This is a genomic window from Rothia mucilaginosa, assembly GCF_964211445.1.
GTDB classification, from domain to species: Bacteria; Actinomycetota; Actinomycetes; order Actinomycetales; family Micrococcaceae; genus Rothia; species Rothia mucilaginosa_E.
Map to the genome: position 1 here is coordinate 115,344 of NZ_CAXOQT010000001.1, position 49,388 is coordinate 164,731.

The 49,388-nt window shown below is 61.4% G+C and carries 37 protein-coding genes; 22 read left to right on the top strand and 15 right to left on the bottom strand.

The window, feature by feature from the left end:
• The first annotated feature begins 246 nt into the window (after positions 1-246).
• The 4 genes from AB8E48_RS00425 to AB8E48_RS00440 all read left to right on the top strand — a co-directional run bounded on the left by AB8E48_RS00425 (position 247) and on the right by AB8E48_RS00440 (position 4,706).
• A complete protein-coding gene (locus AB8E48_RS00425) occupies positions 247-1,638 on the top strand; it encodes a YihY/virulence factor BrkB family protein (RefSeq protein WP_368885374.1) in 1,392 nt (463 codons plus the stop codon).
• Between the two features lie 100 nt (positions 1,639-1,738).
• Positions 1,739-2,773 carry an alpha/beta fold hydrolase gene (locus AB8E48_RS00430; RefSeq protein ID WP_368885375.1) on the top strand — a complete coding sequence of 345 codons (1,035 nt, stop codon included), beginning with the start codon at positions 1,739-1,741 and terminating at the stop codon, positions 2,771-2,773.
• 184 nt (positions 2,774-2,957) lie between these two features.
• Positions 2,958-4,049 (top strand): S-(hydroxymethyl)mycothiol dehydrogenase, encoded by a 1,092-nt coding sequence (locus tag AB8E48_RS00435; protein WP_049337814.1) that lies wholly within the window; start codon positions 2,958-2,960, stop codon positions 4,047-4,049.
• 9 nt (positions 4,050-4,058) lie between these two features.
• Positions 4,059-4,706, top strand: coding sequence for an MBL fold metallo-hydrolase (locus AB8E48_RS00440; RefSeq protein ID WP_005508635.1), 648 nt, complete (start codon positions 4,059-4,061; stop codon positions 4,704-4,706).
• A 150-nt stretch (positions 4,707-4,856) separates the two neighbouring features.
• Here AB8E48_RS00440 and AB8E48_RS00445 read toward each other — a convergent pair whose 3' ends face one another.
• The 3 genes from AB8E48_RS00445 to AB8E48_RS00455 all read right to left on the bottom strand — a co-directional run bounded on the left by AB8E48_RS00445 (position 4,857) and on the right by AB8E48_RS00455 (position 10,941).
• Positions 4,857-6,449 (bottom strand): MFS transporter, encoded by a 1,593-nt coding sequence (locus tag AB8E48_RS00445; protein WP_368885376.1) that lies wholly within the window; start codon positions 6,447-6,449, stop codon positions 4,857-4,859.
• Between the two features lie 62 nt (positions 6,450-6,511).
• On the bottom strand, positions 6,512-9,763 hold the full coding sequence (locus AB8E48_RS00450) for an AAA family ATPase (RefSeq protein ID WP_368885377.1): 3,252 nt from the start codon (positions 9,761-9,763) through the stop codon (positions 6,512-6,514).
• Complete coding sequence (locus tag AB8E48_RS00455) at positions 9,760-10,941, bottom strand: exonuclease SbcCD subunit D (RefSeq protein ID WP_368885378.1); 1,182 nt, start codon at positions 10,939-10,941, stop codon at positions 9,760-9,762. Before AB8E48_RS00455 ends, AB8E48_RS00450 begins: the two co-directional genes overlap by 4 nt.
• A 289-nt stretch (positions 10,942-11,230) precedes the next feature.
• Here AB8E48_RS00455 and AB8E48_RS00460 point away from each other — a divergent pair, with 289 nt between their 5' ends.
• Positions 11,231-12,379, top strand: coding sequence for an ADP-ribosylglycohydrolase family protein (locus AB8E48_RS00460; RefSeq protein ID WP_368885379.1), 1,149 nt, complete (start codon positions 11,231-11,233; stop codon positions 12,377-12,379).
• Between the two features lie 392 nt (positions 12,380-12,771).
• On the opposite strand, the gene AB8E48_RS00465 is transcribed toward AB8E48_RS00460, so the two are convergent.
• From AB8E48_RS00465 to AB8E48_RS00475, 3 genes are all read right to left on the bottom strand, one after another.
• Positions 12,772-14,145: an RNA polymerase sigma factor gene (locus tag AB8E48_RS00465; RefSeq protein WP_368885380.1), complete on the bottom strand. Its 1,374-nt coding sequence runs from the start codon at positions 14,143-14,145 to the stop codon at positions 12,772-12,774.
• 414 nt (positions 14,146-14,559) lie between these two features.
• The gene (locus AB8E48_RS00470) at positions 14,560-16,467 is read right to left on the bottom strand and encodes a metal-dependent hydrolase (protein ID WP_368885381.1); all 1,908 of its coding nucleotides are present in this window, start codon (positions 16,465-16,467) and stop codon (positions 14,560-14,562) included.
• 247 nt (positions 16,468-16,714) lie between these two features.
• Positions 16,715-17,620 carry a PAC2 family protein gene (locus AB8E48_RS00475; protein ID WP_294642127.1) on the bottom strand — a complete coding sequence of 302 codons (906 nt, stop codon included), beginning with the start codon at positions 17,618-17,620 and terminating at the stop codon, positions 16,715-16,717.
• A 432-nt stretch (positions 17,621-18,052) separates the two neighbouring features.
• Here AB8E48_RS00475 and AB8E48_RS00480 point away from each other — a divergent pair, with 432 nt between their 5' ends.
• The 3 genes from AB8E48_RS00480 to sucB all read left to right on the top strand — a co-directional run bounded on the left by AB8E48_RS00480 (position 18,053) and on the right by sucB (position 23,190).
• Entirely contained in the window at positions 18,053-19,549 is a 1,497-nt protein-coding gene (locus AB8E48_RS00480) for a leucyl aminopeptidase (protein WP_368885382.1), read from the top strand.
• 390 nt (positions 19,550-19,939) lie between these two features.
• Positions 19,940-21,325 (top strand): dihydrolipoyl dehydrogenase, encoded by a 1,386-nt coding sequence (lpdA, locus tag AB8E48_RS00485; RefSeq protein ID WP_296548195.1) that lies wholly within the window; start codon positions 19,940-19,942, stop codon positions 21,323-21,325.
• A 191-nt stretch (positions 21,326-21,516) separates the two neighbouring features.
• Positions 21,517-23,190: a 2-oxoglutarate dehydrogenase, E2 component, dihydrolipoamide succinyltransferase gene (gene sucB, locus AB8E48_RS00490; protein ID WP_368885383.1), complete on the top strand. Its 1,674-nt coding sequence runs from the start codon at positions 21,517-21,519 to the stop codon at positions 23,188-23,190.
• A gap of 181 nt (positions 23,191-23,371) precedes the next feature.
• Here sucB and AB8E48_RS00495 read toward each other — a convergent pair whose 3' ends face one another.
• Positions 23,372-24,946, bottom strand: coding sequence for a peptidase (locus AB8E48_RS00495; RefSeq protein ID WP_368885384.1), 1,575 nt, complete (start codon positions 24,944-24,946; stop codon positions 23,372-23,374).
• Between the two features lie 93 nt (positions 24,947-25,039).
• Here AB8E48_RS00495 and lipB point away from each other — a divergent pair, with 93 nt between their 5' ends.
• The 5 genes from lipB to budA all read left to right on the top strand — a co-directional run bounded on the left by lipB (position 25,040) and on the right by budA (position 31,021).
• A complete protein-coding gene (gene lipB, locus AB8E48_RS00500) occupies positions 25,040-25,831 on the top strand; it encodes a lipoyl(octanoyl) transferase LipB (protein WP_368885404.1) in 792 nt (263 codons plus the stop codon).
• A 174-nt stretch (positions 25,832-26,005) separates the two neighbouring features.
• On the top strand, positions 26,006-27,013 hold the full coding sequence (gene lipA / locus AB8E48_RS00505; RefSeq protein ID WP_005505472.1) for a lipoyl synthase: 1,008 nt from the start codon (positions 26,006-26,008) through the stop codon (positions 27,011-27,013).
• A 208-nt stretch (positions 27,014-27,221) separates the two neighbouring features.
• Positions 27,222-27,938: a DUF4191 domain-containing protein gene (locus AB8E48_RS00510; RefSeq protein ID WP_294645390.1), complete on the top strand. Its 717-nt coding sequence runs from the start codon at positions 27,222-27,224 to the stop codon at positions 27,936-27,938.
• A gap of 353 nt (positions 27,939-28,291) precedes the next feature.
• The gene (gene glnA, locus AB8E48_RS00515; protein ID WP_368885385.1) at positions 28,292-29,716 is read left to right on the top strand and encodes a type I glutamate--ammonia ligase; all 1,425 of its coding nucleotides are present in this window, start codon (positions 28,292-28,294) and stop codon (positions 29,714-29,716) included.
• Between the two features lie 555 nt (positions 29,717-30,271).
• Positions 30,272-31,021, top strand: a complete 750-nt coding sequence (gene budA / locus AB8E48_RS00520) for an acetolactate decarboxylase (protein ID WP_049337825.1) — start codon at positions 30,272-30,274, stop codon at positions 31,019-31,021.
• A 94-nt stretch (positions 31,022-31,115) separates the two neighbouring features.
• Here budA and AB8E48_RS00525 read toward each other — a convergent pair whose 3' ends face one another.
• Positions 31,116-31,544: an HIT family protein gene (locus AB8E48_RS00525; RefSeq protein WP_313968491.1), complete on the bottom strand. Its 429-nt coding sequence runs from the start codon at positions 31,542-31,544 to the stop codon at positions 31,116-31,118.
• 54 nt (positions 31,545-31,598) lie between these two features.
• On the bottom strand, positions 31,599-32,276 hold the full coding sequence (locus tag AB8E48_RS00530; RefSeq protein ID WP_368885386.1) for an MBL fold metallo-hydrolase: 678 nt from the start codon (positions 32,274-32,276) through the stop codon (positions 31,599-31,601).
• Positions 32,277-32,433: 157 nt separating this feature from the next.
• Here AB8E48_RS00530 and AB8E48_RS00535 point away from each other — a divergent pair, with 157 nt between their 5' ends.
• Positions 32,434-32,898 (top strand): Fur family transcriptional regulator, encoded by a 465-nt coding sequence (locus AB8E48_RS00535; RefSeq protein WP_049342169.1) that lies wholly within the window; start codon positions 32,434-32,436, stop codon positions 32,896-32,898.
• A 306-nt stretch (positions 32,899-33,204) separates the two neighbouring features.
• Here the strand turns inward: AB8E48_RS00535 and AB8E48_RS00540 are convergent, their stop codons facing one another.
• The 6 genes from AB8E48_RS00540 to AB8E48_RS00565 form a co-directional block, all read right to left on the bottom strand.
• Positions 33,205-34,125 carry a metal ABC transporter permease gene (locus AB8E48_RS00540; protein ID WP_368885387.1) on the bottom strand — a complete coding sequence of 307 codons (921 nt, stop codon included), beginning with the start codon at positions 34,123-34,125 and terminating at the stop codon, positions 33,205-33,207.
• The gene (locus tag AB8E48_RS00545) at positions 34,122-35,021 is read right to left on the bottom strand and encodes a metal ABC transporter ATP-binding protein (protein WP_368885388.1); all 900 of its coding nucleotides are present in this window, start codon (positions 35,019-35,021) and stop codon (positions 34,122-34,124) included. Before AB8E48_RS00545 ends, AB8E48_RS00540 begins: the two co-directional genes overlap by 4 nt.
• Positions 35,022-36,026, bottom strand: a complete 1,005-nt coding sequence (locus AB8E48_RS00550; protein WP_368885389.1) for a metal ABC transporter solute-binding protein, Zn/Mn family — start codon at positions 36,024-36,026, stop codon at positions 35,022-35,024.
• A 319-nt stretch (positions 36,027-36,345) separates the two neighbouring features.
• Positions 36,346-37,452 (bottom strand): hemolysin family protein, encoded by a 1,107-nt coding sequence (locus tag AB8E48_RS00555; protein WP_368885390.1) that lies wholly within the window; start codon positions 37,450-37,452, stop codon positions 36,346-36,348.
• The gene (locus tag AB8E48_RS00560) at positions 37,449-38,783 is read right to left on the bottom strand and encodes a hemolysin family protein (RefSeq protein ID WP_368885391.1); all 1,335 of its coding nucleotides are present in this window, start codon (positions 38,781-38,783) and stop codon (positions 37,449-37,451) included. Before AB8E48_RS00560 ends, AB8E48_RS00555 begins: the two co-directional genes overlap by 4 nt.
• Entirely contained in the window at positions 38,774-38,974 is a 201-nt protein-coding gene (locus tag AB8E48_RS00565; protein WP_368885392.1) for a hypothetical protein, read from the bottom strand. Before AB8E48_RS00565 ends, AB8E48_RS00560 begins: the two co-directional genes overlap by 10 nt.
• Positions 38,975-39,385: 411 nt before the next feature.
• On the opposite strand from AB8E48_RS00565, the gene AB8E48_RS00570 reads away from it, so the two are divergent.
• The 8 genes from AB8E48_RS00570 (at position 39,386) to AB8E48_RS00605 (ending at position 49,353) form a co-directional block, all read left to right on the top strand.
• Positions 39,386-43,063 carry a multifunctional oxoglutarate decarboxylase/oxoglutarate dehydrogenase thiamine pyrophosphate-binding subunit/dihydrolipoyllysine-residue succinyltransferase subunit gene (locus AB8E48_RS00570; protein WP_368885393.1) on the top strand — a complete coding sequence of 1,226 codons (3,678 nt, stop codon included), beginning with the start codon at positions 39,386-39,388 and terminating at the stop codon, positions 43,061-43,063.
• A 219-nt stretch (positions 43,064-43,282) separates the two neighbouring features.
• Complete coding sequence (locus tag AB8E48_RS00575; RefSeq protein ID WP_005505446.1) at positions 43,283-43,882, top strand: GDSL-type esterase/lipase family protein; 600 nt, start codon at positions 43,283-43,285, stop codon at positions 43,880-43,882.
• A 239-nt stretch (positions 43,883-44,121) separates the two neighbouring features.
• Complete coding sequence (locus tag AB8E48_RS09060) at positions 44,122-44,196, top strand: 50S ribosomal protein bL37 (protein WP_095343185.1); 75 nt, start codon at positions 44,122-44,124, stop codon at positions 44,194-44,196.
• Positions 44,197-44,353: 157 nt separating this feature from the next.
• The gene (locus tag AB8E48_RS00585; RefSeq protein WP_368885395.1) at positions 44,354-45,091 is read left to right on the top strand and encodes a sigma-70 family RNA polymerase sigma factor; all 738 of its coding nucleotides are present in this window, start codon (positions 44,354-44,356) and stop codon (positions 45,089-45,091) included.
• An 86-nt stretch (positions 45,092-45,177) separates the two neighbouring features.
• Complete coding sequence (gene rsrA / locus AB8E48_RS00590) at positions 45,178-45,492, top strand: mycothiol system anti-sigma-R factor (RefSeq protein WP_368885396.1); 315 nt, start codon at positions 45,178-45,180, stop codon at positions 45,490-45,492.
• 229 nt (positions 45,493-45,721) lie between these two features.
• A complete protein-coding gene (gene aroA / locus AB8E48_RS00595; RefSeq protein WP_368885397.1) occupies positions 45,722-47,203 on the top strand; it encodes a 3-phosphoshikimate 1-carboxyvinyltransferase in 1,482 nt (493 codons plus the stop codon).
• Positions 47,204-48,331 carry a ribosome small subunit-dependent GTPase A gene (rsgA, locus tag AB8E48_RS00600; RefSeq protein WP_368885398.1) on the top strand — a complete coding sequence of 376 codons (1,128 nt, stop codon included), beginning with the start codon at positions 47,204-47,206 and terminating at the stop codon, positions 48,329-48,331.
• 80 nt (positions 48,332-48,411) lie between these two features.
• Positions 48,412-49,353, top strand: a complete 942-nt coding sequence (locus AB8E48_RS00605; protein WP_368885399.1) for an inositol monophosphatase family protein — start codon at positions 48,412-48,414, stop codon at positions 49,351-49,353.
• Positions 49,354-49,388 lie beyond the last annotated feature (35 nt).

Sequence of the window (49,388 nt, forward strand, 5' to 3'; positions counted from 1 at the left end):
CAGTATCTGACAAGGCTTTTTGAGGCTTTTCGAGGCGGTTGCCCTCTCTAGCTGACCAATAGGTCAACTATCTGCACTCGCAGAAAAATATGGGAGGGTCAGAAAACCCTATAATGTCACCGCAGGGGCGGGAAGGACAGCTCGTTGTTCTTCCCGCCCCTTCTGCGCGCCCGCACACTCTCAGCGCGAGGCGCCGCTCATCACTCAACCTTTGTGTACACCTCACCACTCACCCAAGGAGCCCTATTGGCTGCACACACCAGCTCTTCCACGGAGACCTCGGCACCCGAGGCATCCGCCGGAGCTCGCCGCGGACTCTTTTCCCGCAAGCAGAAGCCCGCAGACCCCAAGTACGTCAGCGTCAAGCTGCGCGACTTCCCCAAGGGCAGCATCCTCTACATTCTGCGCCGAACCCTCTTCAGGTTCACCGCCAACGGCGGCACCGATATGGCGGCGGCACTCACCTACTTCACCGTGCTGTCCGTCTTCCCGGCGCTACTGGCGATCGTCTCCCTGCTCGGTATCTTCGGTCAGGGCGAAGACAGCGCCAACGCAATCCTCGCCTTCCTCAAGGACAACGCGCCTACCCAGATGTACGGCATCTTGGAAGACCCGATTAGGCAGCTCACCAGCGGCCAGGGTGCAGGCCTGGTGCTGGCAACCGGTATCCTCAGTGCCCTCTGGTCCGCCTCCGGGTACACCGGCTCCTTCGGCCGAGCCCTCAACCGCGTCTACGGTGTGCGTGAAGGCCGCCCCGGCTGGATACTCAAGCCCATCAACGTGCTCGTCACCGCAGCGCTCATCATCCTGGTGGTGCTGATGATCCTGATGATGCTGCTCGGCGTGACCGTCCTGGACATGGTCGGCCAGTACGTGCCCGCAACCGTCGACATGGAGCTCATCAAGCTCATCTGGCTCAACGGCCGCTGGGTGTTGATCCTGCTCATGGCAATCGGCCTCATCACCCTGCTGTACGCCGCAACCCCGAACGTACGCCGCTTCAAGGCGTGGAGGCTCTCCCCCGGTGCGGCACTCGCCCTCTTCGGCATGGGTCTGGGCGCATTCGGCTTCACCCTCTACGCCAACAACTTCAGCAAGTACAACGCCACCTACGGCCTGATTGGTGGTGTGATCGTGATGCTGCTGTTCATCTGGATCATGAACAATATGCTGCTCTTCGGCGCGCACCTGGACGCAGAAATCATACTCATGCGCCAGATTATCGCCGGCGAAGACGACCACGGATATCTGAAGGTTCAGCCGCGCAGCACCACAGCATCCCGTGCGATGAAAGAACAGCGCGAACGCCTCATGTCCGCCGGACGCGAACTACAGCAGCAGGCGGCAGGCCAGGGCATGCTCCCCAAGCCGAAGGGCCCCTCCATTGCCGCTCGCGTGCAGAAGGCGGTGGACACCAACACCACCATGATTCGCACGTTCATTGCCGACGGTAAGGAACGCATCGAAAACGGTAAGGAACAGCTGCAGCAGAAGCAGGCTAAGGCCGATGCCGCCGAAACTCAGGCTTCTGAGGCAACCGCGGCGAAGGCAGAAGCGAGCGCAAAGGCTGAACCTCAGCAGGAGGCGCTCTTCGACCTGGGCACCGATAACTCAACCGGTGCGGCACAGAAGAACTAAGCGGCAGCTCAGCTGAGCGCATACCGCCTCAACGCATCAAGGGCGCGAGATAGAAAAGGGCGCAGGACAGAAACCCCGCGTTGGTCACTAAGATAGACATATGACCAGTGCAGATTTCTCTCCCGCGCCCTTTGCCGTACCCAATGCTGTTGTACCCGGTGCTACCCTGCCCGGCGCTACCTTGCCCAATCTCGAGTACACCCTCTACCAGCCGCAACAGCTCAAAAGCCGCATCCCCGCGCTCATGATTCACGGCTTTGCCACCCGCGGCGAGCAGCTCTACGGCGGCACCAGCTGGATTCGCCAGTACCTGCGCGCGGGATACCCCGTGCTGATTGTTGCCCTGCCCTACCACTCAGACGAATACCTCAAAGACCCCGAGTCCATGCACGCCATCGACTGCAAGCTCCCCAACAACACGGGCGTGCGTAGCGGCACGATTCCGTTCGATTCGGTGCCCCCTGTCGATGCGGAGGGCCAGCCACTGACCCCCATGCACCTATTCACCACTATGCTTGCCCAGCTGCTGCGCACCGTCGCCACCGAGAACGACCTCGGCGTTGAACTGGAGCCCCGCGCGCACGTTATTGGCTTCTCCTTTGGAGCCCGCGTCGGCTGGGAACTCGCCCTCACCCACCCGGAGGCGGTCGCATCCCTCACCCTGGGCGGCCTGCCCCTACACGACCACCTCATCACCCTGCGCGCCATGCTCGAAGCGCACGAGGGAACCAGCGTCTCCGCGAGCGCAGAAACCCCGGCGGTTGACTCCACCGACGAGGCGATTGCCTCCTTCACCTCGATTATTGACAACTCCCCCATTCAGCCCGACGCACTGCTGAAGTTCGTGCGGATTCCCTTCGGCCCGTTCTTCGACGTGCCCGCCCTGCGTGCCGGATCCCCCAACCTACCTGCGGGTCACCCGGGCGCGCATCCGCACGCACCCATTGCGGTCGTGCTCGGTGACGCGGACACCATCGCCGCAGACGGGGCGGAACTCTACGACATGGTGCGCGGCAACAACCCGCTCAACCGCTTCATCTCCCTGCCCGGCCGCGACCACGTGAATGCACTGACCTCGGGCGCATTCCGACGCGGTGCGCTCGCCTTTGCAGCAGAGGTGGAGGCGGCAGAGTAAGTAGCCGCAGGCTACGCGGGTTCCGGGAGGAGTAAGAGACAACGTCATAAAACGTCACATTCACCTGGGGGCTTCACGCTCAGCCCCGGGGTGCATCAGGTATGCCTTAGCTCTTAGAATGGGAACGTATCAAAAAACCTTTATCTGCGGTTGAACCTCAACCGTGCCTCAGCAAAGGAGCACCATGCACAAGGTTAAGGCTGTCGTAGCCCTCGCCCAGGACGCGCCCGTCACCGTCACCACCATCAACGTACCCGACCCCGGCAAGGGCGAAGCACTCGTCAAGGTCCTCACCTGCGGTGTCTGCCAGACCGACCACCACTACGTCACCGGCGGCGTCGGCCAGGACTTCCCCTACCTGCTCGGCCACGAGTCCGCAGGTATCGTCGAGGCTGTCGGCGATGACGTCACCGACATCGCCCCCGGCGACCTGGTCATCCTCAACTGGCGTGCAGTCTGCGGCGAATGCCGCGCATGCCGCAAGGGCCAGCCGCAGTACTGCTTCGCAACCCACAACGCAACCCAGAAGATGACCCTCGAGGACGGCACCGAACTCACCCCCGCACTGGGTATCGGCTCCTTCGCTGAGAAGACCCTCGTCGCAGCCGGTCAGTGCACCAAGATCACCGCTGACATCAGCCCCGAACAGTACGCAGCCATCGGTCTGCTCGGTTGCGGCGTTACCGCAGGTCTGGGTGCTGTTCTGAACACCGGTGAGCTCAAGCGCGGCGAGTCCGTCGCAGTCATCGGCTGCGGCGGCGTCGGAACCGCAGCAATTGCAGGCGCACAGCTCGGTGGCGCAACCACCATCATCGCCGTCGACATCGACGAAGAGAAGCTGGCACGCGCACGCGAGCACGGCGCAACCCACACCGTGAACTCCTCCAAGGTCGACCCCGTCGAAGCCATCAAGGAACTCACCGGCGGCTTCGGTGCAGACCTCGTCATCGACGCTGTCGGCATCGCCCCCACCTTCAAGCAGGCATTCGAAGCACGCGACCTGGCTGGCCGCGTCGTCCTCGTCGGCGTGCCCGCGCCCGGCACCACCTGGGACATCCCGCTGGACGAGGTGTTCGGCCGCGGCGGCTCCATCAAGAGCGCATGGTACGGCGACACCCTGCCCTCCCGCGACTTCCCCGAGTTCGTGGACCAGTACCTGCTCGGCCGCCTCGACCTGGACGGCTTCGTCTCCGAGCGCATCCGCCTCGAAGACGTCAACGAAGCATTCGAAACCATGAAGACCGGCCGCGTGCTACGCTCGGTCGTGGAACTCTAGGAGCGTAGCGTGAGCGAACGTATTGAACGAGTCGTCACCTCCGGCACCTTCTCGCTGGACGGCGGCTGCTGGGACGTCGACAACAACGTCTGGATCATCGGCAATGACTCCTCCGTGATCATCATTGACCCTGCCCACGACGTCGACAAGATCTCCCGCACCGTCGCAGGCCGCACCGTGGAGAAGATTCTGCTGACCCACGCCCACGACGACCACATCCGCAGCGCCAAGGAGGCGGCAGAACGCTTCGGCGCACCCGTCTACCTGAACCCCGCAGACCGTGTGCTCTGGGAAATGGTGTACCCTTCCTGGGACTTCGACCACGAACTCGCTGACGGCGATGTACTGCGCATCGGCGACACCGAACTGAAGGTCCTCGCCACCCCCGGCCATTCCCCCGGCTCCGTGTGCTTCTACGCACCCACCCTCAGCTGGGAGAACAGCGAAGGCGTCGTCTTCTCCGGCGACACCCTCTTCAACGGCGGCCCCGGCGCAACCGGACGCTCCTACAGCGACTTCGACACCATCATCGAGTCGATCTCGACCCGCCTGCTGACCCTGCCCGAGTCCACCGCGGTCCTCACCGGCCACGGCGACAGCACCGGCATCGGCCTGGAAGCACCCGAGCTTCCGGCATGGATCAAGCGCGGTCACTAAACCTGTGGCCTCACTGAGGCACAAAAAAGCCGAGCACGGTACACAAAAGGCGGATGCCCCACCACCCACAGAAGGTGGCGGGGCATCCGCCTTTTAGTATGCGCTCGCAACGCTCAAGCTCAGATACGTTCGGTCGAGCCGCGCGCCGAACTAGCTGCGCGCCGTCTCAGACAAAGGAGTCAGCTGCTCCTCATGCTCAGAACGCCACAAATAGCCGTACAAATGGCCCAACGCAAAATACAGCGTCGCAATAATCACCGGCACCATAAACGCATTGCGGTAATACGGAGCATCGCCCATATAGCCGCCCCACATACTACCCATCGCAAGACCAATACCCAGCATCGAACGGGTAAAGAAGCTCGCCTGCGCATCAGGAATATGCTTCAGAGAACGGTTCAGCCACAGCTCATGACCGCCAAACGCCACACCCAGCACCGCGCCGCACAGCACCAACGCATAGAAAATCGTGGACGTATCATCGCTCGCCGGCAAATACAGCGCCGCCATAATCAGCAGAACGCCGCTCACCAGCCAGCCGTGCCACGGGTTCACCGAACGGCCACCCAGAACCACAGGGAAAGCCACCACGACAAGCGCGCCGGTACCGGTCGCAACCATCGCCATGAACAGGTTCATCGAACCGTGAATCAGCGAGAAGCCCAGCAAACCAGAACCAACCGAACCCATGCAAGCACCCAGCAGAACCAGGCCAAGAATCAGCACCACCGTCTGACGGCTCGGACGCACCAGATTCTGCGGCGGAGCCATACGAATACGAGAAATATCCGGCAGGACCCTCGGCGCAACCAACACCACGATAAACAGCAGCGCATCCAGAATGATTGTGATCCAGAAGCCCGCATACTCATTATTCGGGGTGATGTACGCGTCGCCCAGCCACACCAGCAGAGCAGCCAGCGGGTGCATCGACATATTCGCCGTCGTACCCCACGAAACCGCCGTCGACAAGCGAACATCACTGTACTGATAATTACGGCGATACAGCGACTCAAGCGCAAACGGGGTCCACGGCGGAGTCGTGAAACCCATCGCCACACAGGACAGCGCATGGTAGGTCGTACTCACGTTATTCGGGTCAACCGTCAAACGCCAACCAATCACCAGCATGTTCAGCACCGCGGCAATATTCAGGATCGACGTAATCGCCAGCAGCGACCTCAAGCCCAGGGCACGAACCAGCATCGGGCCGAGCATAATCTGCACCGAATACGCACCGGTAAACGCCGCCACAGCATAGCCGCCATCATGCACACTACCCAGGTGGCTCGCCAACAGAATATACAGCGCAAACGCCGAAGAAGCCGCCGGAATGTGGAACAGAATCGTCAACACACTACGAGCAAAACCCTCAGCACGGAGCACCGCATACAGGTGACGACGCTGCTCCTTACCGTTGCGCAGGAACAACGCCCAATGCTGACGCAAAATATCCGGCACCGACGCGTTCGTATTAATCTCATCCGCAGCCGGAATCGGGCGCGGCGGCAGCTCCTTCAACACGTGATCGTTGTTGCGCACCACATCCGTCAGGGAAGTGCCCGGAACCGTCGGAATGCCCGTGCCCGAAGCACGCATTTTATTCAGCGCATCGGAGGCGGGACTCACCTTCATGGTGCGCGGAGGAACCTCCGGCGCGGATGCGCCAGTACGCGCATCAGCCGAAGGTTCCACACGATACGTTGAATTCGGGTCCCTATCCTGAGGTGTCGAGGTCATCATCTCTTTCACGAATAAGCCGCCGGACATGCCACAACAGCGGCCCGGAAGCGAATTTATGCCTACTAGGAGTTTACCCTCACCGACGAGCCGTTCTGACCCTTTTCGACCACAATCTGCGCCGGAATACGGTTCTTCATCTCCTCCACATGCGAAATCAGGCCAATAGTGCGGCCACTATCACGCAGAGATTCGATCGTGCCCATCACCATGTCCAGGGTTTCGGCGTCCAACGTGCCGAAGCCCTCATCAATGAACAGCGTGTCCAGCTCGATACCGCCGTTATTCGCCTGCACAACCTCAGCCAGGCCCAACGCCAACGACAGCGACGCCAAGAACGACTCACCACCGGACAGCGACGACGCCTCACGCGGCTCACCCGTCCAGGTGTCGGTAATCTCCAGGTTCAGGCCGCCACCGGAACGGCTACCCTTCGCACGATGATCGCTGAACACCATGCCGTAGCGGCCCTCACTCATACGATCCAGGTGCAGCGACGCCGAGTGCAGAATCCGCTCAAACTCGGCACCCAGCACGTAACTCACCAGGTCAACCTGATGCTCATAACCGCCCAGCGTATCACCGCGAGCAGCCGCCGCCAGGTTCGCCAGCATCTGCGCACGGTCATAACGCTGCGCCGTCTTCGCACGGAACGCCGCATACTCGCCGCGCAGCGCCTGTAGGGAACGCAGAACGCTCTCCCGCTCACCCTCACGAAGAGTCAAACGATGCGCCGCCGCACGCAACTGCTCAACCTGCTCACGCACGCCCTGCAGATCATCCGGCGCCTGCTCGCCAGCGGCAGCACGGGCTGCCACCACAACAATCGCCTCACGACCAAAACCCTCAAGAAGGCGGGCGTGCTCCAGTTCATACGCGGCAACAGCTTGCTCCAGGGCGTCGATGCGCTCAGGAGTGCGCACCGCCGCATGAACCAGCTCAGCGCTCTCAAACGCCGACTCGCCCAGCAGACGCTGCGCCTGCGCCGCCGCCTGGGCATGACGCTCCCGCGCCTGACCCAACAGCAACACCGCACGAGCCAGACGCTGATGCGCCGCACGGTAGCCCTCCACAGCCTCAACACGCTGCGCGAAACCCACCGCCGCACGAGCAGGCGCCAAATCAGCCGCAGTAGCCTCACAACGCGCCAAAGCATCACGGTGACGAGTCTGCGCCTCAACCGCCGCACCCTCGATGGTGCGCAGCGCCTCCTGTGCCTTCTGCTGCTCAACCCGCACCCGCTCAGCCTTCGCCAGCACGCCGTCACGCGCCGTCACGCGCGACTGAGCCTGCGTGAGGCGGGTCTGCGCCTGCTGCAGCTGGGCGGCAGTCTGCTCAACATCGCACTCGCCCTGAGCCACCAGAGTCTCGTACTGGGTGCGGGCGGCGGCAAGCGCCTCGGAGGCTTCCTGGTGCGCCTTAGTCGCCTTCTCCTTAGCCAGCTCGTGGGTGCGAGCCTGCTTGTGCGCTTTGTCTTCACGCTCCTTGGCGGCGTCCAGGTCGGCGCGCTCAACCAGCTGCTCCCCCTCGGCAATCTGTGCGGGGGCGGGGTGCTCGACCGAACCGCAGACCGCGCAGGGCTCACCGTCCTTGAGCTCACGCGCGAGCAGCGAGGACGCCTGGGCGAGGCGCAGCACCTGCAGGTTCTTGAACTCCTCCGTGGCGGCGAGCGCCTGCTGAGCCGAGGCCTGCCACTTTTCCTGCGCCTTCTGCTCGGCGGTGGCGGTGCGCTTGCTCTGCTTCTCAGCCGCGGCGACCGCTGCGGAGGCGGCATCCAGCTTCTGCTGCATCTGCTGGGCGGCGTCGTGCTTCTGCTGCGCCTCGGTGACCAGGTGCGCGGCGAGGGTGCGTTCCTCGTCGGCGGTGCTGTAGCCGGCGAGTTCTTCAGCAAGCTGCTCGGCGGTGGCGGTGAGGTCGCTCAGGGTCTTTTCGGCACGCGCCTTATCCTGTTCAAGGGCATGAGCCTGCTTGAGAAGGGCGGCAACGGCGGCTTCCTCGTCGGCGAGCTGCGCGTCCTTCTTCTGCAGGGCGCGCAGGGTATCGAGGAGCGCCTCCAGCTGGGTTTCCTGCTCGGCGGGCTCGAGACCCGGGAGCACCGCGAAGGTCGTCTCTTCGGGGAAGGTGACCTCCGGCGAAATATCCTCGTTGCGGAGTGCCGCAAGCAGGGCGCGGCCGGTCTCCTCCAGCGCGGAAGCACACGCCGCATGTTCCTGTTCCCGGGCGGCAAGCGCCTGGGATTCAGCCTGGACCTGCGCGTACTGTGCGTGCAGGGGCGCGGCGGCACGCGCCTGCGCCAACTCTTCACGCTGAGCCTTATGCTCATCGGCGCGTTCGGTCAGGCGGGTGCGGCGCTCGCAGAGCTGCTCGTATTCGCGCCAGTCGGCCTGCAGCTGGGCGCGTTCGGCGAGCAGGCGGGTGTTCCGGTCGGCTTCGTCGGTGAGCTGCTGCTGTTCCTGCTTTTCGCGCGCGGAGGTTTCGCGGGCGCGTTCTACCCCGCCGGCGACCCATGCATCGAGGGTTTCGGCGGTGACGCTCTCAGCGGTGAGGTTTTCCGGCTCTTCCCCTGCCTCTGCAGCATCCTCAGAACCCGATTCCACCGCATCCAGAAGCGCCTGCAACGCGAGCATGTCTACGCGGGCACGTTCAAGGTAGCCGCGCTGGGTGTTTTCGTCCTGGGCGACTTCCTGCTGAGCCTTTTTCGCTTCCTCAAGGAGCGCGTCGAAGAGCTGCTCGTAGTGTTCGACGGGGAACATCTTTTTGAGCAGTTCTTTGCGTTCTTTGGGCTTGGACTTGAGGAATTGCGCGAACCGACCCTGCGGCAACAGCACGACCTTGAGGAATTGTTCCTTGGTCAGGTGGGTGCGTTCAGCGATGGTGCGGTTGACTTCGGCGACACTGCTGGAGATGGGCGTCCATGCCTTTTCATCGGCGGGGTCGGCCCCGGGTGCGAGTTCGGCGAGGGTGGCTTTGGCGCTTTCTTCGCGCATCTGGCCTTTGCGGGCGCCGCGGGTGATGGGCTTGTTGTAGGCGGGGGTGCGGTCGATGCGCAGGCGCTTGCCGTGGAGGGTGACGTCGAGTAGCACGCGCGGTTTGGTGCCGCTGTGTGCCGCGTAGGTGGAGTGCAGTTTGGCGGATTCGCGGTCGCTGCTGGTTTCGCCGTAGAGGGCGTAGCAGATGGCGTCGAGGATCGTGGTTTTGCCGGCGCCGGTGGGGCCGTTGAGTAGGAATACGCCGGCGTTGTTGAGGGTGTCGAAGTTGATTTCTTGGCGCTTGGGGTATGCCATGAAGGCTTCGAATTCGAGGTTGTGCAGGATCATGCGTTGTCCTTGTGGCTGCTGATGTGGTCGTTGAGGGTGGTGATGACGTCGCGTTCTTCGCTGGTGAGGGGGCGGTTGCGTACGTATTGGTGGAATTGGTCGAAGGTGTCGACGGGGTTGGCGTCGCGGGTGAGGGGTGCGGCGGCGGGTTTTTCGGCGGCGGGTTGGGTGCTGCGGTAGCTGAAGTGGGAGATGGTTTCGTAGCGGCTGCGCAGGCGGTCGACGGCGCCGACGGGTAGGGTTTCGTCGGTGAGTTCGATGCGGCAGTAGTAGCCCTGCTCGTAGGGGCTGTTTTCGGGGTTGTTGAGCAGGTCGTCCATGGTGCCGCGCAGGGTTTTCATGTGTACGCGGGTGTCCCATTCGTGGCCGCTGATGGTGGGTTCTTCGCCGGGGTTGAGTTCGATGAGGTAGGCACCGTTGCGGTTGTGTTCTTCGCTGAATGAGAAGCCGAGGGGGGAGCCGCTGTAGCGGATGGTGGGGGTGACGGGGTAGCGCTTGTGGATGTGGCCGAGCGCTACGTAGTCGAACCCGTCGAAGAGGGAGGCGGGTACCCAGTCGATGCCGCCGACGCTGATGTCGCGTTCGGAGTCGCTGCGGGGCGTGCTGTCGGCGCTGCTGGCGGTGTCGCTGACGGTGGCGTGGCTCATGACGATGATGCGGTCGGCGCCTTCGCCGCGGGCGCGACGTTCTGCGGCGTCGGCGCGGATGGCGTCGGTGACGGTGCCGAGCACTGCCTGGTGGGTGGGTTCTACACCGAGGGCGGTGGCGTGGAGGCGCGGCGCGAGGTAGGGGATGGCGTAGACGTGTACGCGCTGGGTGCCGTCGGTGAGTTCAACGGGGCGGGTGGCGTCTTCGATGGTGGTGCGCAGGTGCACGCCGGAGGCTTCAAAGAAGGCGGCGCCGTAGCTGAGGCGGCGGAAGGAGTCGTGGTTGCCGGAGCTGAGGATGACTTGCACGCCGGCGCGCATGAGGCGGGTGAGCGCCTGGTCGAGCAGGGTGGTGCTTTCGGCGGTGGGGATGGTACTGTCGTAGACGTCGCCGCTGATGAGGAGGGTGTCGATACCTTCGGCGTGCACGTAGTCGAGCAGTTCGTCGATGAACTGCTGGTGTTCGCGGGTGAGGGGGCTGCGGTGGAAGGTGCGGCCGAGGTGCCAGTCGGAGGTGTGCAGAATCTTCATGCCTTCAGTATGGCACTGCGTCGTGTTTTGCGCCTCACAGTTCGTCATTCACGGCGGAACCCTCCGCGGCGAGGTGCTCATGCGGAGCGGGGGCTCCAGCCTCGGTATCTCCCCATCCCCGGAGTAGGCACCCCACCGCGGCGTAGGTGCTCATGCGAAGCGGGGGCTCCGTCCTCGAAGCGCCCCCAGGCGCTGAAGAGGGGGCACTCCCCCGCGAGCGTGAGCACGAAGCCACTATTCGCATACCTAAGCTTCTAAATCGTTACCACCCACATGGGATAATCGCCCTATGAGTTTTTCTTCTGTTGAGTTCACGCGTGCGCCCGAGGTTTCGGCTGAGTTTGCGGGCAGGGTGCGCGGCCTGTTGTGCGCGTCTGCGCTGGGTGACGCGCTGGGCTATCCCCTTGAGCTACTGTCAGCGGATCAGATTGCAGAGTGCGACCCTAAGCCGTGGGATTCGGCGTTTGGTGAGCTGCTGATCAGTGATGATACGCAGCTGACGTGTTTCACTCTGGACGGCCTGACGGAGGCTTTGGAGTGGAATAATGAGGGCACGGCGGCGGATGAGTTGGCGTGCCTGTGGTTGGCGTATTTGCGGTGGTTCCGCGGTATTGGCGAGGTTCTGCCGGAGTCTGCACCTTTTTCGTTGGATCGTGAGATTGATGGGTCGGCTGAGTTGACGGCTCGTCGTGGTCCGGGTGCGGCGACGTTGCGGGCGTTGGGTTCCGGTGAGATGCAGCTGGTGTCGAAGTCGGTGAACCCAGATGCTTTGGGTAGCGGGGCGCTGGTGCGTTCGGCGGCTCTGGGGCTGTTGCCGGTGGCGCAGGAGCGTACGGTGGTGATGTTGGCGGTGCGTGCGGCGGCGTTGACGCATGGGCATCCGGAGGCGTTGGCTTCGGCGGCGGCGTACGCGCTGCTCATCCGCGACCTGTTGGCGTCCCCGTCCGGTTCCTTTGATGCGTTGTTGGGTGCGGTGCGTCGTGTGCTTGACTGGTGCGGCACGGTGGGCGCGGATGATTCGATTCCGGGTGATGCCTCACGTACGGCGGCGGCGCTGAGTCGTGCTGTTGAGTTGCTGGAGCGGAGCGTGGTGCCGGTTCCGGAGGCGGTAGCTGAGCATTTTGGTACGGGGTGGACTGCCCCGGAGCTGCTGGGCACGGCGGTCTGGTGTGCGGCGGATGCTGTGAAGAGTCTGCCTGCTGATGCTGACGATGCGGCGGTGCGTGTTGCCCTGTTTGAGGGGTTGTGCCGTGCGGTGTCGGTGGATTCGGATTCGGATTCGGTGGGTGCGATGGCGGCGGCGTTGTGGGCGGCGGCTGGCTTCCCGGTGGGCGCGGAGCAGGAATCTGATGCTTGGTCGCAGGCGCTGGCTCGTGTACGCGGTTTGAATCAGGTGGAGGAGGTGGCGGACCGCTATCTGCGCCAGCTGGGACTGTAGCGGTACCCGGCGCAGCGGCGATGCGTAGCGGGGGCTCCGTCCTCGAAGCGCCCCCAGGCGCTGAAGAGGGGGCACTCCCCCGCGAGCATCGTCCGCGAGCCTGTCATGCGGAACGGTGCCGCAAGCCGTCGCTCCAACCGCATATAAGTAGCAGAAAAGGCTCTCCGGTATTTCGGAGAGCCTTTTCTGTATGTGCTAGAACTAGCGAAACTGAACCTAGACGGCATAGCAGCGATGCGTAATGGCGGAGGCCCCATCCTCAAGGCGGCTGGCCCATTTACTTATTGGGCGCCGCAGAGGGGGCACTCCCCCGCGAGCATCGTCTGCGTGCCGGCCAGCAGAACAGCTGCACGAGCATCCGCCCGCATCTTAGAACTGCTAGTCAGGAACTTTTAGTCCAGGTAGTCGCGCAGTACCTGCGAACGCGAGGGGTGACGGAGCTTAGACATGGTCTTCGACTCGATCTGGCGGATTCGTTCGCGGGTCACGCCGTAGACCTTGCCGATTTCGTCGAGGGTCTTGGGCTGGCCGTCGGTCATGCCGAAGCGCATTGCGACCACGCCGGCTTCACGCTCGGAGAGGGTGTCGAGGACGGAGTGGAGCTGCTCCTGCAGAAGGGTGAAGGACACTGCGTCTGCGGGGACGACTGCCTCGGAGTCCTCGATGAGGTCACCGAATTCGGAGTCGCCGTCTTCACCGAGGGGGGTGTGCAGGGAGATGGGTTCGCGGCCGTACTTCTGGACTTCGATGACCTTTTCGGGGGTCATGTCGAGTTCCTTGCCGAGTTCTTCGGGGGTGGGTTCGCGGCCGAGGTCCTGGAGCATCTGGCGCTGTACACGAGCGAGCTTGTTGATGACTTCTACCATGTGCACGGGGATGCGGATGGTGCGGGCCTGGTCTGCCATTGCGCGGGTGATGGCCTGGCGGATCCACCAGGTTGCGTAGGTGGAGAACTTGAAGCCCTTGGAGTAGTCGAACTTTTCGACGGCGCGGATGAGGCCGAGGTTGCCTTCCTGGATGAGGTCGAGGAAGAGCATGCCGCGGCCGGTGTAGCGCTTGGCGAGGGAGACGACGAGTCGCAGGTTGGCTTCGAGCAGGTGGTTCTTGGCTCGCTTGCCGTCGTGGACGACCCAGCGCAAGGCTTTTTTGAGGTCTTTGTCCATGTCGGGGTTTTCGGCGAGCTTGTGTTCGGCGTAGAGGCCGGCTTCGATGCGCATGGCGAGGTCGACTTCCTGCTGTGCGTTGAGCAGGGAGACCTTACCGATCTGCTTGAGGTAGTCCTTGACGGGGTCGGCGGTTGCGCCGGGGGTGACGACGCGCTGTGCGGGTGCGTCGTCGTCGTCGTTTGCGGTGAGGACGAAGCCGGAGCCCTTGGCTGCTACTGCTTCTGCGGCCTTCTTTTCTTCTTTTTTGGCTACGGTTTCTTCGTCTTCTTCGTCGGTTTCGTCTTCGCCGTCGATGATTTCGAGGTCGGTGTCGAGTTCGAGGTCGAATTCGTCGTCGTCGCTCTTTTTGCGGCGGCCACCGGTTTTGCGCTTGGTTGCGGTTTTGGTGGTGGTGGTTTTGCGGGTGCGCTTGGGCTTGTCTGCCTCAGTTTCGGCAGTGGTTTCTGCGCTGGTTTCGGCGGTTGCGCCAGTGGTGTCTTCGGTTGCCGCTGCGGCCTTGGTGGTTGCCTTCTTGGTGCGGGTGGTCTTGGTGGTGGTTTTTGCGACGGTTTCTTCGGTTGCGTCGCCGGTCGCGGTCTTCTTGCTGGTTGCAGGTGCCACTAGAACCCTTTCTGGCTTGTGGTGGGGTGTTTTGTTTGCAAAACACCTAAGACCCTGTCAAGTCTGTGCTGGCGTCCTCGGTCGGGTGTTTGCTGCGTTTGTCGGGTTTAACGCTGTGGGGGCGGGTTTTATTCCGCGTGCGTTGGCCGGTGTGCAGTGTCTGTTGCTCGTTGTGTTGAGCTGTTTGAGGGCGCGTTGCAGCGCATTGACTGTACGGGGTCAATATATAAGTATTGCAGATTTTTGGTTGCTTTCAACTTGACGCGCTGTTTGGGGGCTTGTGGGCTTGGTTTTGGGTGGGTGCGGCTGTGTGTGAGAGGCGTGTAGAGGTGTGTGGGAGGGGCGTGCCGGGTGGTGGTGCGCCCCTCCCCTGTTTTATGCGTTGCTTTTGGCGCCGGTTTTAGGTGCCGGGCTTTAGGGCTTTCGTGGTTTGAGGGTGCTGATGGGTTGGCGGTTTGCGCCGGGTTCGCCGCAGATGGTGTGTTTGATCCAGGTGGGTAGGCCTCCGGCGTTGAGATGTACGTCGAGGATGTTGAGGTCTTCTCCGGTGGTGTGGCGGTGGGCTTCTTGGCGGAGCAGGCGGGCGTAGGTGCTGTAGCCCTTGTACCAGTTGGCCCAGGCTTGGGTGTTGCGCAGCGTTGCGTATTCGCCGTCGGTGCTGTGGGGTGTGAGCAGGCTGGTGAGTAGTTCGAGCCCGTTGAGGCGCTCCCAGTGGGGGCTGTCTAGTTCTCCTTTGAGAGCGTCGAGGTAGCGGGTGTAGACGGCTTGGTGGTTGGGGTTGGCGAGGTATTCGCTGTTGGTGTAGGCGTCGTCGATTCGCTGGCTAATCTCTTCGAGTTTGCGTGCGGCGGTATGGTCGTTGGAGTCTCTTTGTTTGAGCAGGCGCGGGAGTACCTCGCGGTTGATGGTGTTGAGTTCGGTGGTGACGGCGAGGTCGGTGGGGCTGAGTTCTTGGAGTGCCCAGTGGTCGAGGTTGACCTGTTGGATGCTGCGGTTTTGTTGGACGCTGCGGTTTTGCTGAATAGTGCGGTGGGTGCGGCGGATCCAGTCTTGCCATTGCACGCATTTTTCGGGCACGGCGCGCACATGTGCCTGGTCGGTGCCGGGTACGGTGCTGAGCATGTGGGTGAAGCTTTCGGGCATGTAGGTTTTTCGGGTGATGCGGGTGCCGTAGTGGGGCGGTTCGAGCGGGTCGATGTCTGGGAGGGCGACGGGTCGGGGGCCGCCGAGGGCGTAGTTGGTGTGTTGGGCGGCGTAGTGCATGTGGGCGAGCGCTTTTTGGGCGTGGTTGAGCCCGTATCCGGCGAGGTAGGTGAGTATTTCGGGGGTGATGGGGTTGAGCGCCATCGGTGCGATGGAGGCGCGTAGGTGCCCGGCGACTTCGGCGGGGATGAGGTCGCGTAGCGCATCACCGATGGTGGGGGTATCAGAGTCAGCGTTAGCGTCGTCGATCTGGTGGGTGGTGAGCAGGTGGGCGGCGGCGTTGATGGCGGCGTCCCAGTAGCAGAGGTCGATTTGGGCTTGGTGGTAGATGGTGTGGATGTTGGTGCGGCGGGCGTCGTCGCGCCGTGCGGTGTTGGTGCGGGTGTGGTCCCAGAGTTCTACGGCGTTTTCCCAGTCGTGGCGGGTTTCGGGGTTGCCGGTGGGGTCGGTGTCCCAGGGGCTGTGGGCGTAGTTGTGGTGGGCGTTGGGGGCGATGGTGTCGCCGTGGCGGGTAAGCCAGGTGTAGTAGCCGCTGTGGTGGATTTCTTCGATGGGTGCGAGGAGGGTGAGTGCTTGCTGTTCGGGGTCGAGTGCCCAGATGCTGGCGCCGCCTGCGTAGATGATGTCTTCGCATCGTAGTTCGCTGACGATGCGCGGGTCGTGGAGCAGGTGCAGCCAGGTGTTGATGTTGATTTGGGTGTCGACGTCCTGTTGGATTTCTTCGATGGCGGCGAGTTGCGCGGTGTCGGGGCTGAGTTGGCGTTGGCGTACGGTGTTGTCGCCGTCGACGATGACGGTGTAGAAGCGGGTGAGGGATTCGCCGTTGTGGCAGGTGGGTAGTTTGGCGAAGGTTTCGTGGAGGAAGTCGGCGCGTTCGGTCAGGGTGCAGGGTTCGTCGGGGAGGTTGACGCGCAGGCTGGGGCCGAGGGTGTCTTCGGTTGCGGTGAGGATGATGAGTGAGTGGTCGGGCCAGTAGCCGTGCTGGTGGAGGGCGCTGCTGAGCACGTCGTATTCGTTGCGGATAGGCGGGGGCGTGTCGTAGTTGCCGCTGTTGAAGTGGTCGCTGTTGAGGTGGTTGCCGTTGGGGGTGTTGCCGTTGGAGATATTGTTTGCGTTCATGCCTTCACGGTGGCACGGTTTGGGCGGGCGCGAGGTTAAACAAATAAATCTGTGGATACTTCGGGTCATAGGTCCGAAGATTCCACAGATTTATTCGTATTGTTCGTTTGTGCGCGGGGGTTTGTCCACAGCGGCGCGGGGTGCCGCGTCATAATCTGTCACGCAATATCCATCACGCAGCATCTGACGGGCGGTATCCGGCGAGCCAGGTTCGCGCTCCCCCGCAGCGTCCCTTACTGTGCGCCCCCTACTGTTCATCGAGGAATCGCTCGAAGAGCGCACCAATCTCGTCGCGGCTGGGCACGTTGTGCGCGTCGCGGCGCGAGAGGGGAACCGCAATGTCGGAGGTGCGGAAGTTCTCGTCGTAGTTCTCTTCCATGGTCGTGATCATGCGACCGATTTCGGGGTTCTGCTTGACCTGATCGTTGATCTGGCTGTGCACGTGGCGTGCGGCTTCGCGCAGATTCTCGGTGGGTAGCGAGAGGTGCGCCGCCATACCCACGTGTTCGAGGGCGGTGAGGGTGCCCTGCGGCAGGTCCGCCTCCGAAATGTACTGGGGAATGTTCACGCCGAAGCCGACGGTGTCGATTCCATTTTCGGTGAAGAGCACTTCCAGCAGGTTGGTGACGGTCGCGTGCACGTCGGCGCTGGGCTTCCACGGGGAGATGCCGCGAATCAGGTCCTTGCGGGAGCCATGTGCGGTAATCGGGAAGGGGCGGGTGTGCGGCACCGGCATGGGGAATGCGGAAACCAGCACGACCAGGGAGGGCTTGACCCGCTGGGCGATGGTCAGCACCGCCTTTTCGAAGCGCTGCCACTGCAGGTCCGGTTCGGCACCGGTGAGCAGCAGGAACGGCTTGTTGAGGCTGTCTTCTACGGCGTAGAGCTTCAGCTGCGGGTATTGCGGCTTTTCGAAGTGGTCTTTTTCGTAGCGGATGAAGGGGCGGCGGGCACGGTAGTCGTGTAGCTGGTCGCTGTCGAACTCGACGATTTCAATGTTCTTGAGTTCGCTGAGTAGCACCTGTCCGAGCTGGCCTGCGGTGGAGCCTGCGTCCTGCGGGCTGGAGAGGGCAATGACGAGGGTCAGCCCGTGCATCCGGGGGTCGTCCAATATTTTGGTGTTGGCTAAGTAGAGATCTTCGGGGTTGAGCATCGTGCCTCCTCACTTCTGTCTGGTTCGCGCCGTGTTCGGGTGGGCTTAGCGTTTCATGCCGGTACCCGAGGTGGTGGGGCGAAGGGGCGTCTTCTGTTATCTGACGCTTCCGTAGTCTTTCATTTTATGCCACTGTTGCCCAGTATCGACAGTGTGCGGGCTTTTCTCGCAGTAGGTGAACTTGTTTAGCGTCTTGCTGACGTTCTTAAGACGCTGCCGCTCGGCTTCTTGCGCATTTTTCTGCTCTGCCAGCGGCTCGGGGTGAGAGCTGAACCTCACGCCCTCCTATATATCCGTGTAGAGTAGAAGCAGTAGTCCGCGCGGCTTTGCGCGGCGGTATCCATCCTCACTCTTCGAGGGCCTACAGTTGAGTTTTTCGGGCGCGAGGATGTGCCCCGACTATTTCGAGAAGACATACGCAAAGGAGTAACGATGTCTCTGTCTCTGTCTATTCACAGCACCGACCTTGAAGCGCTCGAAGCTGACGTTCTGGTTCTGGGCGTTCTGAAGGGCGATGACGGTGCCTACCTGGCGCCGAGCTCTCTGTCTGAGGAGTCTGTTGAGGGTATTAACGAGCTGCTGGAGGCGCTGGGTGCCTCGGGCGCACCGGATCAGCTGCTGCGCCTGCCCGGCCTTGAGGATGTTGGCACCGGCATTGTTGCCCTGGCGGGTCTGGGTTCTGATGCTGCTGAGGGTCAGGAGCGTCTGGATGCTCTGCGTTACGCTGCTGGTTCTGCGGCTCGTCAGCTGGTTGGTTCTGCTGAGGAGATTGCTTTCGATTTCGGTGTTTCTTCGGTGGCTGAGATTGAGGCTATTGCTCACGGCGCCGTGCTGGGTAACTTCGTTGAGGAGGGTCTGCGCGGCAAGACTCAGGATTCGGTCAAGGAAGAGATTGAGTCCATTCTGATTGTTTCGTCGATTGATCAGGAAGAGGCTGAGGAGGCCCTGGTTCACGCCCTGGTTCTGGGCGAGACCGCTAAGGATGCTCGCCGTCTGGTGAACCTGCCTCCGTCGCACCTGTACCCGGAGACTTTCGCTGAGTTCGTGGCTGAGGTTGCTGAGGATTACTCGAACGTTGAGATTGAGCTATTCCATCACGACCGTCTGGCTGAGGAGGGCTTCGGCGGTATTTCTGGTGTTGGTCAGGGTTCGCCCCGCAAGCCGGTTCTTGCCGTTGTGAAGTATGTTCCGGAGAACCCGAAGGCTCACGTGGCTCTGGTGGGTAAGGGCATTACTTTTGATACCGGCGGTAACTCGCTGAAGCCTGCCGCTTCGATGATGACCATGAAGTGCGATATGGCGGGTGCCGCATCCGTTCTGAACGCGGTGCTAGCTTCTGCTGAGCTGGATGTTCCGGTTGCTGTGACCGGTTACCTGTGCCTGGCTGAGAACATGCCCGGCGGCCACGCTCTGCGCCCGGAGGATGTCATCACCATGCGTGACGGTCGTACCGTTGAGGTGCTGAACACTGACGCTGAGGGCCGCCTGGTCATGGCTGATGGTATTGCGCTGGCATCTGAGTCGAACCCGGACGTCATCTTGGATATTGCTACCCTGACCGGTGCGGCTATGGCGGCTCTGGGTCTGCGCACTGCTGCTCTGCTGGGTGACGAGGAGATCCGTGACCGCGTGATTGCTGCCGGTGCCGCTGCGGGTGAAGCGTACTGGCCGATGCCGCTGGAGTCTTACCTGCGTAAGAGCCTGGAGTCCCCCGTCGCTGACCTGAAGAACATTGGTTCCCGTTACGGTGGCGCGCTGACTGCTGGCCTGTTCCTGAAGGAATTCGTGGGCGAGGGCATCCCCTGGGCTCACCTGGACATTGCGGGCCCCGCGTTCAACGAGGAGGCTCCCTACGGCTTCACCCCGAAGGAGGGTACCGGCTTCGGTACCGCTACCCTGGTGAACTTCATCCAGTCCTACGCTAAGTAGTTTGTGACCTTGCCGGGCAGCGTATAACCGCTCGTGGTAGAAGGTTCTTTGAGGAGGGCTTTCCGGTGTTTTGTGCCGGGGAGCCCTCCTTTTACGCTGTTCTTGGCGAGGTCTGTGAGCCCGCTGTGCCGGTGCTGTCATCGGGCTGTTCTATGACGTATACCTTTTCTTGAGTTGTGAAAAATTTGGGTTGTTTGGGGGATTAATCGGCTAAAACCGCCCTGAGTGAACTTAAACGACCGCCAACGGGGGTATTGTTGTATTAAGTGTTTTTCTGCGTACGCGGAGGGGCGCGCGATTTTTCGGGTCGCGGGCCTCCTGCGCATGCTGGGGAAACCTACCAATAAATTGGTAAAGAACTCATTGCAGGGGTCTTTAGCCCCCACAACTATGCAAGGGAGCAATATCGTGGCTCAAGAATTCGACATCCTCATCCTCGGCGGCGGTTCCGCTGGCTACTCTGCAGCTATTCGCGCACGCCAGCTAGGCTTCACCGTCGGCCTGATCGAGAAGGAAAAGGTCGGCGGCACCTGCCTGCACACCGGCTGCATCCCCACCAAGGCATACCTGCACGCTGCTGAGCTGGCTGAAGAGGCACGCGAGGCGTCCAAGGTTGGCGTTAACGCTGTGCTGCAGTCCATCGAAATGGGCAAGGTTCGCGATTACAAGGACGGCATCGTCTCCGGTAAGTTCAAGGGTCTTGCAGGCCTGCTGAAGATGAAGGGCGTTGAGGTTATCCCCGGCGAGGGCAAGCTCACCGCTCAGGACACCATCACCGTTAACGGTGTGGAGTACAAGGGTAAGAACATCATCCTGGCATCCGGCTCGGTCTCCAAGACCTTCGGTCTGCCCATTGAGGGTCGCGTTCTGACCTCCACTGAGGCACTGGAGATGGACTACCTGCCCAAGAGCGCTATCGTGCTCGGCGGCGGCGTGATTGGTTGCGAGTTCGCATCCATGTGGAACGCTATGGGCGTTGACGTCACCATCATCGAGGGCCTGCCGAACCTGGTCCCCAACGAGGACCCGGCTATCATCAAGGTCCTGGAGCGTGCGTTCAAGAAGCGCGGCATCAAGTTCAACACCGGCACCCTCTTCGAGAAGGTTGAGCAGGACGCTAACGGTGCTAAGGTCACCCTGGCTGACGGCAAGGTCTTCGAGGCAGAGATCGTTCTGGTCGCTGTTGGTCGTGGCCCGAACACCGCAAACATGGGCTACGAGGAGCAGGGCATCCCCATGGATCGCGGCTTCGTCCTGGCTAACGAGCGTCTGCACACCGGCGTGGGCAACATCTACGCTGTTGGCGACATCGTCCCCGGCGTTCAGCTGGCTCACCGCGGTTACCAGCAGGGTATCTTCGTTGCTGAGGAAATCGCTGGCCTGAACCCCACCGTTGTTGAGGACATCAACATCCCCAAGGTCACCTTCTGTGACCCGGAGATCGCTTCCGTCGGTTACTCCGAGCCCAAGGCTAAGGAGAAGTTCGGCGCTGAGAACGTTGAGACCGCTGAGTACAACCTGGCTGGTAACGGTAAGTCCGCTATCCTCGGTGCTACCGGTATCGTGAAGGTTGTCCGCCAGAAGGACGGCCCCATCGTTGGTGTTCACGCTATTGGTAAGCGCATGGGTGAGCAGATTGGTGAGGCTCAGATGTGGGTTGCTTGGGAAGCATTCCCCGAGGACGTCGCTAAGTTCATCCATGCACACCCGACTCAGAACGAGTCCCTGGGTGAGGCTGCAATGGTCCTGAACGGCACCCCGCTGCACAGCGCATAAATTTTGCTGACTGGCGTTAGCGCGTCAGCTTAGTATTGACGACCGTTGGTCGTTAGCGGTTGCCGGGCGTATCCGCTGAACAACGCCCCTATCCGGATGCGCGTCGACGTGCTTCGATGCATGCGGCGCGCATCCGGGTCACCGCTCACATTTTTCTAGTTCAAGCATTCACAAGGAGAACGGGAAAGATTATGTCCCACACCGTAGTACTGCCCGCACTGGGCGAGTCCGTGACCGAGGGTACCGTTACCCGCTGGCTCGTTGAGGTCGGCGACACCATTGAGGTTGACGCACCCCTGGTTGAGGTTTCCACCGACAAGGTTGACACCGAGGTTCCCTCCCCCGTAGCAGGCGTTGTTGAGCAGATCCTCGTCCCCGAGGACGAGGACGTCGAGGTCGGCGCTGCTCTGGCTATCATTGGCGACGGTTCCGGCGCTGCTGCACCGGCTGCTCCCGCAGCTGCTGAGGCTCCTGCAGCTCCCGCTCCGGTTGCTGAGGCTCCCGCAGCACCCGCTGCTCCGGCTGCTCCCGCGGCTGGCTCCGCTTCCGGCACCGAGGTCCTGCTGCCCGCTCTGGGCGAGTCCGTGACCGAGGGCACCGTTACCCGCTGGCTGAAGGAAGTTGGCGAGCAGGTTGAGGTTGACGAGCCCCTGGTTGAGGTTTCCACCGACAAGGTTGACACCGAGGTTCCCTCCCCCGTAGCAGGTACCCTGCTCGAAATCCGCATCCCCGAGGATGAGGACGCAGAGGTTGGCCAGGTTCTGGCTATCATCGGCGACGCTGCTGCTGCAGCTGCACCGGCTGCTCCTGCAGCTCCCGCTCCGGTTGCTGAGGCTCCTGCCGCTCCCGCAGCACCCGCTGCTGCTCCGGCTGCACCCGCAGCTCCCGCTGCACCTGCCGCTCCGGCAGCTGCTGAGGGTGAAGCATACGTGACCCCGCTGGTCCGTAAGCTCGCTAAGGACAACGGTATCGACCTGTCCACCGTTAAGGGCACCGGTGTTGGTGGCCGCATCCGCAAGCAGGATGTTCAGGCTGCTATCGCTGCTAAGGGTTCCGCTGCTCCCGCCGCTGTTGCACCCGCTGCAGTTGCTGCTCCGGCTGCTGGCTCCGCAAAGGCACCGCACACCTTCGAGGTTTCCCCCAAGCGTGGCACCGTCGAGAAGACCGCACGTATCCGCCAGGTTATTGCAAAGCGCATGCGTGAGTCCCTGGACGTCTCCACCCAGCTGACCCAGGTCACCGAGGTTGACGTGACCCGCGTTGTCCAGCTGCGTGCAAAGGCTAAGGACGGCTTCGCTGCTCGCGAGGGCGCAAAGCTGACCTTCCTGCCCTTCTTCGTCCAGGCAACCGCTGAGGCTCTGCAGCAGCACCCCGCTCTGAACGCGTCCATGACCGAGGACTACAAGCAGATTACTTACCACGGCTCCGAGAACATCGCTATTGCTGTGGACACCCCCAAGGGTCTGCTGGTTCCCGTCATCAAGAACGCTTCTGACCTGGGCATTGCTGGCCTGGCAAAGGCTATTGGCGACCTGGGTGGCCGCGCACGTACCGGCGACATCTCCCCCGAGGAGCTGTCGGGTTCGACCTTCACCATCACCAACATTGGTTCCTTCGGTGCACTGTTCGACACCCCGATCATCAACCAGCCGAACGTTGCAATCCTCGGTACCGGTTCGATCGTGAAGCGCCCCATGGTTATCCAGGATGCAGACGGTAACGACGTTATCGCTATCCGCTCCATGTGCTACCTGTCCCTCACCTACGATCACCGCGTGGTCGACGGTGCGGACGCTGGTCGCTTCCTGCGCACCGTCAAGACCCGCCTGGAGGAGGCAAACTTCGAGTCTGAGCTGGGCCTCTAAGACCTGCAAAGATTCAAGGAAGTTTCCTTGTGGCGGTACCCTGACGGGTAACCGAGCGTAGCTCCCCGGTTTTTCGGGGGAACGTAAAAGCGGCGGCTCCATCCACTTCGGTGGGTGGGGCCGCCGCTTTTGTTGTGCCTGCCGAATGCTCAGGTGGTGAGGCGGGTACCGGGTACGGCCGTTATGCTGCGACGGGCTCAGCGCGAGCTATCTCCCAGCCTTTCTCCCCGCGGTGCAGGTCGAAGATGACTTTCTGGCGGGTGATGCCGTTTTCTTCGCTGAGTTTGCGGGCTTCCTGTTCGGTTTTGTCGGCGCGGTAGCCGGGTGCGGAGACTACCGCTATGACGCGAATGTTCTCGCCGTCGCGGCTGAGTTCCTCGGTGGTGTCCAGAGTGAGCTCTGCGCCGCCTCGGGCTCGGCGTTCTTGGTTCCGCTGGTCAATGAGGGCGCGTAGAATCTGTTCACCCTGCACAGCCTGATTCTGTTCTTCCGTGCCGCCGGGTGCTTGCTCCCCCTCTGCGTTCGCGGCTTGCGCGGATACGGGCTGTGCCGTTGCCGGGGCGTTCTGTCTGTAGACAGTGAACCCGAGCGGCAGGGCGATAGCTCCCAGGGCGAGCGCAGCTAGGCCCAGGCGTGCGGAGGGGCGGCTTAGCGCACCGCGTAGCGCAGCGAGGCGGGGTGCGCCCGTTGCTTCTGCGCTCTTTGCGGGACTCTTTACTGAGCTCACTGCGGAGCCTAACGGTTTAGAGCCTGTGGCAGCTGCCGGCTTCTTCACGTGTGGCAAACGTTCCGCCAGGTAGCGTTGCGTCTTCTGGAGCTTTGAGGGCTTCTGTACCGGCACCGGATCTATAGCCGCGGGAATGAGGGCGCGGGCGCGTTCCGAGCAGCTCAGGTACACGTTCAGCGGGCGAGGCGGCACCTCCTCCGCGAGCGCGACCACGGAGCTCAGTCCGACGGTCGCCACTTCATGGGTGGGTGCGTCTAGAAGGTATTCGAGGGCGCGTCCGAGGCGTTCAACCCATTCGTTACTGGGTGTTCCATCAGTGGCGGTGCCGGCAGCTCCCATGCGTAGTGAAAGGGGTACACGGGCTACGGAGGGTTCCGGTGTGTGCCCGCAGGCGGCTTGCCAGAGCAGGGCGGCTGCGGAACGTGCGTAGTCGCCATAAGCGGCTGTGAGCTGTTCAGCGTCGAGAGAGCTCGCATCACAATAGACGGCATTGGGCAGTAGGAGCTTGGGTACTCCGGCGGCGCTCAGCGCAATGTATTCGGCGCTCAGCTCGGCGCGCCCCTCCCCTACCTTTTTGAGGCTGCCGAGCGCCCGATGCAGGGTGCGTGCCAGGGTCATGAGTTCGGCAGGGTTGAGGGTGCGAGCGCGTAGGAGCTTGTCGAGGGTGCCCGCGTCGAGAGGCTCGTACCAGAGGCACAGCTTGCTATCGTGCTCCTCGCTGGTGACGGCGTGTAGCTTGGCGAGTCCGGGCGCGTTACGCAGGGCGGCGGCTACCTGCGGGGTCTGGGCGTGAGCGGATGCATCCGTGCTTTCTTCGAATCCGTACCCGTTGGCTGCCGCGCGCAGAGTGGGTGCGGAGGGAGCGGTGCCCTCGGGCGCAGAAATGGTGCGCAGGGTGTAGCGTCCGGGGCGCATAGAGGTTACGGCAGGTGCGCTCTCGGCGGTTCCACCCCGGTACTCAACAATCTGCAGGGTGAGCAGTGCCGGGTTGGCGATGCTTTCCAGAACGTGTGCTTCTTTGCTTCTCATACCATCATGTTATCAAATAACATCAAATAATATGTTTATACACAATAAAACAGCATAAATAAACCACGCAACCCTAAAATCAACACCCGGAATATTCACCCCGTCAACCCAGCACACCCGTCCGTAACATTCCTACATGTTCGCTCATCACGTGATTCAGGGCGCCCTAATTTTCTTCCCTCCACTAGCAGTACTAAGGTAGAAAGTATGTCTGTGACGATTGAACGCGTGGGCTTCGCCCCGAACTATGTGAACTATGTTGAGTGCTTGGACGAGCAGTACCGCATCCACGATGAGGTGGCTAACCGCACCCGCCAGAATACGATTCTTCTGCTTGAGCATGAGGCAGTGATTACCGCGGGTAAACGCACCGAAGACCACGAATACCCCGCAGACAACTCCACCCCGGTCGTCAAGATTGACCGCGGCGGCAAGCTGACCTGGCACGGCCCCGGCCAGCTGACTGCTTACCCGATTCTGCGCCTACCCGAGCCCATTGACGTGGTGGCGTATGTGCGCATCGTTGAGGAAATCATCATTAACGTCCTGGCTGGTCTGGGCATTAAGGGTGAGCGCGTTGAGGGCCGTAGCGGCGTGTGGATTCTGGGCGACGGTGTCACCCAGGACAAGAAGATTGCCGCGCTGGGCATGCGCGTTTCGCGTAACACCACGATGCACGGCTTCGCGATTAACTGTTGCAACGACCTGGCGCCTTTCGCGCAGTTCATCCCCTGCGGTATTAGCGATGCGGGTGTCACCTCCATTTCGGAGCAGCTGGGTCGCACCGTGACCCCCGCCGATATTTTGGAGCCGCTGGAGGCGGAGCTTCTGAAGTACCAGGACCGACTGGCGGAGTCCTTCGAGCCCGTCCCGGCGCAGGACTAAGCACAAGACCAGCCGCAGGGCTAGAGCGCAGAACTAGACCCTGAACGAGCCGCGCACCGCGCATCCGGGTTCGTTCGTCATATACGAAAATCAGTTTCACCTACGCCTGAGCGGGCGTAAAATAGAAGGTGGCCCACCTGCACAGAGGGCACACCGAGACCAAGGAGAAGACTTTTGAGCACCGCACCTGAAGGACGCAAGCTACTGCGTGTGGAGGCCCGCAACGCTGAGGTTCCCATTGAGAAGAAGCCTCACTGGATTAAGACCAAGGCTATTGTTGGCCCCGAATACAACGAGATGCGCGAGCTGGCTCGTGGTCAGGGTCTGCACACTGTGTGTGAAGAGGCTGGCTGCCCCAATATTTATGAGTGCTGGGAAGACCGTGAGGCAACCTACCTGATTGGTGGTTCCGAGTGCACCCGCCGTTGCGACTTCTGCAATATTGCAACCGGTAAGCCCGTTGCTGTGGATTACGCTGAGCCGTTCAAGGTTGCGAAGAACGTGAAGGTCATGGGTCTGCGTTACGCAACCGTGACCGGCGTGGCTCGTGACGATCTGGAAGACGGCGGTGCGTGGCTGTACGCAGAGACTACCCGCCAGATTCACAAGATGTGCCCGAACACCGGCGTTGAGATGCTCGTCCCCGACTTCAAGGGTGTTCCCGAGCATGTTCAGAAGGTCATTGACGCTAAGCCTGAGGTGTTCGCGCACAACCTGGAGACCGTTCCCCGTATCTTCCGTCAGATTCGCCCGGCGTTCCGTTACGAGCGTTCCCTGGACGTTATTACCCAGGCTAAGGAAGGCGGCATGGTCACCAAGTCCAACCTGATTCTGGGTATGGGCGAGACCGACGACGAGATTTACGAGGCGCTGTGCGATCTGCACGATGCTGGCTGTGACATCATTACCCTCACCCAGTACCTGCGCCCCGGCCCGCTCTTCCACCCCATTGAGCGTTGGGTGAAGCCGCAGCAGTTCGTGGACTTCGCGAACATGGCTGAGGAGATTGGTTTCGCCGGCGTTATGGCGGGCCCGATGGTTCGTTCTTCGTACCGTGCAGGTCGCCTGTGGGCTCGTGCAATGCGCAAGAACGGTTACCCGATCCCCGAGAACCTGGCTCACATTGAGGGTGAGGGCGCTGCTCTGCAGGAAGCTTCCTCTCTGGTGGCTGCAGGCTACTAAGCCTTTTCAGAATCTTTCTGAGAGCGTTGAGGCTCCTCGAACCCGGTTTCGTCCGGTGTTCGGGGAGCCTCCCCTTATGCCCCGTCCCTTGTGTGGGTAGGGTAAACTAGAAAAATTGCAGGCATACACTGCATCGTTACGTCACTATGGTTCCGTGAGCGTTTGAGGCGCTTCTCGGGGCCGCGGAAGAACCAGCCGAGGAAGAATCGTGGCAGATAAGCGCGAAGAGAAGAAAAAGAAGAAGGAACGCACTCCGGGCACTTTCGCCCAGATGAAGCAGGTCTACCAGATGACCAAGAAGTCCGACCCGAATATTGGTTGGATTCTGAGTCTGTCGGCTCTGGGTACCCTTTTGGTTTTCCTCCTCATCGGTATTGCCCTGAATAACTGGATTACTTTCCTGATTCTGGGTCTGGGCGTTGCCGCTATTGTGGCGATGCTTCTGCTGGGTCGCCGCGCGCAGACTGCGGCTTTTGCTCAGATTGAGAACCAGCCCGGTCGTAGTGGTGCGGCGATGAACTCGGTGCGCCGCGGTTGGATTGTTGAGGAGCAGCCCGTTGCTGCGAACCGCAACCAGGATCTGGTGTTCCGTGCGCTGGGCCGTCCCGGTATTGTGCTGGTGACCGAGGGCCCTCACAGCCGCGTGAACTCGCTGGTGAACACTGAGAAGAAGCACCTGGCTCGTGTGGCCCCCGGAGTTCCGGTTCACGTGATTGAGACCGGTCACGATGAGGGTCAGGTTGAGCTCAAGGACGTTGTGAAGACCATGAACAAGCTTCCGAAGGCTCTGACTCAGCAGGAGATGCAGGTTGTTTCGGGTCGTCTGAGCACCCTGAACACTATGCGTAACCCGATGAACGGTCTGCCGAAGGGTGTTGACCCGATGCGTGCACGCCCCGATCGTCGTGCGATGCGCGGCCGCTAAACGAGCATCTGGTATAAGCTTTTGAAGGCTCCGGCTCTTCCCGTGTGGGAAGGGTCGGAGCCTTTTTTGTTACACCCGATTATTGCACTGCTACTGGCGTTGCTGCGGGCTCTGCTACTGCCCTTGATACGGGGCGTTAGCGGCTGCGCTGTGTTTCGTGAAGCAACATAGATGTAACTCCTTTCCAAGATTTGTAACATTACCGAAACACGATAGTCACGCACGCGCAAAAAATAACCACTATGCTTGATATGTCACAGGGATTTACCCGCGGCCAATAACTAAACCAAAGATTGACGCGACGAGGGGGTATCCTCTCCCCCGCCCTCAATCGCACAAGGAGCATAGTCCTCATGTTTACCAGCCCCCAGGAAGTTCTCGACTTTATCAAGAACGAAGAAGTAGTCTTCGTCGATATCCGATTCACCGATATGCCCGGCGTGCAGCAGCACTTCAACCTGCCCGCCAAGGCAATTGATGACGATTTCTTCGTCAACGGCCAGCTTTTTGATGGCTCCTCCATTCGCGGCTTCCAGGGCATCGCAGAGTCCGACATGCAGCTGATTCCCGACGTTCAGTCCGCATACGTTGACCCCTTCCGCATTGAGAAGACCCTGGTCATCATCTGCTCCATCGTGAACCCCCGCACCGGTGAGCCCTACCACCGTGACCCCCGCGGCGTTGCTGAGCGCGCCGAGGCATACCTGCAGTCCACCGGCATTGCAGACACCGCGTTCTTTGCTTCCGAGGCTGAGTTCTTCGTCTTCGAGGACGTCCGCTACCAGGTCGAGCCGAACTCGGTCTTCTACAAGATTGACTCTGACGAGGCTCCCTGGAACACCGGCCGCAAGGAAGAGGGCGGCAACCTGGGTAACAAGACCCCCGTCAAGGGCGGCTACTTCCCCGTCTCCCCCGTCGACAAGCAGGCTGACCTGCGTGACGCAATGTGCGTAGCAATGGACGAGGTTGGCCTCGAGGTTGAGCGTAGCCACCACGAGGTGGGTGCAGCCGGCCAGGCAGAGATCAACTACAAGTTCGACACCCTCACCAAGGCTGCTGACGACCTGCTGAAGTTCAAGTACGTCATCAAGGGCACCGCAGACGCATGGGGCAAGTCCGTGACCTTCATGCCCAAGCCCGTGTTCGGTGACAACGGTTCCGGCATGCACTGCCACCAGTCGCTGTGGCAGAACGGTGAGCCGCTGTTCTACGACGAGCGCGGCTACGCTAACCTCTCTGACACCGCACGCTGGTACATTGGCGGTCTGATTGAGCACTCCTCCGCTGTTCTGGCGTTCACCAACCCGACCGTGAACTCTTACAAGCGTCTGGTTCCCGGCTACGAGGCTCCCATCAACATGGTGTACTCGCAGGGTAACCGTTCCGCTGGTATCCGTATTCCGATTACCGGCACCAACCCGAAGGCTAAGCGTCTGGAGTTCCGTGCACCGGACCCCTCCGCTAACCCCTACTTCGCGTTCGCTGCTCAGCTGATGGCTGGCCTGGACGGTATCCGCAACCGCATTGAACCGCCGGCACCGATCGACAAGGACCTGTACGAGCTGCCCGCCGAGGAAGCTAAGGACATCAAGAAGGCTCCGGCTAACCTGGAGGAGGCTCTGGCTGCTCTGGAGGCTGACCACGACTTCCTGCTCGAGGGCGGCGTCTTCACCGAGGACCTGATTCAGGCGTGGATCGACTACAAGCGTAAGAATGAGCTGGAGCCGCTCTCGCTGATTCCGCACCCGCTTGAGTACCAGCTGTACTACGGCGTCTAATCTTTCTTCCTGAACGGTGCCCCTTGTAGGGGGTGCGTTCTGGAGAACAGGCAACGGCCTATACGTTCCTTTGGGAGCGTATAGGCCGTTGTTGTGTCTGCTGTAGCCTCTCTGCGGGGTGTTGTCCTGGTGTAGCGCGTTTGCTGACGGGTCGTGTCCAATATTTTTATGCATCGATGGGTCTTGCGCGTCTTAGTTGCGCTTAGAGCCGCTCTAAGGGCTAAGCTGTTGGTGCTGGCGTTCCCTCCCTTTTTGTCGTGCAACCGGAGGGAACGCCAGTCTATTTTTATGCCCTCGTGCCGGTGCCTGCTTTCAGCGGGCTAGAGGTCACATCATAAGATGTTGGCCCACTGACCGGTAGGTATGTTCGCAGGCGGGCGTACAATGAAAGTGCGTGCGCCCGGCCGGCGGCACCTACGAATTCCGCGAGAAACGACACCACAACGCCGTGTTCTCCCCACCGCCCCTCACCTTTTCAGCATCTGCTGGGGCGAGTATCGCCGATGACCGACCGACCCGTCTGACGCCGCATCCACTGTAACGAGGAGAAATCTCATGGCATATCAGCCGACCATCCTAAACGGTGAAACTGTTTTCCGTAACGAAGTTTTTCAGACCGGCCTCATGTCCCAGCTGCTGGACGGCATTTACGATGGCGAGATGACCATCGGTGAGCTCCTGAGCCACGGCAACTTCGGTGTGGGTACCTTCAACGGCCTCGACGGCGAAATGGTCGTCCTCGACGGCGTCTGCTACCAGGTGCGTCACGACGGCTCCGTATCCCTGCCCGACCTGCGCCAGCAGACCCCCTACGCCGTGGTCACCAACTTCGTGCCCATGATTAAGCGCGAACTACCGCAGAACCTACTCCGTAAGTCTGCTTCCCAGATTCTGGATGACTTCACCGTCTCCAAGAACTACATGTACGCCATCAAGATTTACGGCGAGTTCGAATGGGTCCGCACCCGTACCGTCATCAAGCAGGAGAAGCCCTACCCGAAGATGGTCGCGGCCACCGAGAACGAGGACATCGTCCAGTTCGATAACGTGACCGGCACGATCGTTGGCTTCCGCACCCCCATCTACGAGCAGGGCATCTCGGTGCCCGGCTGCCACGCCCACTTTATCGACGATGAGCGCGTTCAGGGCGGTCACGTGGTCGACTTCAAGCTGCGCTCGGCAAAGGTTGAAATTTGCCCCGGTACCGGCCTGCAGCTGCACCTGCCGCTAACCCCCGAGTTCTCCTCCGCTAACCTCTCCCCCGAGGACCTGGCTGAACAGATCTCCAAGGCTGAGAAGCACTAAGCTTATCTCCATCGGGATATAGCAACGAAGGAGCCGCCCTCTACAGAACTGTAGAGGGCGGCTCCTTCGTGTTTATACGCGCTGTAAACGGCGCTTACGCCTCGGGCACGAACTCGCCGTGGCCACGCTCGCGCAGAGCGGCACGCACCTTCTCAGCTGCCGCATCCAGCTCTTCGGCGGTCGCGTCCTTCTTCGCGTTAGCGGGATCGTAGTCAGCCATGCCGTCAGCCGGGAACAGGTGGATGTGGGTGTGCGGCACGTCGAAGCCCGCAATCATCAGAGCCACACGGTCCTTATCGAACGCCTGATCCAGGGCACCCGAAATCTTGTGCGCCACAGCGAACAGGTGCGCAGCCAGCTCAGCCGGCAGGTCGGGCCAGCGGTCAATCTCAGCGCGGGGAACGAGCAGCAGGTGACCTTCCGACAGCGGCATGATGTCCAGGAACGCCACGCACTGGTCATCCTTCCAGACGAAGCGGCCGGGAATCTCGCCGTCAATAATCTTGGTAAAAATCGTGCTCACAATAATCTCCTTCATGCGCCGCCATCGGCGCGTTTGAAGCTCAACGTTCAGGCTCTACGCCTCAACCTCAATGCTCTCGCCGGGGTTCAGATGCTTCAGCTCGGTGCCGTACTTCGCGCCGAAGTTCGTCACCAGGCCCTCAATAATGCCGGTACCGTTCTGATTAATCATGCCGTTGTGAATCGGAACCACACGCTGTGCGCCGGTTGCAATCACAAAATCAATGACTTCCTGAACCTTCGACCAGGGCGCGTGAATCGGCACCAGGACGGTATTTGCACGCACACGGTGAGGCACCACAAGGGAGTCACCGGGGTGGTACACGGCACCGTTAATCAGGTAGCCGATGTTCGCGATGGTCTGAATCAGCGGGTGAATCAGAGCATGCTGACCGCCGTAGGTCTTCACCTCAAAACCGGGGATACTGAACTCAGAATCGGAGGAAACAACGGTAACCTCGGCGGCGGGCACAGCCTCCTTGATAACCTGGGCGACAGCCTCGGGAGCCCAAATCTTCAGCGGGTTCTGCGACTCGGTGCGCTCAGCAATCAGCGGCAGCACCGACGGGCCATCAAAATGATCCGGATGCGCGTGGGTCACGAACAGGTAATCGGCGCCTTCCAGCGCGGTGGCATGCTCGCCTTCAGCGGCAAAATTGCCGGGGTCAAGAACGAGGGTGCGCCCCTCATTCTCAAGGCGGATACATGAGTGGGTGTACTTCGTCATCTTCATAGTTTCAGTCTACCGCGAACCCCAGCACCCGCCCGGCGGCGGCTTCAATTTTTGAGATAAGCCGCAAATCAACCACCTTTTGAACGCCTCTAGTGTAAAGTCGTAAGACAAGATCGACCACACAATGGGGCGGCCCTCCGCCCCGAAAGGTTCAGCAATGGACACTCATATTCCCGTACGGAGAATTACGAAGCCCGCCGAAGCCCGAAATACCCGCCAGCGTCGCATCATCAAGGCGACCATGGAAGAGCTCGGCGATTTCATCTCAGCACAGGATCTGCACCTGACCCTCGCGAACCGCAAGGAACAGGTCTCTCTCGCAACCACCTACCGCGTGCTGCAGTCGCTGGCTAACGCCGGTGAGCTGGACTCGGTCAAGGGCGTTGAGGGTGAGACCCTGTACCGCCACTGCCAGGTAAAGGACCATCACCACCACCTGCTCTGCCGCCGATGCGGCACCGCCATCGAGCTGGAAGCGCCCGCCCTCGAGGACTGGGCACTTGCCATGGGCAAGCAGCACGGCTTCTCGGAGCTGGAACACGTGGTTGAAGTGACCGGTTACTGCCCGGACTGCACTTTGGCACGTCGCGAGGAAGAATCGCAGGGCGGCGCTGCACGCTAACGCTGCAGGCCAATCTGCGACCCATACCCCTCACTCACTGAGGGGTTTCCTTCACCGGAGAGGATCCTTCTCTGGAGGACAACAAGGCGGCGTCTTCAAAGATCTTTGACGCCACCACAGCACGACACACAGGGCATCTGGACAAGGCGACATATTGCCGAACAGGTTGAGCCCGCCTCGCGCACCGGGTGCATAATCCATAGCGCGAACACAGCACGACAGTAAAGAGCCCCACCTCGGGAACGAGGTGGGGCTCTTACTTTAAGGATTACCCGTCAGCAGGGGCTGTAAGCCCTCCTAAGCGGTTTATGCCTTCTCAGTCAGCTGGCGACCCGACGCGCTGTGGCGGCGCTTCACGCCACCAATCACACGGCACACCACGTAAATCAGGAAGGAAATGCTGGTCACGTAGGGGCTAATCGGCAGCGAACCGGCAAGAGCCAGCAGAATACCGCCCACAATGGACGCCTCCGCAAACAGCACCGACAGGATCAGGGTACGTACCGGAGAAGCAGTCACCTGCATCGCCGCAGCCGCCGGAGTAATCAGCAGAGCCAGCACCAGCAGCGAACCGACCACCTGCACCGACAGCGCCACAGCAATGCCCAGGATCACCATGAACACCAGGGAGAGGAAGCGCATCGGCACGCCCTTAGCGCGGGCAACCTCCGGGTCCAAAGAGGCGAAGCTCAACGGGCGCCACACCATCACCAGCAGGGAAATAATAACCACCGCACCCATAATCATGGTGTGCAGCTGGTCGGCATCCACGGACACAATCTGACCGGTCAGCAGACCGAACTTATTCGCGCTACGACCCTGGTACAGGGACAGGAAGAGAATACCCAGACCCAAGCCGAACGGCATGAGTGCACCAATCACCGAGTTCGAGTTGCTCGCCTTAGAACCCAGAAAAGCAATCAGCAGCGCCGAGGCAATCGAACCAACCATGGAGCCGGTCACCACGTCATAGCCAAGCAGCAGCGCCAGGGCGGCACCGGCGAAAGACATTTCAGAGATGCCGTGCACCGCGAAGGCGTGGTCGCGCATCATCACGAAAATACCGACGAAACCACCGATAAGGCCCAGCACAGCGCCAGCAAAAATGGAGTTCTGCAGCATGTGCAGCAGCTCGCCGTAGCGGTCAAAAACGAAAATGCGGGAGAGCAAATCATTCTGCGCGGCGGCAACCGGAGCCAGGGCGGGAAGGGAAGCTAGAAGAGTCATCGAGTGGTTCCTCCCGGAAGGTGTAGGGTGCGCTGCGTATCGGACGGGCCAGACTTCAGGTGGGATCCGTGAACAATCTGGTCGGTGCCCTCAATATGGCAGTGGTCGCTGGCGTGAGTCTCGCCCACCACCACGTAACGGCCATTGGATTTGAGCACGCTCACCGGGGTTCCGTACAGGGAGGTGAGGGTCTCGCTCGTCATGACCTCCTCCACCGAGCCGACCGTGAACCTGCCGTTCGCCAGGTAGAGTACACGGTCCACATGCTCGATGATGGGGTTGATTTCGTGGGTCACGAACACCACCGCCACACCGCGTTCACGGTTGAAGCGGTGAATCAGCTCAGCCACCGCGTACTGGTGGTTGAGGTCCAGGGAGAGTAGCGCCTCGTCAGCCAGCAGAATCTTCGGGTCGTTCGCGAGCGCCTGAGCGATACGCAGACGCTGCTGCTCACCACCGGAGAGCAGACCCACAGGCACGTTCGCGTACTCGGTCGCGCCGACGGCTTCGAGGAGTTCGTCGACCTTTGCGCGGTATTTGCGGCCGTGCAGGCGGATGCCCCAGCGGTGTCCGTCCACGCCCAGCCCGACCAGGTCGCGGGCGCGCATCGGGGTGGAGGTGGGGATGGACTTCTGCTGCGGCACGTAGCCGACGCCTGCGTTGCCCAGGCGTGCGGGTTTGCCGAGCACAGAGATTTCGCCGGCGTTGAGTCCGGTCAGGCCGAGAACCACTTTGAGGAAGGTGGACTTGCCGGAGCCGTTGGGTCCGAGCACGGCAAAGTATTCGCCTGCGCCGATGTCGAGGGTCAGATCTTTCCAGAGGGTGCGGGCCCCGAAAGCGAGGCTACCCCCGCGAATGGAAATCGCGGGGGTGGCACCGTTATTGTTGTCAGTCACTTAGGAGAGCGCCTTTTCGAGGTTGCTGACGTTGGTCTTCATCCATGCCAGGTAGTTGGTGTTTTCCGGCAGGGTTTCGGTGAAGGATACGTAGTTCACCGAGGCGTCCTTAGCTGCCTGCAGCACCTCGTTGGTCTGGGAGGTGGAGGTCTGCTCGTTGTAGGCGAGCAGCTGGACCTTCTTCTCGGTGACCATGTCCTTGGTTTCCTTCAGGACGAGGGCGGGAACGTCGTTGCCGGCTTCTGCCGCCTCAGCGAATTCGCTGGGGGTTGCGTTCTCTGCGCCGGTGGAGGAAATCAGGTAGTCCGGCACGGGCTCGGTGGACAGGTACTTCTTGCCCTCGCCGGGGATTGCCTTGGCGGTGGTGTCCAGTGCGTCCAGTTCCTTGGAGAAGGTGGATGCGTTGGTGCGGAACGCCTCAGCGTGTGCGGAGTCGAGGCCCGCGAGCTCTTCAGCGATCTTCTGGGCGACCTTCTTCATGGTTTCGAAGTCGTACCAGAGGTGCTCGTTGAACTCGTGTGCGTGGGCGTGGTCGCCGCCGTCTTCGTGGTGCTCGCCGCCGCGGTGGTCCTCGACCAGGTGGGTGTATTCGGCGTCGGTGAGCTTGCCGCTGACCTTGACCGCGTTCACGATCTTCTGGGAGGTGTTGTCCTTGCCCGCGAGGTCTTCGAGGAACAGGTCGTAGCCTGCACCGTTAATGACGATCAGGGATGCGTCCTTCGCCTTGAGGCGGTCGGCGCTGGTGGCTTCGTAGGAGTGGGGGTCGGTGCTGGTGGAGGCAATCAGCGCGGTCACCTCAACGTAGTCGCCGCCAACCTGCTTAGCGATGTCTGCGTAGACGTCGGTGGAGGCGACAACCTTCACCTTGCCGTTGGAGCCAGCCGAGGAGGACGAACCGGAGGAGGTCTTGTTCTCGGTTGCGCAGCCTGCCAGCAGCAGGGAGGACGCGGCGAGTGAGCCCATTGCGGTGAGGAAGTGCTTGCGGGTGATCTTCGGGTGCGACATGAGGGCTCTCTTTCGGTTTCGTTCTAGTCTGTAGGTTTCTTAACTACATCATGCGCACACCCGTATAAACAACTCTTTATTGGTCTCATTTGGGTGGTCTTGAGGGGCTCATTTCCCTTTTCAGGCGCTTATGTAACAGGGGTATTTCGCTAACCCCGTCCCGCTTCCCCGCTACCACTTCATACCGACGCCTGTTGCCGCCCCACATGTGCGCGTCTGAACCGTTTTTGGGCGTAAAACAGCCCGCCCCGCGCCCTCCTTGACGAGGGCACCGGGCGGGCTGTGTGCCTCAAGATTTCCCTGTTTTATTCGGGGTATCTCACGATGCGGCTACTGGGCTTATTATCTGGGCTTCACGCGCCTGCTGGCGACGTACGCGCTCACGCACCGCATCCTGGGTGGTGTCGTTGATTTCGCCGACCAGCTCCTCCAACACGTCTTCGAGGAAGACCACACCGAGGGTGGTGCCGTGCTCATCCATAACCTGCGCGATATGGGTGCGGCTGCGCTGCATGGAGGCGAGCGCATCGTCAATATCGGTGGTCGGGGTGAGCGTGTCCAGGGAACGCAGCTTGTACCAGGGGAAGGGCTCCTCGAACCGTTCGGGGGCGATGGCGAGGGCGTCCTTTACGTGCAGGTAACCCATGTAGGTTCCGTCGCTGTCGGTAATGACGAAGCGGGAGTATCCGCTACGTGCCACGGCACGTTCCAGTTCGGCGGGGGTACAGCCGAAGGGCAGGGTGACGAGCTTATCGCCGGGCACCGTGATCTCGGAAACGTCCTTCTCCGTGAACTCGAGGGCGCTTTCAATCACGCCGGCGTCGTCTTCCACGGTGCCTTCCGCAGTTGAGGTTGCCACGATGGTCTGCAACTCACCCAGGGTGAAGGTGGATGCGACCTCGTCCTTCGCTTCGACCTTCATGAGCGCCAGCAGCTTATTGGACAGATTGTTCAGCAGGGCGACTACGGGGGCAAAAATCTTGGAGAAGGTCACCAGGGTCGGCACAATCCAGAGAGCCACACCGCGGGCTGCGAGGGTCACGGCGGCGTTCTTGGGAACCATCTCGCCGAAGATCACGTGCAGGTAGGTGACCAGAATCAGGGTGACACCGAAGGCGATGACGTCCACGATTGCGTGAGGCAGGCCAACCAGGTGCAGGGGCACTTCCAGCAGGTGGTGCAGCGCCGGCTCTGAGACGTTCAGAATCAGCAGCGAGCAGATGGTGATGCCCAGCTGGCAGGTGGCGAGCATGAGCGAGACGTTCTCTAGGGCGTAGATGACGGTCTGCGCTCGCTTGTTGCCTTCTTCGGCGAGCGGGTCGATTTGCGCTCGTCGGGTGGACATGATGGCGAATTCACCGGCGACGAAGAAGGCGTTACCGGCGAGCAGGATGACGAGCAGTGCGATGGCTACCCAGTCGTTCATGCGTTGCCTCCCTTCTCGGTCTGTTCCTGTGCGCTAGGTGCGGGGGTGAATCGGATGCGGTCTACGCGGCGGCCTTCGAGGGTGTCGACGCGCAGGGTACCGCCGGATACGGGGACGCTGTCGCCCACTTCGGGGATGCGGCCGAGTCGTTCCATCATGAAGCCGCCGACGGTTTCGTATTCGGGGCTTTCCTCAACCTCGAGTCCGGGGATGAGGGCGTTGATTTCGTCGGGGCGGCGCAGGCCGGAGAACACCCAGTCGCCGTTGCCGTAGCGTAGGGGGCGTTCGGTGCGACCGCGGTCGTGTTCGTCGGAGACTTCGCCGACGATTTCTTCGACGAGGTCTTCGAGGGTTGCGATGCCGGCGGTTCCGCCGTATTCGTCGAGGACCACGGCGAGCTGCAGGGCACCCTGGCGCAGCTGGGTGAGCAGCGCGTCCAGGTGCAGGGTTTCGGGGACCTGCAGCACGTCTTCTGCGAGGGCTCCGGCTTCGAGGGTTTCTCGAACTTCCGGGGGCACGCCGACGGCCTTCTTCACGTGCACGACGCCCACGATGTTGTCGTGGTCGCCCTTGTAGAGCGGGAATCGGGAGTGGCCGGTGGAGCGTGCCAGTTCGATGACCTCGGTGACGGGGGCGGTGTCTTCGAGCATGGCGACCTGGCCGCGAGGGGTCATGACTTCGGAGGCGGTCAGCTCGGAAAAGCGCAGGGTGCGGTCCACGAAGCGTGCCGCATCGGAGTCGAGGGTGCCTTCTTCTGCGGAGCGGCGCACCATGGAGGAGAGCTCCTCGGGGGTGCGTGCTGCGGAGAGTTCTTCTTTGGCTTCCATACCGAAGCGTCCGAGAATCCAGTTGGCGGAGCCGTTCATGACGCGCACGAGCGGGGACATGACGCGGGTGAAAGCGAGCTGCGCGGGGGCGACTCGGCGTGCCACGTCGTAGGGTTCGGCAATGGCGAGGCCCTTGGGGAGCAGTTCGCCGACGACCATGGAGAGCAGGGTTGCGATGAGCATCGCGAGCACCAGGGTGAGCACGTCGGTCACACTGGTGGGCAGGCCCAGACTGCTGATGGCACCGGTGGTGAGCGCCTTGATGGCAGCGTCGAGGGTGTAACCGGTCAGCAGCGTGGTGATGGTGATGCCGATCTGGCAGCTGGAGAGCTGAGTAGAGAGCGTCTTGAGGCAGCGCAGGACGGCGTCGGCACCTTTATCGCCGGAGTCCTTTGCCTGCTGTACGGTGGCGGTTTCGAGCGCCACGAGGGAGAACTCTACGGCAACGAAGAATCCCGTTCCCAGGATGAGGAGTAGGCCGATGAGCAGGAGGATTAGATCCACTCAGCCACCGCCTCCATCGACTGGTGTGCGGCGCCTTGGTTCTGGTGAAGCACTACCGCGCGGGAGGTGTCCAGATGCTGGGCACTCGAAAGCGGGGTGTTTTCACGGGCGGCGGCGCGGAACATGACGGTACGGAGCGCCGAGTATTCGGGCAGTATTCTGCGTTGACTAGTATTCAGGGTCTTACTCAAAGGGTCATCCATACCCAATATTTTAGCGAAGGTTTCGCCCTTATCCCCCGTCTTAGGGCGCCCTCTCACAGGCACACGCGTGGGCCGCGCGCACCCTCAACACCGTTTGAACCGCGTACAGTGAAAAATTGCATTGCGGATATGGCGCGATGAGCTGGAAAGTTCACCGTGATTCTCTTTACACTTATACATAGGAGCATGAGTGTGCCGCCATGCAAGCGGATGAACTCCGACGTTCACGGCACGCTAGGCAGGTTTGTACGGTGCACACCCCGCACATACGGCCACCACCATAGGCGATGCGCACATGCTCAGCGTGATGATTCGCCCCTCGAAGACGCGGGTCGTCTATGCCGGGGAGAGTCCCGGACGCGACGGATAAATTCACACTAATTGGAAGAGGCGTTTAACGTGCCAAATCTGCCAGAACATCTGGTGCCTGAGGAATTTGCCGGTAACGAATGGTTCGTTGAAGAACAGTACGAGCGTTACCAGAAGGACAAGAACCTCGTGGACCCTTCATGGTGGCCCATTTTTGAGACCATCGACAAGGCGCTGGGAGGCGCCGGTACCGCTAGTGCAGCTCCTGCTGCGGCACCCGCCGCACCGGCTGCACCTGCCGCACCTGCTGCAACTCCCGCTCCCGCGGCACCGAAGCCTGCGGCTGCGCCTGCTAACCCCACCCCTCCCGCTGCTACCAAGAAGGCTGAAACTGTGGAACCTGCTGAAGACAAGATTGTCCCCCTCCGCGGCCCTGCTAAGGCAGTCGTCACGACCATGGAAGAGTCGCTGACTGTCCCCACCGCAACCACCGTTCGTGCGGTCCCCGCAAAGCTGCTCATTGAGAACCGCGCAGCTATCAACAAGTACCTGGCAAGCACCCGCGGCGGCAAGGTTTCCTTCACCCACATCATTGGTTACGCTGTGATTCGCGCAGTGGCAGCGATGCCCTCGATGAACGTGACCTACGGTGTGGATGAGAAGGGCAAGCCCGTTGCAATCCACAACGCACACGTGAACTTTGGTCTGGCTATTGACCTGCCCCGCCCCGACGGTTCCCGCAACCTGGTCGTTCCGAACCTTAAGGGTGCTGAGCAGCTGAGCTTCCGTGAGTTCTGGGATGCGTACAACGACATCGTTAAGCGTGGCCGTAACGGCGCGCTGACCATTGAGGACTTCCGCGGCACCACTGTTTCGCTGACCAACCCCGGTGGTATCGGTACCGTCCACTCGGTGCCCCGCCTTTCTAAGGGCCAGGCAGCCATCATCGGTGTGGGTGCTCTGGAGTACCCGGCTGAGTTCCGCGGCCTGTCCGAGAAGCTCATCACCCAGCAGGGCCTGTCCAAGATCATCACCCTGACCAGCACCTACGACCACCGCGTCATTCAGGGTGCAGGTTCCGGTGAGTTCCTGAAGCTGGTTGAGCACTACCTGCTCGGTGGCGACGACTTCTACGACGCTATCTTCCGCGACCTGAAGGTTCCCTTCGAGCCGGTCCGCTGGGCACGCGACAACCACGTCGATGACGCTCACGAGATTTCCAAGGTTGCACGTATTCAGCAGCTGATTCACGCGTACCGCGTGCACGGCCACCTGACCGCAGCAACCAACCCCGTTGGCTACAAGATGCGTTCGCACCCGGACCTGAAGCTGGAGAACTACGGCCTGACCCTGTGGGATCTGGACCGCGTCTACCCGACCGGTGGCTTCGGCGGCGCTGAGCGTCTGACTCTGCGCACCATCCTGGAGCGCCTGCACGAGGCATACTCCGGTTCCCTGTCCGTTGAGTACATGTACTCTGAGGACCCCGAAGTTCGCGCATGGTTCCAGGAGCGCCTGGAGCGCGGCGTTGCTAAGCCGACCCGCGAGGAGCAGTTGCGTGTTCTCTCCAAGCTGGTTGAGGCTGAGGCTTTCGAGAACTTCCTGCAGACCAAGTACCTGGGTCAGAAGCGCTTCTCCCTGGAGGGCGGCGAGTCCCTGATTCCGCTGCTGGACGCTGTTCTGGACAAGGCTGCTAACAAGGACCTGAAGGGTGTTGCCATTGGTATGGCACACCGCGGTCGCCTGAACGTGCTGACCAACATCGCGGGTAAGTCTTACGCTCAGATTTTCCGTGAGTTCTCGGGCACCGCAGCACCTTACGAGGGTGGCTCCGGTGACGTGAAGTACCACCTCGGTACCGAGGGTGTCTTCACCTCCGATTCTGGCAAGCAGACCCAGGTGTACGTGGCTGCTAACCCCTCGCACCTTGAGGCTGCAAACACCGTGCTCGAGGGTATTGTCCGCGCTAAGCAGGACGTCTACCGCGAGCAGGGCGTTGAGGGCCACCCGGTCCTGCCGATCCTGATTCACGGTGACGCAGCGTTCGCTGGCCAGGGCATTGTCATGGAGACCCTGCAGATGGCTGGTCTGAAGGCTTACACCACCGGCGGTACCCTGCACGTTGTGGTGAACAACCAGATTGGCTTCACCACCCTGCCGAACGACGGCCGCACCGCAACCCACGCTACCGACATTGCGCGCATGACTAAGGCTCCGGTCTTCCACGTCAACGCTGATGATCCGGATGCTGTGGTTCGTGCCGCACGCATGGCATTCGAGTACCGCGAGCGCTTCGGCCGCGACGTGGTCATTGACCTGATTTGCTACCGCCGCCGCGGTCACAACGAGGCTGATGATCCGTCGATGACCCAGCCGAAGATGTACCAGGACATTGACGCACTGCCCTCGACCCGCACCCTGTACGCACAGGATCTGGTCGGCCGTGGCGATGTCTCCCAGGAGGAGGCAGACGAGGTTCTGGATTCCTACCACTCGAAGCTGGACGCTATCTTCGTCGAGACTCAGTCTTCGGCACCGGCTCCGACTGCTCCGCACGTTTCCGGTCTGGAACTGCCGGCTGCTCAGCAGAACACCGAGGTCGTTCACGGTGGTAAGACTGCTATCTCTCTGGAGACCTTCCAGCACATTGCTGATGCGTTCGGTAAGGCTCCTGAGGGCTTCACCATCCACAAGAAGCTGAAGAAGCTCATGGATCAGCGTGTTGAGATGGGCCGTAGCGGTCATGTGAACTGGGGTATGGGTGAGCTGCTCGCCTTCGGTTCGCTGCTGATGGAGGGCACCGACGTTCGTATGAGCGGTCAGGATGTTCAGCGCGGTACCTTCGTTCAGCGTCACGCTGTTCTGCACGATCACCTGACTGACGAAGAGTGGTCGCCGCTGGAGCACCTCTCTGAGGATCAGGGTAAGTTCCGTATCTACAACTCCTTCCTCTCTGAGTACGGCGTTCTCGGCTTCGAGTACGGCTACTCGGTGGAGCGCCCCGACTCGCTCGTGGTGTGGGAGGCTCAGTTCGGTGACTTCGCGAACGGTGCCCAGACCATCATTGACGAGTTCGTGTCTTCCTCCGAGCAGAAGTGGGGCCAGCGCTCCTCGCTGGTTATGCTGCTTCCTCACGGCTACGAGGGTCAGGGTCCTGACCACTCCTCGGCTCGTGTTGAACGTTACCTGCAGCTGTGCGCTGAGAACAACATGACCGTGGCTTGCCCGTCGACTCCGGCTTCGCACTTCCACCTGCTGCGTCGCCACGCTCAGCACCGTCCGTACAAGCCGCTGGTGGTTATCAGCCCCAAGCAGCTGCTGCGTCTGAAGGCTGCTGCGTCCTCCATCGAGGACTTCACCGAGGGTTCGTTCCAGCCGGTGATTGGTGACCGTTCGGGTATTAACCCGGCTCAGGTTGAGCGTCTGGTCTTCGTGTCCGGCCGTCTCTACTACGATCTGGAGGCGGAGCGCGAGCGCCGCGGCGACACCAAGACCGCTATTGTCTCGGTGGAGCAGCTGTACCCGCTGCCCGAGCACGAGATTAAGGAGCAGCTGGCTCTGTACTCGAACGCTACCGACGTTGTGTGGGCTCAGGACGAGCCTGCTAACCAGGGTCAGTGGCCGTTCATGGCTGTGAACCTGCTGCCGCTGCTTGACCGCCGTGTGCGTCTGGCTTCCCGTGCTGCTGCTGCTTCCCCGGCTGCTGGTACCGGTAAGCTGCACGCTGCTGAGGCTGAGGCGCTGTTCAACCAGGTCTTCGAAGGCTAAGGTCTTCTACGGCTAGCCGGCTAAGGATTTAGCTGTTCAAAAACCGTCTCCCCGTCAGATGTTTCTGGTGGGGAGACGGTTTTTTAGTCTCGGATGCTTGCCGGAGAGGGTATTAAGTTCGAAAAGAGGCCGGTAAGCGCTTATCCTAGATATAAAGACTATTACTCACGTGCCTTGCCGCCTCTCACGGCGGGCGCATACTGCAGAAGAAAGAATTCCGTGGAGCAACGCAATATTCGAATTGTGGCAGTCGGCGATGACCTGCTCGCCGGTGTTGGCGATCCCCGTACTCTCGGCTGGTTTGGCCGTGTTATGGCGCGCACCCCGCAGACCACCGCATCCATCGCGGCATATAACCTTGCCGCACCCAATGAAGGTAGCGAGCAGCTGAACGCACGCTGGTTCGAGGAGGCGCGCCGCCGCTTCGTTCCCGGTGCTGATAACCGCCTCATTATTGCTCCGTCGACCTTTGACATTGACTTGGGTCTGACCAGCGCACGTTCGCGTTTGAACCTGGCGAACATTGTGGACATGGCGTCGCAGAACAATATTAAGGTTCTGGTCGTTGGTCCCCCGCCGACCCTGGACGCTGAGCGTAACCGCCGTATCGCTGACCTGTCGGCAGCGTACGCGGATGTGGTAACCCGTCGTAACCACGTGTACGTGGACACCTTCAACCCGCTGCTGCACCACGAGCAGTGGCGCAACGACCTTGCCGCTAATGACGGTCGTCCCGGTCAGTCCGGTTACGGTCTGATGGCGTGGCTGGTTCTGCACCGCGGCTGGTACAACTGGCTGAACATTCCTGAGCACGGCTAAGAGCCTGTTCCCCTAGTCGGACCTGGTCGGAAGAGCGAAAAGACGCGAAGAAAGTTCGTGTTTTTTCGCTCATATCCCGGTTCCAAGATGCAATCATGCCGTTTCTATGAAAAAATAGACGGCGTTGCCCTTATAGCGTGGAGCACCGGTTTCGGTGACCGCCTCTGCTAGGGCAGGTAATAGGGAGCGTGCACCGCGAAGGTGGGGCGCGCATCCATGAACACTATAAGGAGGCTCTGATGAGCAAGCGCGGTCGTAAGCGCAAGGACCGTCGTAAGGGCGGCGCAAACCACGGTAAGCGCCCCAACGCATAAGGTATCTTGCATACACTTTAAAACCCCGGCGTTTCGGATATTATTCGGACCCGGGGTTTTGCTTTACCCGCAGGTCCGCTGAGCAGCCTGCGGAATAAAGAGAAGAATTCTACGTTATGACAGTGAACGCCTAGCGCGTTCCTGTAGAGGAGAGAACATGGCTGAAACCAACACCGCGGCGGATACCCGCGAGCTGCGCGAACGCTTTACCGCGGACGCTATGCAGTATGTGGATCAGCTCTACGCTGCCGCCCTGCGGATGAGCCGCAACTCTGCCGATGCTGAAGACCTGGTTCAGGAAACCTACATGAAGGCGTTCGCCTCGTACCACCAGTTCACCGAGGGTACGAACCTGAAGGCGTGGCTGTACCGCATCCTGACGAATACGTACATCAATCTGTACCGTAAACGTCAGCGTGAGCCGCAGCAGTCTCAGGGTGAGACGGTGGAGGATTGGCAGCTGGCTCAGGCGGGTGAGCATGATGCGGTGGGTCTGCGTTCTGCCGAGGCGGAGGCGCTGAGCGCCCTGCCGAGCACGGAGGTTCGTGAGGCTCTGAATGAGCTGTCTGAGGATTTCCGCATGGTGGTGTACTACTCCGATGTGGAGGGTTTCGCGTACAAGGATATTGCGGAGATTCTGGATATTCCGCTGGGCACGGTGATGTCTCGTCTGCACCGTGGCCGCCGTATTCTGCGTGAGAAGTTGCTCGATTATGCGCGTGAGAACGGTCTGCGCCCTTCGACTATCGCGAAGGTAGAAGCGAAGGCTGAGGCGAAGGCCGCGAAGGCGAGCGCTAAGGGGCAGCCGGCAAAGGCGGCCAAGGGCACTAAGGCAGCCAGGGGCGTAAAGTCCCCGCCGGCAGGCCCTCCTTCTGAGGCGCCTGCGGCTTCTTAGCTTCGCTCTTCTACACGTGAGTTAGCCCCAGAGCCTGAGGCTACACTCCCCTAACGCTTTATACCTTCCGTGTGAAAGGAACCCCGATGTCAACCACAGACAAGAATTCTTCTGCCCCCGAAGCCCCCGCAGCTTCTGAGCCGCTGGAGGATTGCGGCGGTCAGCCCTGCTCTGCAACCCTCAAGCACCTCTACGAGTTCCTTGACCAGGAGCTGAGCCCCGAGCAGCTGCGCACCATTCAGGCGCATCTGAATGCCTGCCCCGAGTGCGCGGATGTGAAGGATTTTGAGCTGATGGTGCGTGAGAAGATGCGTTCTTCGTGCGTTCAGCAGGCTCCTGAACAGTTGAAAGCTCGCCTGCTGCAGGATGTGCAGAAGTTCTGCGCCGAGGCGAATCGCTAAGCAACGCGAACTCATAATGCTCCTGTACGCATAAAGGCGGTGCACCAATGACGGTGCGCCGCCTTTCTGCGTGTTGCTTTGGTTCGCGCTACCTGGTGTGCGCTGCCTATCTCACCGCTAGAGCCCTCAGCGGCTCGCAAACCCTCAACCGGTAGAATAGGGGTAGACGTCAACCGGCGCAGCGCACCACAGCCTGCGCCTCCCCGTGATTCGACCCAGAAGAGGACATATGAGCGACGCAGCAGTGCAGCTTTCCCCCGGTGATTGGCCCGCTCCCCTGGCACCCGCCTCCAGCGAAGCCGCTGGCAAGAACGCGCTGGTGCATATTCCGGGTTCTAAGTCGCTCACGAACCGCTACCTGCTGCTTGCCGCTCTGGCTGATTCCCCCTCGTATTTGCGTGCGCCGCTGCATTCGCGCGATTCTGCGCTGATGATTGAGGCGCTGCGTCAGCTGGGTGCGGGCATAGAGCTGGTGCCGACCGATTCGCCGTTCGGTCCGGATGTGAAGGTCATTCCCCTCGACTTTGCGCAGGCACAGCCGCGTGCTGTGTCGATTGAGTGCGGTCTTGCCGGTACCGTAATGCGTTTTGTGCCCGCCCTGGCGGCACTGCTGCCGGGCGAGTTCGCCTTTGACGGTGACCCGCACGCCCGTCAGCGTCCGATGGGCCCGGTTCTGGAGGGTCTGCGTCAGCTGGGCGTGCAGGTGGATTGTGAGCAGGGCGAGAACGCTCTGCCCTTCGTACTACGTTCCCCCGGTCTGGCTTCCGCTGAGGGTGCCTCTGAGGCGCCCGTGGTTCGTATTGATGCCTCTACGTCTTCTCAGTTCGTTTCGGCTCTGCTGCTGATGGCGCCTCGCCTTCCGCAGGGCATGGTGCTGGTGCACGAGGGCTCTTCGGTGCCGTCCATCCCGCACATTCAGATGACCGTGGAGGCGCTGCGCCAGATGGGTATCCGGGTGCAGGAACACTACCCGAACCAAGGCAACGAAGCAGCGGGCGGCGAGTACCGCTGGACGGTTCACCCCGGTTCCTTCCCCGGCTTTGAGATGACCATTGAGCCGGACCTGTCGAACGCCGGTCCGTTCCTTGCCGCCGCGGTGGTGACCGGCGAGTCGGTGACTATTCCCCACTGGCCTGCACCCGCGGCTGATTCTTCGCCGGGCACGACCCAGGTAGGCGATATGTGGCGTGAGCTTCTGCCCGCGCTGGGCGCTCGGGTGAGCTACGCTGAGGGCCGTCTGACCGTGACCGGTCCGGCGCAGCTTCCCGAGGGTGATTTCTCCTTTGACCTGTCTGCCGGTGGCGAGCTGGCGCCGACCATGGCGGCCGCCTGCGCCTTCGTGAAGGGCCGCGTTGAGCTGACCGGTATTGCGCATCTGCGCGGTCATGAGACGGACCGCCTCGCAGCGCTCGCCGCCGAGATTAACCGTCTGGGAGGTGCCGCCCACGACACCGCCGACTCGCTGGTGATTGAGGCGCCCATCCCCGCTGACACTGAGGCTGAGCAGGTTCTGGCGCGCACCTACGACGATCACCGCATGGCAACCTTCGCGGCGATTATTGGTCTGCGCCGCGGCAACCTGGTGGTGCAGAACGTTGCCACCGTCGCGAAGACCATGCCCGAATTTACCGCGATGTGGGAGGACATGCTGGCGCAATGGCAGACCGGCGCCTCCACCGCTGATGCTACCGCCGACCAGGAGGTCTTCTAAATGGGTTCTTCCCGCATGAACGTGCGCGATTTCTCCGAATGGGATGAGTCGGATGTGCGCGTGCGCCCGAACAAGAAGGGCTCCCGCCCCCGCACGAAGGACCGCCCGACCTTCAAGGAAGCGATTCGTGGCAGGGTCATTACGGTGGACCGCGGCCGCTGGTCGGTCGTCGTTGATGAGGGCACCGAGAATGAGCGTACCCTCATTGCGGCGCGCGCTAAGGAGCTGCGCCGAACCGCCATTGTGACCGGCGACTTTGTGGACCTGGTGGGTGACACCTCCGGCGCGAAGGATACCCTGGCGCGCATTGTGCGTCTGGGCGAGCGCACCTCCGTTCTGCGCCGTAGCGCCGACGATACCGACCCGTCGGAGCGCGTGGTTGTGGCGAACGCTCAGCAGCTGGTGATTGTGGTTGCTGCGGCGAACCCGGAGCCGCGTACCGGCTTCATTGACCGTGCCGTGGTGGCGGCGTTTGATGCCGGTATTGAGCCGATTCTGTGCATCACCAAGACCGATGTGCGGTACCCGCAGAACCTGCTGGATTACTATGCGGCAAGCGGTTTGAAGATTGTGCTGTCTTCGTCTTCGGATGGTTTGGCGCCGAGCCAGGAGGGCGCGAAGGGTTTGGAGTCTGCGCCTGTTCAGGAGCTTCTGCAGGAGCTGCTGGGTCAGGTGTCGGTGCTTCTGGGCCACTCGGGCGTGGGTAAGTCGACCCTGGTGAACGCGCTGACCGGCTCCGAGCGTGCGACCGGCCACGTGAACGCGGTGACGGGCCGTGGCCGCCACACCTCCTCGTCGGCGTTGGCATTGCGTCCGGTGAATGCTAATGGCGAGCCGATGGAGCCGGGCACCTGGATTATTGATACCCCGGGTATTCGTTCGTTCGGTCTGGCGCATGTGCCCCCGGAGACCGTGGTGGAGGCGTTCGTGGATCTGGCGCCCGGTGCGGCGGACTGCCCGAAGGCGTGTACTCACGCGGCGCAGGCTCCCGAGTGCGGCATAGAGGCGTACGTTGCCGCCGGTCACGCCGGTGAGAGCGGTCCCGCCCGCCTGGAGTCGCTGCGTAAGCTGCTGTTGCTGACTCCTGAAGAGGGCGATTCGGAGAAGGAACTGGGCGCTCTCGTCTAGGGTTCTCTGCGGGGTTCTCTGCCCCTCCCGCACACACATTTTTGCTGACTACATCACCGATACTGAAGAAGAGCATTACTATGAGCCGTCCCCAGCAGTACACCGACGATTTGCGTCTTGCGCATATTCTTGCCGATAGCGTCGATCGTGTGAGCGCTATGCGTTTTCGTGACCGCCCGGTCTTCTCCCCCGCATCCGAGGTACTAGAGCCCGCGGAGGCGGCACCCGCTGCGGCACCGTTGGCACCCTGGCAGCAGGCTACTCAACAGCCCGCAGAACCGGAAGTACAGGAGCCGGAGCCTGCCGATTACGCTTCGGGTGTGGCTCAGGAGGTTGAGGAGCTTCTGCGCGCTCAGCTGTCGCGTGTGCGTACTCGTGACGGTATTGCCGGTGAGCATGCCGGCTATAACGGTCAGGCGTCGCGCCAGTGGGTGATTGCGCCGATTGCTGAGCTGGATAATTTTCGCCGCGGCGTGCCGGTGTGGGCGACTCTGATTGCTCTGCTGGATCAGGGTGAGCCGGTGGTGGGTGTGGTGTCTGCGCCCGCGCTGGGTCGCCGTTGGTGGGCGGCTCGCGGTTCGGGCGCGTACACGGGTAAGTCCTTGGCGCAGGCTACTCGTCTTGAGGTGTCTTCGCTGACTCAGCTGGATCAGCTATCTGCCGCATACACCGACCTCGCGTCCTGGCAAGCTGCCTATGAAGGCGCTGTGGACCGCTCTGGCGAGCTTGTACAGCTTCTGGGGTCCGTTGGTCGTTCCCGCGCGTACGGTTCGTTCTGGGCGGCGTGTATGCTCGCTGAGGGTGCGGTGGATACTGTGGTTGATCCGTCCCTGTCGTTCTACGAGGTGGCGGCGCTTCTGCCGCTGATCCGTGAGGCTGGCGGCGTCGCCTCCACCTTGGAGGGCGATCTGCCCGAGCACGCGGGTGTTTCGGTCTCCGGCGTGCAGCCGGTGTCCCTGGTGGCAAGTAATACGGCGGCAGTTCAGCAGCAGGTGCTGGAGGCGCTCGCGCCCCGTTCCTAGGCTGTCTCTGCCCCTAGCCCCTCCCCGCGCAGGCG

What these genes read in the sequence shown, in the direction of transcription:
- AB8E48_RS00430 (WP_368885375.1), top strand. Translation starts at nt 1,739, where the DNA reads ATGACCAGTGCAGATTTCTCTCCCGCGCCCTTTGCCGTACCCAATGCT.
- AB8E48_RS00435 (WP_049337814.1), top strand. Translation starts at nt 2,958, where the DNA reads ATGCACAAGGTTAAGGCTGTCGTAGCCCTCGCCCAGGACGCGCCCGTC.
- AB8E48_RS00445 (WP_368885376.1), bottom strand. Translation starts at nt 6,449, where the DNA reads ATGATGACCTCGACACCTCAGGATAGGGACCCGAATTCAACGTATCGT.
- AB8E48_RS00450 (WP_368885377.1), bottom strand. Translation starts at nt 9,763, where the DNA reads ATGATCCTGCACAACCTCGAATTCGAAGCCTTCATGGCATACCCCAAG.
- AB8E48_RS00455 (WP_368885378.1), bottom strand. Translation starts at nt 10,941, where the DNA reads ATGAAGATTCTGCACACCTCCGACTGGCACCTCGGCCGCACCTTCCAC.
- AB8E48_RS00460 (WP_368885379.1), top strand. Translation starts at nt 11,231, where the DNA reads ATGAGTTTTTCTTCTGTTGAGTTCACGCGTGCGCCCGAGGTTTCGGCT.
- AB8E48_RS00470 (WP_368885381.1), bottom strand. Translation starts at nt 16,467, where the DNA reads ATGAACGCAAACAATATCTCCAACGGCAACACCCCCAACGGCAACCAC.
- AB8E48_RS00475 (WP_294642127.1), bottom strand. Translation starts at nt 17,620, where the DNA reads ATGCTCAACCCCGAAGATCTCTACTTAGCCAACACCAAAATATTGGAC.
- AB8E48_RS00480 (WP_368885382.1), top strand. Translation starts at nt 18,053, where the DNA reads ATGTCTCTGTCTCTGTCTATTCACAGCACCGACCTTGAAGCGCTCGAA.
- lpdA (WP_296548195.1), top strand. Translation starts at nt 19,940, where the DNA reads ATGCAAGGGAGCAATATCGTGGCTCAAGAATTCGACATCCTCATCCTC.
- sucB (WP_368885383.1), top strand. Translation starts at nt 21,517, where the DNA reads ATGTCCCACACCGTAGTACTGCCCGCACTGGGCGAGTCCGTGACCGAG.
- AB8E48_RS00495 (WP_368885384.1), bottom strand. Translation starts at nt 24,946, where the DNA reads ATGAGAAGCAAAGAAGCACACGTTCTGGAAAGCATCGCCAACCCGGCA.
- glnA (WP_368885385.1), top strand. Translation starts at nt 28,292, where the DNA reads ATGTTTACCAGCCCCCAGGAAGTTCTCGACTTTATCAAGAACGAAGAA.
- budA (WP_049337825.1), top strand. Translation starts at nt 30,272, where the DNA reads ATGGCATATCAGCCGACCATCCTAAACGGTGAAACTGTTTTCCGTAAC.
- AB8E48_RS00530 (WP_368885386.1), bottom strand. Translation starts at nt 32,276, where the DNA reads ATGAAGATGACGAAGTACACCCACTCATGTATCCGCCTTGAGAATGAG.
- AB8E48_RS00535 (WP_049342169.1), top strand. Translation starts at nt 32,434, where the DNA reads ATGGACACTCATATTCCCGTACGGAGAATTACGAAGCCCGCCGAAGCC.
- AB8E48_RS00540 (WP_368885387.1), bottom strand. Translation starts at nt 34,125, where the DNA reads ATGACTCTTCTAGCTTCCCTTCCCGCCCTGGCTCCGGTTGCCGCCGCG.
- AB8E48_RS00550 (WP_368885389.1), bottom strand. Translation starts at nt 36,026, where the DNA reads ATGTCGCACCCGAAGATCACCCGCAAGCACTTCCTCACCGCAATGGGC.
- AB8E48_RS00555 (WP_368885390.1), bottom strand. Translation starts at nt 37,452, where the DNA reads ATGAACGACTGGGTAGCCATCGCACTGCTCGTCATCCTGCTCGCCGGT.
- AB8E48_RS00585 (WP_368885395.1), top strand. Translation starts at nt 44,354, where the DNA reads ATGGCTGAAACCAACACCGCGGCGGATACCCGCGAGCTGCGCGAACGC.
- rsrA (WP_368885396.1), top strand. Translation starts at nt 45,178, where the DNA reads ATGTCAACCACAGACAAGAATTCTTCTGCCCCCGAAGCCCCCGCAGCT.
- aroA (WP_368885397.1), top strand. Translation starts at nt 45,722, where the DNA reads ATGAGCGACGCAGCAGTGCAGCTTTCCCCCGGTGATTGGCCCGCTCCC.
- rsgA (WP_368885398.1), top strand. Translation starts at nt 47,204, where the DNA reads ATGGGTTCTTCCCGCATGAACGTGCGCGATTTCTCCGAATGGGATGAG.
- AB8E48_RS00605 (WP_368885399.1), top strand. Translation starts at nt 48,412, where the DNA reads ATGAGCCGTCCCCAGCAGTACACCGACGATTTGCGTCTTGCGCATATT.